This window comes from Nocardia donostiensis (genome assembly GCF_002081715.1).
Lineage (GTDB): Bacteria > Actinomycetota > Actinomycetes > Mycobacteriales > Mycobacteriaceae > Nocardia > Nocardia donostiensis.
In genome coordinates, this window is the sequence record NZ_MUKP01000012.1 from 55,349 (window position 1) to 113,019 (window position 57,671).

General features: G+C 67.6%; 44 protein-coding genes, 1 tRNA gene and 1 pseudogene (2 of these 46 running past the window's edge). 28 read left to right on the forward strand and 18 right to left on the reverse strand.

The features are described 5' to 3' along the window. Positions 1–900, reverse strand: the 5' portion of a protein-coding gene (locus tag B0T44_RS10485) for a DEAD/DEAH box helicase (RefSeq protein WP_077117146.1). It extends 864 nt beyond the left edge of the window; 900 of the gene's 1,764 nt are visible here — the first part of the coding sequence; it begins with the start codon at positions 898–900; the stop codon falls past the left edge of the window. 589 nt (positions 901–1,489) lie between these two features. Between B0T44_RS10485 and B0T44_RS10490 the strand changes: the two genes are divergently transcribed. The 3 genes from B0T44_RS10490 (at position 1,490) to B0T44_RS10500 (ending at position 3,637) form a co-directional block, all read left to right on the forward strand. Beyond that, complete coding sequence (locus B0T44_RS10490) at positions 1,490–2,536, forward strand: alpha/beta fold hydrolase (RefSeq protein WP_081511923.1); 1,047 nt, start codon at positions 1,490–1,492, stop codon at positions 2,534–2,536. A gap of 40 nt (positions 2,537–2,576) precedes the next feature. Beyond that, complete coding sequence (locus tag B0T44_RS10495) at positions 2,577–3,278, forward strand: ferritin-like fold-containing protein (RefSeq protein WP_077117148.1); 702 nt, start codon at positions 2,577–2,579, stop codon at positions 3,276–3,278. A gap of 131 nt (positions 3,279–3,409) precedes the next feature. Beyond that, on the forward strand, positions 3,410–3,637 hold the full coding sequence (locus B0T44_RS10500; RefSeq protein ID WP_077117150.1) for a DUF3107 domain-containing protein: 228 nt from the start codon (positions 3,410–3,412) through the stop codon (positions 3,635–3,637). Positions 3,638–3,720: 83 nt separating this feature from the next. On the opposite strand, the gene fasR is transcribed toward B0T44_RS10500, so the two are convergent. Further along, on the reverse strand, positions 3,721–4,386 hold the full coding sequence (gene fasR / locus B0T44_RS10505) for an HTH-type transcriptional activator FasR (protein WP_077117152.1): 666 nt from the start codon (positions 4,384–4,386) through the stop codon (positions 3,721–3,723). A 208-nt stretch (positions 4,387–4,594) separates the two neighbouring features. Between fasR and B0T44_RS10510 the strand changes: the two genes are divergently transcribed. From B0T44_RS10510 to B0T44_RS10520, 3 genes are all read left to right on the forward strand, one after another. Next, on the forward strand, positions 4,595–5,665 hold the full coding sequence (locus B0T44_RS10510; protein WP_425436858.1) for a DUF3152 domain-containing protein: 1,071 nt from the start codon (positions 4,595–4,597) through the stop codon (positions 5,663–5,665). 160 nt (positions 5,666–5,825) lie between these two features. Then, positions 5,826–7,010, forward strand: a complete 1,185-nt coding sequence (moeZ, locus tag B0T44_RS10515; RefSeq protein ID WP_077117154.1) for an adenylyltransferase/sulfurtransferase MoeZ — start codon at positions 5,826–5,828, stop codon at positions 7,008–7,010. Positions 7,011–7,107: 97 nt separating this feature from the next. Beyond that, positions 7,108–7,959 carry a TIGR02569 family protein gene (locus tag B0T44_RS10520; RefSeq protein ID WP_077117156.1) on the forward strand — a complete coding sequence of 284 codons (852 nt, stop codon included), beginning with the start codon at positions 7,108–7,110 and terminating at the stop codon, positions 7,957–7,959. Positions 7,960–7,992: 33 nt separating this feature from the next. On the opposite strand, the gene B0T44_RS10525 is transcribed toward B0T44_RS10520, so the two are convergent. Then, positions 7,993–8,664 (reverse strand): FadR/GntR family transcriptional regulator, encoded by a 672-nt coding sequence (locus B0T44_RS10525; RefSeq protein WP_077117158.1) that lies wholly within the window; start codon positions 8,662–8,664, stop codon positions 7,993–7,995. A gap of 65 nt (positions 8,665–8,729) precedes the next feature. Here B0T44_RS10525 and B0T44_RS10530 point away from each other — a divergent pair, with 65 nt between their 5' ends. From B0T44_RS10530 to B0T44_RS10555, 6 genes are all read left to right on the forward strand, one after another. Further along, positions 8,730–9,989, forward strand: coding sequence for a CynX/NimT family MFS transporter (locus B0T44_RS10530; protein WP_077117160.1), 1,260 nt, complete (start codon positions 8,730–8,732; stop codon positions 9,987–9,989). A 163-nt stretch (positions 9,990–10,152) separates the two neighbouring features. Continuing rightward, a complete protein-coding gene (locus B0T44_RS10535) occupies positions 10,153–11,580 on the forward strand; it encodes an MFS transporter (RefSeq protein ID WP_077117396.1) in 1,428 nt (475 codons plus the stop codon). Next, positions 11,577–14,138: a nitrite reductase large subunit NirB gene (nirB, locus tag B0T44_RS10540; RefSeq protein WP_077117162.1), complete on the forward strand. Its 2,562-nt coding sequence runs from the start codon at positions 11,577–11,579 to the stop codon at positions 14,136–14,138. Before B0T44_RS10535 ends, nirB begins: the two co-directional genes overlap by 4 nt. Before the next feature lie 63 nt (positions 14,139–14,201). After that, a complete protein-coding gene (gene nirD / locus B0T44_RS10545) occupies positions 14,202–14,609 on the forward strand; it encodes a nitrite reductase small subunit NirD (protein WP_077117164.1) in 408 nt (135 codons plus the stop codon). Continuing rightward, a complete protein-coding gene (locus B0T44_RS10550; protein ID WP_077117166.1) occupies positions 14,606–15,814 on the forward strand; it encodes a uroporphyrinogen-III synthase in 1,209 nt (402 codons plus the stop codon). The genes nirD and B0T44_RS10550 overlap by 4 nt, the downstream gene beginning before the upstream one ends. Next, positions 15,814–16,611 carry a sirohydrochlorin chelatase gene (locus tag B0T44_RS10555; RefSeq protein ID WP_077117168.1) on the forward strand — a complete coding sequence of 266 codons (798 nt, stop codon included), beginning with the start codon at positions 15,814–15,816 and terminating at the stop codon, positions 16,609–16,611. The genes B0T44_RS10550 and B0T44_RS10555 overlap by 1 nt, the downstream gene beginning before the upstream one ends. Before the next feature lie 472 nt (positions 16,612–17,083). Here B0T44_RS10555 and B0T44_RS10560 read toward each other — a convergent pair whose 3' ends face one another. The 6 genes from B0T44_RS10560 to B0T44_RS10585 all read right to left on the reverse strand — a co-directional run bounded on the left by B0T44_RS10560 (position 17,084) and on the right by B0T44_RS10585 (position 22,646). Next, complete coding sequence (locus B0T44_RS10560; RefSeq protein ID WP_077117398.1) at positions 17,084–17,935, reverse strand: glycosyltransferase family 2 protein; 852 nt, start codon at positions 17,933–17,935, stop codon at positions 17,084–17,086. A gap of 190 nt (positions 17,936–18,125) precedes the next feature. Continuing rightward, positions 18,126–18,878: a nucleotidyltransferase domain-containing protein gene (locus B0T44_RS10565; protein WP_077117171.1), complete on the reverse strand. Its 753-nt coding sequence runs from the start codon at positions 18,876–18,878 to the stop codon at positions 18,126–18,128. A gap of 58 nt (positions 18,879–18,936) precedes the next feature. Further along, positions 18,937–20,688 (reverse strand): NTP transferase domain-containing protein, encoded by a 1,752-nt coding sequence (locus B0T44_RS10570; RefSeq protein ID WP_077117172.1) that lies wholly within the window; start codon positions 20,686–20,688, stop codon positions 18,937–18,939. Between the two features lie 39 nt (positions 20,689–20,727). Next, positions 20,728–21,504, reverse strand: a complete 777-nt coding sequence (locus B0T44_RS10575) for a VOC family protein (RefSeq protein ID WP_077117174.1) — start codon at positions 21,502–21,504, stop codon at positions 20,728–20,730. Between the two features lie 47 nt (positions 21,505–21,551). Beyond that, positions 21,552–21,863, reverse strand: coding sequence for an MGMT family protein (locus tag B0T44_RS10580; RefSeq protein WP_077117176.1), 312 nt, complete (start codon positions 21,861–21,863; stop codon positions 21,552–21,554). A gap of 6 nt (positions 21,864–21,869) precedes the next feature. Further along, complete coding sequence (locus B0T44_RS10585) at positions 21,870–22,646, reverse strand: alpha/beta fold hydrolase (RefSeq protein WP_077117400.1); 777 nt, start codon at positions 22,644–22,646, stop codon at positions 21,870–21,872. 181 nt (positions 22,647–22,827) lie between these two features. Here B0T44_RS10585 and B0T44_RS10590 point away from each other — a divergent pair, with 181 nt between their 5' ends. Together B0T44_RS10590 and B0T44_RS10595 are read left to right on the forward strand one after the other, a co-directional pair. Beyond that, the gene (locus B0T44_RS10590; RefSeq protein WP_438269022.1) at positions 22,828–27,372 is read left to right on the forward strand and encodes a PD-(D/E)XK nuclease family protein; all 4,545 of its coding nucleotides are present in this window, start codon (positions 22,828–22,830) and stop codon (positions 27,370–27,372) included. Next, on the forward strand, positions 27,369–30,749 hold the full coding sequence (locus B0T44_RS10595) for an ATP-dependent helicase (RefSeq protein WP_077117178.1): 3,381 nt from the start codon (positions 27,369–27,371) through the stop codon (positions 30,747–30,749). Before B0T44_RS10590 ends, B0T44_RS10595 begins: the two co-directional genes overlap by 4 nt. Here the strand turns inward: B0T44_RS10595 and B0T44_RS10600 are convergent. Then, entirely contained in the window at positions 30,706–31,119 is a 414-nt protein-coding gene (locus B0T44_RS10600) for a DoxX family protein (protein WP_077117180.1), read from the reverse strand. The two genes, B0T44_RS10595 and B0T44_RS10600, sit on opposite strands and share 44 nt — an antisense overlap. Positions 31,120–31,288: 169 nt before the next feature. Here B0T44_RS10600 and B0T44_RS10605 point away from each other — a divergent pair, with 169 nt between their 5' ends. The 5 genes from B0T44_RS10605 (at position 31,289) to B0T44_RS10625 (ending at position 37,652) form a co-directional block, all read left to right on the forward strand. Further along, positions 31,289–32,362 carry a potassium channel family protein gene (locus B0T44_RS10605; protein WP_175648028.1) on the forward strand — a complete coding sequence of 358 codons (1,074 nt, stop codon included), beginning with the start codon at positions 31,289–31,291 and terminating at the stop codon, positions 32,360–32,362. 39 nt (positions 32,363–32,401) lie between these two features. Next, a complete protein-coding gene (nudC, locus tag B0T44_RS10610) occupies positions 32,402–33,319 on the forward strand; it encodes an NAD(+) diphosphatase (protein ID WP_077117182.1) in 918 nt (305 codons plus the stop codon). A gap of 206 nt (positions 33,320–33,525) precedes the next feature. Further along, entirely contained in the window at positions 33,526–35,004 is a 1,479-nt protein-coding gene (locus tag B0T44_RS10615; RefSeq protein ID WP_081511907.1) for a zinc-dependent metalloprotease, read from the forward strand. A 354-nt stretch (positions 35,005–35,358) separates the two neighbouring features. Further along, positions 35,359–36,264, forward strand: coding sequence for a hypothetical protein (locus B0T44_RS10620; RefSeq protein WP_081511909.1), 906 nt, complete (start codon positions 35,359–35,361; stop codon positions 36,262–36,264). Between the two features lie 44 nt (positions 36,265–36,308). Further along, complete coding sequence (locus B0T44_RS10625) at positions 36,309–37,652, forward strand: ABC1 kinase family protein (RefSeq protein ID WP_245839465.1); 1,344 nt, start codon at positions 36,309–36,311, stop codon at positions 37,650–37,652. Positions 37,653–37,761: 109 nt separating this feature from the next. Here the strand turns inward: B0T44_RS10625 and B0T44_RS10630 are convergent, their stop codons facing one another. Further along, complete coding sequence (locus B0T44_RS10630; protein WP_077117405.1) at positions 37,762–38,046, reverse strand: WhiB family transcriptional regulator; 285 nt, start codon at positions 38,044–38,046, stop codon at positions 37,762–37,764. A gap of 644 nt (positions 38,047–38,690) precedes the next feature. After that, positions 38,691–40,844, reverse strand: a complete 2,154-nt coding sequence (locus B0T44_RS10640) for a UvrD-helicase domain-containing protein (RefSeq protein WP_077117407.1) — start codon at positions 40,842–40,844, stop codon at positions 38,691–38,693. A gap of 131 nt (positions 40,845–40,975) precedes the next feature. Here B0T44_RS10640 and B0T44_RS10645 point away from each other — a divergent pair, with 131 nt between their 5' ends. Continuing rightward, entirely contained in the window at positions 40,976–41,206 is a 231-nt protein-coding gene (locus B0T44_RS10645) for a mycoredoxin (protein WP_077117188.1), read from the forward strand. A 100-nt stretch (positions 41,207–41,306) separates the two neighbouring features. Then, complete coding sequence (locus tag B0T44_RS10650) at positions 41,307–42,335, forward strand: YlbL family protein (RefSeq protein WP_077117189.1); 1,029 nt, start codon at positions 41,307–41,309, stop codon at positions 42,333–42,335. A 563-nt stretch (positions 42,336–42,898) separates the two neighbouring features. Here the strand turns inward: B0T44_RS10650 and B0T44_RS10655 are convergent. Further along, positions 42,899–43,474 carry a PPA1309 family protein gene (locus B0T44_RS10655; protein WP_077117191.1) on the reverse strand — a complete coding sequence of 192 codons (576 nt, stop codon included), beginning with the start codon at positions 43,472–43,474 and terminating at the stop codon, positions 42,899–42,901. 171 nt (positions 43,475–43,645) lie between these two features. Here B0T44_RS10655 and B0T44_RS10660 point away from each other — a divergent pair, with 171 nt between their 5' ends. Next, positions 43,646–46,654 carry a UPF0182 family protein gene (locus B0T44_RS10660; protein ID WP_081511929.1) on the forward strand — a complete coding sequence of 1,003 codons (3,009 nt, stop codon included), beginning with the start codon at positions 43,646–43,648 and terminating at the stop codon, positions 46,652–46,654. A gap of 114 nt (positions 46,655–46,768) precedes the next feature. On the opposite strand, the pseudogene B0T44_RS10665 reads toward B0T44_RS10660, so the two are convergent. Next, positions 46,769–47,101: pseudogene (locus tag B0T44_RS10665) on the reverse strand (transglycosylase family protein); the annotation flags it as partial. A 558-nt stretch (positions 47,102–47,659) separates the two neighbouring features. Here B0T44_RS10665 and B0T44_RS10670 point away from each other — a divergent pair. The 4 genes from B0T44_RS10670 (at position 47,660) to ligD (ending at position 50,686) form a co-directional block, all read left to right on the forward strand. Then, a tRNA-Met gene (locus B0T44_RS10670) sits at positions 47,660–47,733 on the forward strand. Between the two features lie 613 nt (positions 47,734–48,346). Continuing rightward, a complete protein-coding gene (locus tag B0T44_RS10680; protein WP_077117198.1) occupies positions 48,347–48,775 on the forward strand; it encodes a nitroreductase family deazaflavin-dependent oxidoreductase in 429 nt (142 codons plus the stop codon). A 646-nt stretch (positions 48,776–49,421) separates the two neighbouring features. Beyond that, positions 49,422–49,574 carry a hypothetical protein gene (locus B0T44_RS27110; RefSeq protein ID WP_175648029.1) on the forward strand — a complete coding sequence of 51 codons (153 nt, stop codon included), beginning with the start codon at positions 49,422–49,424 and terminating at the stop codon, positions 49,572–49,574. Positions 49,575–49,729: 155 nt separating this feature from the next. Continuing rightward, a complete protein-coding gene (gene ligD / locus B0T44_RS10685) occupies positions 49,730–50,686 on the forward strand; it encodes a non-homologous end-joining DNA ligase (protein WP_342749228.1) in 957 nt (318 codons plus the stop codon). 6 nt (positions 50,687–50,692) lie between these two features. Here the strand turns inward: ligD and B0T44_RS10690 are convergent, their stop codons facing one another. Continuing rightward, entirely contained in the window at positions 50,693–52,348 is a 1,656-nt protein-coding gene (locus B0T44_RS10690) for an alkaline phosphatase D family protein (protein WP_077117202.1), read from the reverse strand. A gap of 165 nt (positions 52,349–52,513) precedes the next feature. Here B0T44_RS10690 and B0T44_RS10695 point away from each other — a divergent pair, with 165 nt between their 5' ends. After that, complete coding sequence (locus B0T44_RS10695; RefSeq protein ID WP_077117409.1) at positions 52,514–53,242, forward strand: TetR/AcrR family transcriptional regulator; 729 nt, start codon at positions 52,514–52,516, stop codon at positions 53,240–53,242. Between the two features lies 1 nt (position 53,243). Here the strand turns inward: B0T44_RS10695 and B0T44_RS10700 are convergent, their stop codons facing one another. After that, on the reverse strand, positions 53,244–54,239 hold the full coding sequence (locus B0T44_RS10700; protein ID WP_077117204.1) for an AurF N-oxygenase family protein: 996 nt from the start codon (positions 54,237–54,239) through the stop codon (positions 53,244–53,246). 304 nt (positions 54,240–54,543) lie between these two features. On the opposite strand from B0T44_RS10700, the gene aztD reads away from it, so the two are divergent. Next, on the forward strand, positions 54,544–55,758 hold the full coding sequence (gene aztD / locus B0T44_RS10705) for a zinc metallochaperone AztD (protein WP_077117206.1): 1,215 nt from the start codon (positions 54,544–54,546) through the stop codon (positions 55,756–55,758). Between the two features lie 366 nt (positions 55,759–56,124). Here the strand turns inward: aztD and B0T44_RS10710 are convergent, their stop codons facing one another. After that, positions 56,125–56,943, reverse strand: a complete 819-nt coding sequence (locus tag B0T44_RS10710) for a nuclear transport factor 2 family protein (protein WP_077117208.1) — start codon at positions 56,941–56,943, stop codon at positions 56,125–56,127. 10 nt (positions 56,944–56,953) lie between these two features. Then, positions 56,954–57,671, reverse strand: the final stretch of a protein-coding gene (gene casG / locus B0T44_RS10715) for a steroid-24-oyl-CoA synthetase (protein WP_077117210.1). The gene runs 926 nt beyond the window's last position; 718 of the gene's 1,644 nt are visible here — the last part of the coding sequence; its start codon lies off the right edge, out of view; the stop codon is at positions 56,954–56,956.

Genomic DNA, 57,671 nt, shown 5'->3' on the forward strand with positions numbered 1-57,671 from the left:
GTGTACGGCGCCGACGGCGAAACCGCGCTCGGACAACTCGTCGGCGACTTTCTGCGCGGTCCGTTTGGTGCGGGTGAAGATCATGGTGGCGCCGCGGCTCTCGGCCTGCAGCACCCGCGCGATCAATTCGCCCTTGTCCAGGGCGTGGGCGCGGTAGACGAACTGGGTGGTGCGGTCGTGCACGGCCGAATCGGAAGGTTCTTCGGCGCGGATATGTGTGGGGCGGTTCAGGAAGGTGCGTGCCAGCGTGATGATCGGGCCGGGCATGGTAGCGGAGAACAGCATGGTCTGCCGTTTCTCCGGCACCATCCCTAAAATGCGCTCGATATCGGGCAGAAAACCCAGATCGAGCATTTCATCGGCCTCGTCCAGCACCAGCACGCCGACCTTGCCCAGAATCAGATGCTGCTGGTCGGCCAGGTCGAGCAGCCTGCCCGGCGTACCGACGACGACGTCGACTCCAGCGCGCAGCGCCTCGATCTGTGCCTCGTATGGGCGGCCACCGTAAATGGAGGTCACTTTCAGCCGGCCCTGCTGGTTGGTCAGGTATTTCGCCGCGTTCTCCAGGTCCTGGGTGACCTGCAGACACAGCTCCCGCGTCGGCACGATGACCAGCGCGCGCGGGGTGCCGTCCAGCGCGGCGGTGCCGGAGTCTGCGGCGGAAATCCGGTGCAGCAGCGGCACACCGAATCCGAAGGTCTTACCCATACCGGTGCGGGCCTGACCGATGAGGTCTTCCCCGCCGAGCGCCAAGGGCAGGGTGAGTTCTTGGATAGCGAAAGTACGTTCGATTCCGATCTCGCCGAGCGCGCGAACGATGTCGTTGCAAACCCCCAATTCGGCGAATGTCGGCGCTGCGTGGGTTGTGTCCAGTTCAGCTGTCAGCAGGGTGTCCGCCAGACCGGGTTCCTGATCGACTGTGATCTTGCTCAGTTTTCGTGCCTTTCCTCGTTATCGCGTCACACGCGCACGAGGCGTGGGGCGGACCGGTGGGTCCACATCGACCACGGATCCGCCCTGCGATACTCACCCGGGCCGCCTGCCGGATGTCAGCGGCACCCATCTGGTCGGGGGACTGCCTGGAAAGACATCGGCGCGGCGCATCGGTGACGCGGATCTGGTGCGCGCACATTTTCCGTTGGACTCGGGAAACCACGGCAAACCGCGGCGCCGCGATCGGCGACCTGCAGCCCGCCGGTTCGAAGCTTCGGCGATGCCCGGTGACCTCGATCGAGCGCAAAATTTCCGTTGTCCACAGTGATTGTAGCGTGATAATGTGCTCGGCTCGAAAATCCACGGCGGCAAATGCGTGGAGATTACTTCGTTTTCCTTGTGCTACCGGCCGGGCACTCCTGCGCGACAGGGCAATTCATTCGGCGTGGCGAATGCCTCGGCGTGACGAATACCGCAGCAACCGGAAAACCACACCACGCGGCCGCTCACCGAGGCTAGCTGTAACCAGGGGTACCGGGTGTGGGACATTCTTGTGGTGAGCATCGCAGACACCGTCACCCTTGCCGCGCGCAACGCCTGGGCGCTGACCTTCGGCCCCGGCGTGCAGGAGCCCGAGCCGACACCGGCGACCGTGCTGTGGGACGAACCGCACCGCCAACTCCGCCGCTTCGAACCGGTCGCCGCCGCCGCTGCGGGCGCGGTTCTGCTGGTGCCGCCGCTGGCCGCACCCGCCAGCTGTTTCGATCTGCGGCCCGAGCAGAGCCTGGCCCGATTCCTGCTGGACACCGGCCGCGCACCGTATGTGATCGACTACGGCGAGATCACCTTCGCCGACCGGCGGATGGGTTTCGAAGACTGGATCGACGACATCCTGCCCGAAGCGATACGGCGGGTCAGCGCTGATCGTGGCGGCGCACCGGTCGATCTGGTCGGCTGGTCGCTGGGCGGCACGATGTCGTTGCTGACCGCGGCCGCCGGCACGCATCTGCCGATCCGCTCCATCACCGCGATCGGCGCGCCGCTGGACTACGACAAGATGACCGGGATGCCGCAGCTGCGCGCGGTGGCCCGGCTCACCGGAGGTATCGCCACCTCCACCGCGATCCGCATCGCAGGGGGTGTGCCAGCCCCGCTGACCAGACTGGCCTACCGCGCTACCGCCTGGGACCGGGAATTGCGCAGGCCGTGGTTCGTGGCGAGCAATATCGCCCGCACCGAGGCCCTGGCGAAAATGGAGACCATCGACCGGTTCATGGCCGAGATGCCCGGTTACCCGGGCCGGTTGTACGGCCAGCTGTGGGGCAGGCTGATCCTGCACAACGATATCGGCCGCGGTGTGGTCCGGCTCGGCGAGCGCGATATCGCGCTCGCCGATGTCACCGCGCCGGTGCTGCTGGTGGGCGGCCCTGCCGATGTGATCACCCCCGCGGCCGCGGTGCAAGCCGGAACCAGGACGCTGACCGGGGCAGCATCGGTGCGTTACGAAACCGCCCCTGGTAGCCATCTCGGCATTCTGGCCGGGGCCACCGCACGAGAAAGCACCTGGACGTATCTGGACAAGTTCCTCGACGCGGCCGAGTGAACAACGCCGGGGCGCCGACCGGGTACTACGCTGGAATGCCATGGGAGCACAGTCCGCCACCGCGCCGGTTGTATCACCGTCCACGCAGGCCCAGCAGTTCGTCCCCGCAGACCACCCCGGTGTGACGGATCTGTTCGCGGTACTGGCCTACGGCGAGATATCCGCGTTCTACCGGCTGGCCGAGGAAGCCAAACTGTCCCCGACCGTCCGCGGCAAGGTCGCGGTGGCGAAGATGGCTGCGGCGGAGATGGCGCATTTCCAGCTGCTGGACCAGGCGCTCACCGCGCGCGGCGCCGACGTGTACACCGCGATGGCGCCGTTCGTGCGCGCCCTGGACGCCTACCACAACTCCACCGACCCGTCGACGTGGCTGGAATCGATGGTGAAGTTCCATGTCGGTGACGGGATCGCCGCCGATTTCTACCGGGAGATCGCCGGTGTGCTCAGCCCGGACGTCGCGGCCGTGGTGCGTGATGTGCTCGCCGAAACCGATCATTCGGAATTCGTCATCGAAGAGGTACGCAGCGCCGTCGCCGCCAGCCGCTCCGAACGCGACCGGCTCACCCTGTGGGGGCGCCGTCTACTCGGCGAGGCGATCACCCAGGCCCAGTACGTGATGGCCCAGCGCGACGAGCTCACCGAACTGGTGCTCACCGCGACCGGCGACCTCAACGGTATCGCCACCCTGTTCGACCGGATGCAGATGGCGCACGCCCAGCGGATGGCTGTGCTCGGCCTCTGATGGTCTGCGTCGACCGGCTCACCGTATCCGCCCGTGTGTTCGCTGAAAGCGGAGCCCACGCTTATCAGGCCGGGGGCAGGCTGCATTAGCCTGGGATCGACAGCACAGGACTCTAGGTTCGGAGGTTGGCCGTGGAGGTCAAGATCGGTATTTCGGATAGCCCGCGCGAACTCGTCATCTCCAGTTCGCAGACTCCGGACGAGGTCGAGAAGCTGGTATCCGCTGCGCTGGGCGGCGACGGCGGTGTCGTGGCGCTGACCGACGACAAGGGCCGCAAATTCCTGATCCAGGCCAATAAGGTCGCCTATGTCGAGATCGGCACCGCGACCGGCGGCCGGGTCGGTTTCGCCGCCGTCTGACGCCAACGAACAAAGCCCCCGGTATCGATGCATGCACCGATACCGGGGGCTTTCGCGTATGGCCAGGTTGGCCGACGGGCAGATCAGCCGACCGGGTGCAGCGGCACATGGGACAGACCGCCCCAGGCCAGCGCCACCGTGGTGTCGACCGCCTCGTCCTTGGGGATGGGGCGATCCGCCTCCAGCCAGTACCGTGCGGTGAACTGGCTGGCACCGACCAGCCCCACCGCCAGGATTCGGGCGCGGTAGGGGTCCAAACCGGAATCGTGGGCCACCAGATCGAAGACCGCGTCCACACAGGCCTCGGTGGCCTGCTCGACCCGGCGCTGCACCTGCGGCTCGTTGGTCAGATCGGATTCGAAGACCAGGCGGAAACCTTGCATCTCGTTGTCGACGAAATCGAAGTAGGCCTGCACGGCGGCGCGGACCCGCTGCTTGTTGTCGGTGGTGGAGCGCAGCGCTTGTCGCACGCTCTGCACCAGCATGTCGACATAGTTCTGCAGCACTGCCAGATACAGCTCGAGTTTGCTGGTGAAGTGCTGATAGAGCACCGGCTTGCTGACGCCGGCGCATTGCGATATCTCGTCCATCCCGGAGGCGTGGTAACCGCGAAGCACGAATACCTCACTGGCCGCAGTGAGCAACTGCTGGCGCCGTTCATCGCGCGGAAGCCGGGTACCGCGTTTGGGCGTGGTCATGGCCTCCGATGGCACTCTGCGGGACGTCATCCGGTCCACGAGGTCAGTCATTTCGGATCTCCCAGTCGATTCCCCGGCAAAGGGGTGTGTACCGGGTATCTCAAGCACGATACTCGGTCATCCCCTGTTTGCGGATCGGGGTTGCGGAAGCGGGCTTGCTCATCGAATGTATGCGCTTCGGGCACTTCGGCGCACGCGGCCTCGGACCTACTCGACGGGCCGGTACGGCGGGCGGAAGCACTGTGAGAGTCTGGTGCACGTGACCGACCGACCGGAACAGTCCTCCGGCGGCGGGCGTAGTGCTCTCCGCCCCCGAGACTTCGACATCTCCGGCTCCGTAGGGTCCGAACCACAGGAAGCGTCGGACCCCACCGGGGTCCGCTCCCATCAGCCGTTGCGTGCTCGCTGGGATCCGACCGCAGACGAGAGCCGTCCCCGCACCCAGCGATCCGACCGCGAGGTGAAGAAACAGAGCGCGCTCGGTCGCTTCGTCGCCACCTACGGTTGGCGCGCCTATGCGTTGCCGGTGCTGATCGCGATCACCGTTTTCGTGGTGGCGGACGCGGTGCGCCGCGGCCCGGATCCCGCCCCCGTTGCACAGGAACCCTCGATGGGCAGGCTCGGCCCGCCCCCGGCCAGCGCGGGCGTTATCGGTGCACCGCCGGGAGACGGGCGCTTTCCCGAGCACCTGCCCACCGGAGCGCTGCCAGAGGGCGGCGCCTTCACCGAATCCGCGGCGGGAACGTGGCGGGTGGTGCCGGGCGGTACCGAGCAGGTGGGGGCCGGTGAGCAGCGGGTGTTCAGCTACACGGTCGAGGTGGAGAACGGGCTGGACACTTCGGATTTCGGCGGTGACGAATCGGTCGCGCGCATGATCGACTCCACCCTGGCCAACCCGAAGAGCTGGGTCCGCGACCACAAATTCGCGTTCCGCCGGATCGACTCCGGCGAACCGGATTTTCGCATCTCGCTCACCTCTCGCGAGACCACCAGGAAGTACTGCGGGTTCGAGATCCCCATCGATTCCTCGTGCTACAACTCCGATCTGGCCAGGGTGGTGCTTTCGGAGGCACGCTGGGTGCGCGGCGCGCTGGCCTTCGAAGGCGACATCGGCTCCTACCGCCAGTACCTGATCAATCACGAGGTCGGTCACGCCATCGGCTACCACCAGCATCAGCCGTGCGAGAGCGAGGGTGGGTTGGCGCCGGTGATGATGCAGCAGACCTTCGGTACCGCCAACAACGACATCGCCGTGCTCGACCCGCACGGCGTGGTCCCGATGGACGGTAAGCACTGCCGGTTCAACCCGTGGCCGTATCCGCGCGGATGACCGGCGACGGGGAGCGTGGGGGTGGTTGCCCGACCCCGCCGCCGATACGCGACGATGGCCGGGAAGAACAGGCCGGTCGCCGGTGTTGTATCGGACAGAAGCGTCGCTGCGTTGCGCTCGCCGCACAGTGATCGGTCCATCGATACGAGGAGTTCTGGACGTGTCATCACCGAAGTCCCTGCCGCCACTGGTGGCCCCGGCCGCGGAGCTGACCAGGGATGAGGTCGCCCGCTACAGCCGTCATCTGATCATCCCGGACGTCGGGGTGGACGGGCAGAAACGGTTGAAGAACGCGAAGGTGCTGGTCATCGGCGCAGGCGGGCTCGGTTCGCCCGCGCTGCTCTACCTGGCCGCCGCCGGTGTGGGGACGCTGGGCATCATCGACTTCGACGAGGTCGACGCCTCGAATCTGCAACGGCAGGTCATCCACGGGGAATCCGATCTGGGCCGTCCCAAGGCCGAAAGCGCTCGTGATTCGGTTCTGGACATCAACTCCGGCGTCGAGGTGCGGCTGCACCAGTTCCGGCTGGACAACGACAACGCCGTCGAACTGTTCTCCGAATACGACCTGATCCTCGACGGCACCGACAACTTCGCCACCCGTTATCTGGTCAACGACGCCGCGATACTGGCGGGCAAACCGTACGTCTGGGGCTCGATCTTCCGGTTCGAGGGCCAGGTGTCGGTGTTCTGGGAGGATGCGCCGGACGGGCGTGGTATCAACTACCGCGACCTGTACCCGGAGGCCCCGCCGCCGGGAATGGTGCCGTCTTGCGCCGAGGGCGGTGTGCTCGGTGTGCTGTGCGCGTCCATCGGCTCGATCATGGTGACCGAGGCGATCAAGCTGATCACCGGTATCGGTGACCCGCTGCTGGGCAGGCTCATGGTGTACGACGCACTGGATATGAGCTATCGGACCATCAAGCTGCGCCGCGATCCGGAACGTCAGCCGGTCACCGAACTGATCGACTACGACGCGTTCTGCGGTGTGGTGTCGGAAGAGGGGCAGGCCGCGGCCGCCGGTTCCACCGTCACCGCGCGCGAGCTGAAGGACATGCTCGACTCCGGTGACCCGGTGGAGCTGATCGACGTGCGCGAACCGGTGGAATGGGACATCGTGCACATCGAGGGTGCGACGCTGATCCCGAAGGACCGCATCCTGTCCGGGGAGGCGCTGTCGGAGCTGCCGCAGAACCGCAAGATCGTGCTGCACTGCAAGACCGGTATCCGTTCCGCGGAGGCACTGGCCGCACTCAAACGCGCCGGGTTCGCCGATGCCACGCATCTGCAGGGCGGCGTGATTGCCTGGGCCAATCAGGTGGATCCATCGCTACCGGTGTACTGAACACGTCGCCGCGACCGAGCGGGGACCGGACGCGCTCGCCTCACCTGACACGGCGCGGCGTCCGGTTCGTCCGGGTTGCCGGGAGTACGGTACGGCCGTGACCACTGTGGAACCTCCCGAGCATGTGCGTGCCACGTTCGGTCTGCGCGAAGTCACCCCGGTTGCGATGGAAGACTGGGAGGGCGGCTGGCGCCTCGGCGATGTGGTGCTGAGCCCTGTCGCCGATCATGCCAGGGCGGCATGGTCGGCGAAGGTCAGGGAGAACCTGCGGGTCGACGGGCTGCGGGTGGCCCGTCCGGTCCGGGCCACCGACGGCCGCTACGTCGTCTCGGGTTGGCGTGCCGATACCTATCTGCCGGGTACTCCGGAGCCGCGGCACGACGAGGTTGTGTCGGTGTCGCTGCGGTTGCATACCGCCACCGTGGCGTTGGACCGGCCGCGGTTCCTGGCGCAGCCACCGGCCGTGACCTGGCTGGATGTGGATGTTTTCGCGGCCGCGGACCGGGCCGCATGGGAGGCGGTGCCGTTGCGCACACTGCGCGCGGGTGGCGCGGTGCCGTTGACTTCGCCCGACGGGCGGCACAGCCTGGAACTGATCGGTCAGCTGGCGACATTGCGCAAACCGGTGCGCTCACCCGCACAACTGGTGCACGGTGACCTGTTCGGCACGGTGTTGTTCGCCGGATTGGATACCCCGGGGCTGACCGATATCACTCCCTACTGGCGGCCCGCGGCGTGGGCAGCCGGGGTGATCGTGGTCGATGCGCTGTCGTGGGGCGGCGCCGACGACGGGTTGCTGGAACGGTGGGCGGATCTGCCGGAATGGCCGCAGATGTTGTTGCGGGCGGTGATGTTCCGGCTGGCGGTACATGCGCTGCACCCGCGCTCGACCGCGGAGGCGTTGCCCGGGCTGGCCCGGACCGCCGATATGGTGCGGCTGCTGCTCTGAGGCTGCGCGGTGTACACCTGGCGGTGTACACAACTATCCGACGTGGGGGTATTCGGCGATGAGCGCACCGAGTAAGCAGCGGGCTGCTGCGGCGGCGCGTTCGGGGTCGCCGTCGATGACGGCCTGCACCAGTTCGGCGTGTTCAGCGTCGTAGGCGTCGTCGTTTTTGCTGGTGCGGGAACGTATTCCTGCTTCGATCACCGGCAGCAGGGAGTCGTAGAACTCGAGATAGACCGCATTGTGGCTGGCGATCACAATGGCGCGGTGGAGTTCCACATCCGCCGCGATGGCGTCGGGATGGTCCTCGCTCCATGCGGTGTTGCGTATGTCGAGCAGGCGGAGCAGGTTCTGGATATCGGTGTCGTCGCGGCGGCGGGCAGCCAGGGTGGCGGCCGTGGTGTCGAGGGCCTGGCGTAGTTCCAGCACATCACGTTCCTGGGCGTCGGCGAAATATTTTGCCAGTGTGCCGCCGACTTCGGAGGTGGCGATGACGTAGGTGCCCGAGCCTTGGCGGCGTTCGAGCATTCCCGCGTGGACGAGGGCCTGCACCGCTTCGCGCAGGGTATTGCGGCCGGTGCCGGTGAGTTCGGTCAGTTCTGGCTCGGTCGGGATGCGGCTGCCGATGGGCCAGCGGCCGGAACGGATTTCGGCGCGCAGCTGTTCGGTGACCTGCGCGATGAGGCTGGTGCGTCGGACGGGTTGCACGGCAACAGAGTACCGCCGGTCACAATAGGTTGAGATTGGTCATAGGGTCATCCTACGATTTTCGGGTGACAGGGACCCTGACCGACACTTCGACGAGCCCGGACAGTATCGCGGCCGCGCACAAGCGCCCATTGCTCGAGGGCAGGCTGCTGGTATTCGCGGCCATCATCATGTCGGCGCTCACCCTGCGCGTCGCCGTCACCGCATTCAGCCCGCTGGCCGAACGGATCGGTCAGGAGATCGGCTACTCCACCGCGATCATCGGCGTATTCGGCATGATTCCCACGCTGATGTTCTCGCTGTCGGGTGTGCTGACCCCGCTGCTGGTGACCCGGATCGGTCTGGAACGCACCGCGCTGGTGGCGATGCTCGCGGCGGGAGCGGGCATGCTCATCCGAGTGCTGGTCTCCGGCACCGGTGAACTGCTCGGATTCTCCGCGCTGGCGCTCGCCGGTATGGGTATTGGCAATGTGGTGATTCCGCCGCTGGTCAAACGCTATTTCCCGGACCGGGTCGCGATCATGAGCGCGCTGTACATCACCATGGTGCAGCTGGGCACGGTCATCCCCGCGCTCATTGCGGTGCCGGTCGCCGACACGCAGGGGTGGCGGATCTCGCTCGGACTGTGGGCAATTACCGGGTTCCTGGCCGCGGTGCCGTGGCTGGGTGTCCTGCGCGGACGGGAACGAGCAGACGGTGATCGCGCTGTCGTCCTGCCCGGTGCGCCAGAGAAAGCTGGGCAGGTATGGCGTTCCCCGGTTGCGTGGGGCATGGCGGGCATGTTCGGCATGACCTCGCTCTCCACCTATGCGGTGTTCGCCTGGCTGCCCGCGATTTTCGCCGACGCGGGCGCAAGCGCGGCGTTCGGTGGCAGCATGGTCGCGCTGTTTTCCTTGATGGGCCTGGTCGCCTCGCTCACCGCGCCCACGGTCGCAGCTCGGTTGCACAATCCGTTCCCGGTGGTCGTCGGCTGCGCGCTCTGCTTCCTCGTGGCGTACGGCGGACTGCTGATCGCGCCGATGAGCGCGCCGTTGCTGTGGGTGATCATCCTCGGCCTCGGGCCGAGCACCTTCCCGATGGCGCTCACGCTGATCAACTTGCGCACCCGCACCCAGGCCGGTTCCTCGGCCCTGTCGGGTTTCACCCAAGGCGTCGGCTACGCCGTGGCGTGCGCGGGACCCGTTCTGTTCGGCACCCTGCACACCGCGACCGGGGGCTGGGCCGCCCCGTTCGGGTTGCTGTCGGTGGCCGTGCTGGTCCTGCTGGTCGCCGCCTGGCAAGCGTGTAAGCCGCGGATGCTGGAAGACAGCTGGCTCAAACGCTGAGTAATCGCCGCGTCACCTGATGCGAAACGTGCGCGGGGACCTCACCCGCGCGACCTCTCCCGGGTGAGCAACCGTTGATGTGCTGGTCATTCAGCGCAGCATTGCGGCAATACCCGTTTCCTACGGTGGGGCCAACCGGAACTCGGGAGGCCCGTTGAGCACGCTGACGACTTATCGCCGCCCTGCGCTACGCCGCAGGTCAGCCACGCGCGAGCAGCTGGAGAACTGGGATGCCGAGGATGTCGCCGCCTGGGAGGCGGGCGGCAAGGACATCGCCACCCGGAACCTGATCTGGTCGGTGTTCGCCGAGCACGTGGGGTTCTCGGTCTGGTCGATCTGGTCGGTGATGGTGCTGTTCATGCCCACCGAAACCTTCGGCATCGACGCGGCGGGCAAATTCTTCCTCGTCGCCGTGCCGACCCTGGTCGGTGCCGTACTCCGCATCCCGTACACCGTTGCCGCCGCCCGCTTCGGCGGCCGTAACTGGACGGTGTTCAGCGCGGGTGTGCTGCTGGTGCCGACGCTGCTGACGTTGTATTTCGTCAACCAGCCCGGCACCTCCTACACCACCTTCCTGATCGTGGCTGCGTTCGCCGGTCTCGGCGGTGGCAACTTCGCTTCCTCGATGGCCAATATCAACGCCTTCTACCCGCAGCGGCGCAAAGGCTGGGCGCTGGGGATCAACGCGGGCGGCGGCAACATCGGGGTGCCGGTCATCCAGCTGATCGGCCTGCTGGTCATCGCCACCCTCGGCAACGAGTACGCCTCGGTCGTCTGCGCCGTATATCTGGTGCTGATCGCCGCGGCCTGCGTCGGTGCCGCGCTGTTCATGGACAATCTGCCCGATCAGCGCGCCGACCTGTCGTACCTGGTGACCGCGTTGCAGGTACCCCAGTCGTGGGCGGTGGCCTTCCTCTACATCGGCACCTTCGGTTCGTTCATCGGCTACAGCTTCGCTTTCGGGCAGGTGCTGCAGCTCGGTTTCGTCGCAGGCGGCGACACCGCCGTCGAGGCCACCCTGCACGCCGCGCAGCTCGCGTTCATCGGCCCGCTGCTCGGTTCGTTGGCCCGCCCCTACGGCGGCACCCTGGCCGACCGTATCGGTGGCAGCACAGTCACCATCGTGGCGTTCGGGGCGATGACGGTGGCCGCGGTCGTGGTCGCGGCCGCGTCCACCGCAGGGGACGGCGCGGGCGGGCCGTCGGGGATGGCGATGGCGGTGCTGGTGCTCGGTTTCGTCGCGCTGTTCATCCTGTCCGGTATCGGCAACGGCTCGGTCACCAAGATCATCCCGGCGGTATTCGCCGCCAAATCCCGCGGCCTCGACGCGAACGAGACCGAGCGGGCCGCGTGGGCGCAACACACCTCCGGTGCCCTGATCGGATTCGTCGGCGCGCTCGGCGCGCTCGGCGGCGTCGGGATCAACCTGATGCTGCGCTCCTCCTATGCGTCCACCCAATCGGCCACCACCGCGTTCTGGGTGTTCACCGGCTGCTATGTGGTCTGCGCGCTGGTCACCTGGTCGGTGTTCCTGCGGCGGCCGAGCCCGCGGAGCACCGATTCCGAAACCACCACGGAGGACAACTCATGAACTCGCCAGTCGAATCCACCCAGCACAGCACCGTGGTCGTCGCGGGCCACGGTATGGTCGGCCACCGGTTCGTCGAGGCGCTGCGCTCCCGCGACGAGACAGGCCGATGGCGGGTCGTCGTGCTCAGCGAAGAGAAGCGGGCCGCCTACGACCGGGTCGGGCTGTCCTCCTACATCGGCGCATGGGACGCTGCCGCGCTCGCCCTGCCCGGGAACGAATACCCGGGCGACGAGCTGGTGGAACTGCGGCTCGGCCAGCGTGCCGAAACCGTCGATCGTGCCGCCCGCACCGTCACCACCTGCACCGGGGAGACCATCGGCTACGACGCGCTGGTGCTGGCCACCGGCTCCTATCCGTTCGTGCCGCCGGTGCCCGGCAGCGAGCACCCAGGATGCTTCGTCTACCGCACCATCGACGACCTGGATGGTATCCGCTCCGCCGCGGCTGCGGCCGGATCTGGCGCGCACGGTGTGGTGATCGGCGGCGGCCTGCTCGGCTTGGAAGCCGCCAACGCGCTACGGCTGCTCGGGCTGACCCCGCACGTCGTCGAATACAACGACCGGCTGATGCCCGCCCAAGTCGACGAGGGCGGCGGCGCGATCCTGCAGAAGCTGGTCACCGATATCGGCCTGCAGGTGCACACCGGGGTCGCCACCGCCTCCATCGACCAGGTCGCCGCCGCCGACGGCCCCAGCACGCTGCGGGTCAATCTGTCCGACGACAGCAGCATCGACGCGGCGCTGGTGGTGTTCTCCGCCGGTGTCCGGCCCCGTGACCGGATCGCCCGCGCGGCCGGTCTGGATATCGGCCCGCGCGGCGGTGTGCTCACCGACCTCGGCCTGCTCACCTCCGATCCGGATATTTACGCGATCGGCGAATGCGCCGCTATCGAGGGTGTCTGCTACGGACTGGTCGCGCCCGGCTACACCACGGCCGAGATCGTCGCCGACCGGCTGCTCGGCGGGGCTGGTGAATTTCCGGGCGCCGATATGTCGACGAAACTGAAACTGCTCGGCGTCGATGTGGCCAGCTTCGGTGATGCGCACGGCAGCACCGAGGGCGCGCTGTCGGTGGTCCTGCACGACGCCGCCAAAGGCACCTACGCCAAACTCGTCGTTTCCGATGACGCACAGATCTTGCTCGGCGGCATCCTGGTCGGCGATGCCACGGCCTACTCGGCGCTGCGCCCGCTGGTCGGCCGACCGCTGCCCGCCGAGCCGGCGTCGCTGATCAGCCCGACCGGAGCTGAACTCGGCGCCGACGCGCTACCCCTCGATGCACAGATCTGCTCCTGCAACAACGTCAGCAAAGGCGCCATCTGCGGGGCGATCACCGAGGGCGCCTGCGATATCCCGGGCATCAAGAGCTGCACCGGTGCGGGCACCTCCTGCGGCGGCTGTGTACCGGTGATCAAAAAGCTGCTCGAGCAGTCCGGTGTGGCAATGTCGAAGGCGCTGTGCGAGCACTTCACCCAGTCGCGCGCGGAGCTGTTCCAGATCGTGCAGGTGACGGGTATCCGCACCTTCTCCGGTCTGATCAGCAAGTACGGCACGGGCTCCGGCTGCGATATCTGCAAACCGACCATCGCCTCCATCCTCGCCTCCACCTCGAGCGAACATATTCTCGACGGCGAACAAGCCGCCCTCCAGGACACCAACGACCACTTCTTGGCCAACCTGCAGAAGAACGGCACCTACTCGGTGGTGCCGCGGATGCCCGGCGGCGAGGTCACCGCCGAACAACTCATCACCATCGGCGAGGTGGCCAAGGAATTCGGCCTCTACGTCAAAGTCACCGGCGGCCAGCGCATCGACCTGTTCGGGGCGCGGGTGGAACAACTGCCACGGATCTGGCAGCGGCTGGTCGACGCGGGTATGGAATCCGGCCACGCCTACGGAAAATCGCTGCGCACCGTCAAAAGCTGCGTCGGCTCCACCTGGTGCCGCTATGGCCAGCAGGATTCGGTCGGCATGGCCGTGCTGCTGGAGAAGCGTTACCGCGGTCTGCGTTCCCCGCACAAGCTCAAACTGGCCGTTTCTGGTTGCGCCCGCGAATGCGCCGAAGCCAGAGGCAAGGACGTCGGCGTCATCGCCACCGAAAACGGCTGGAATCTCTATGTCGGCGGCAACGGCGGCCTCACCCCCACACACGCGGTACTGCTGGCGAGCGACCTCGACGACCAGACACTGATCACCTACATCGACCGCTACCTGATGTTCTACATCCGCACCGCCGACCGCCTGCAGCGCACCGCACCGTGGCAGGAAAGCCTGGCCGGCGGCATCGACTATGTGCGGCAGGTGATCTGCCAGGACAGCCTCGGCATCGCCGAGGAGCTGGAAGCCGCGATGGCCGAACATATCGCCGGATACCGCGACGAATGGGCGGCCGTGCTGGAAGACGAGGAGAAGCTGTCGCGTTTCGTGTCCTTCGTCAATGCTCCGGACGAGGCCGACCCCACCATCTCGTTCGACGACTCCGGCGAACGCAAGGTACCGGTGCTGCTCGGTATCCCCGAAGTGATGCCCGCCGCCGCGACTGCTACGCGCGGGAAATAGCGGCTTAACCGACCGGAAACAGGACATCGGTACCAAGGAACGAAGCATGTGGAGGAGACACCGATGACCGTGATCGATACCCCCGGCCTCGCCCCGGACACCAGCACTCGCTGGACCCAGGCGTGCCGGCTCGACTACCTGATCCCAGGCCGCGGCGTTGCGGTGTTGCTGAAAGGCGGTCGGCAGGCCGCGCTGTTCCTGTTGCCCGGCGGGATCGTCTATGCCGTGGGCAATATCGATCCGATCGGACGTGCAGCGGTGATGTCGCGCGGCATCGTCGGTGACCGCGGTGGGGTGCCGGTAGTGGTGTCACCGCTGCTCAAACAGGCTTTTTCGCTGATCGACGGGCGCTGCCTGGACGACGGGACCGCCGCCCTGCCGGTATATGCGGTGCGCGTGGACAACGGGGTCGTCTCGGTGTCCGACGCGCCGATCGGCCCAACCCTGGACATGAACGGCGGTGCGGTATGACCACAATCGATTCCGGTAATTCACTGGCCGGTTTCACGGTCGGCGTCACCGCCGCCCGGCGGGCCGAGGAGTTCAGCACTCTGCTCACCCGCCGCGGCGCGAGTATCGTTGCCGCCCCCGCGATCCGGATCATTCCATTGGCCGACGACGCCGAATTGGAGCGAGTGACGCGGCAATTGATCGCCGATCCGCCGCAGATCACCGTTGCCACCACCGGGATCGGGTTCCGCGGCTGGATGGAGGCCGCCGAGGGTTGGGGCCTGGCCGAACAGTTGCGCGACACGGTGGCATCCACCCGGGTGCTGGCCCGCGGTCCCAAAGCCAAAGGCGCCATCCGCGCTGCGGAACTCCGTGAGGAATGGTCGCCCGCCTCGGAGTCGTCGGCAGAGGTGCTCGACCAGCTGCTCGCCGAAGGTGTGGCAGGGGTGCGGATCGCGGTACAGCTGCACGGCGCCACCACCGAATGGGAGCCGGTCCCCGATTTCTGCGAGGTGCTGCGCTGCGCGGGCGCCGATGTGGTCCCGGTGCCGGTGTACCGCTGGACGCCGCCGCCGGACCAGGGACCGATGGATCAGCTGATCGAGGCGATCATCACCGGTGGGCTGGACTGCGTCACCTTCACCAGCGCGCCCGCTGTCGCATCGATGCTGATGCGCGCCGACGATACCGGCCTGCTGGAAGGGGTATTGCAGGCGCTGCGCAGCCGGGTGCTGGCCGCCTGTGTCGGCCCGATCACCGCGGCCCCGCTGGAAGAGCTCGGCGTGCCCACCTCGCAACCCGGACGCGCGCGCCTCGGTGCGCTGGCCCGCCACGTCGCCGAGGAACTGCCCCGCCGCGCCGGCCGCATCCAGGCCGCCGGGCACGCCATCAGCGTGCGCGGCGCGTGTGTCGTCGTCGACGGCAGGGTGCGGCAGCTCGCGCCTGCTCCGATGGCGCTGATGCGTTCGCTTGCCCGCCATCCCGGCCGGGTCGTCTCCCGCGAAGACCTGCTGGCGGCACTGCCGGGCGGCGGTGAGGACACCCACGCTGTGGAAACCGCTATCGCACGGCTGCGCGCAGGTCTCGGCGCCCCTAAAGCCATTCAGACGGTGGTCAAACGTGGTTATCGGCTGGCACTCGACTCTGCCGAATGCGCCGACGGCAAAGCCCCATCCCCGGTGTCCGATTCCGCGTCACTGCTTCTGGTGCGGACGGTGGTGAGCTGATGAGCGCCCCGGCGCTGGTGCTGGTCGCGCACGGCACCAGGAGTGCTGAAGGTGTGGAGATGATTGCCGCGCTGGCGGAGGCCGTATCTCGGGAGCTCACCTCTGGGGCAGCCCGGGCCGCCGGTATCAGCGGCGCGAAACCGGTTGGTGCCCCGACGTGCACTGTGCACCGCGCGACGCCGCCCGTGCGTACGGCGTTCGTCGACGTACTCGGCCCGTCACCGTCCGAGGTGTTGAAAGACCTGTCCGCGCACCCCGAGCCCGCGATCGTGGTTCCGGCGTTTCTGGCCTCCGGCTACCACGTCTACCAGGACGTTCCGCGCGAGGTGGCCGACAGCGGCCATTCGGGAGCGGTGGTGACGCCCGCAATGGGGCCGGACCCGGCGCTGATCTGCGTTATGGCGATGCGCCTGCGCGCGGCCGGCTGGCAGCCCGGCGACGCCGTGGTATTCGCCGCCGCAGGCTCCTCGGATCCACGTGCCCGCCGGGATGTCCGCCGCGCCACCGCCATGCTCGCCGAACACCTCGGGACCCCCGTACACCCGGGGTATATCGCTACCGGCGCGCCGCGCGTACCCGACGTGGTGCGCGCCGTGCGCGCCTCAGGCGAGCCCCGCGTATTCGTGGCCTCGTATCTGCTCGCCCACGGCCTGTTCCAGCAGCGACTGCACGAGGCGGGCGCCACCGCCGTCGCCGACCCCATCGGCGTACATCCAGCGGTGGTACGGCTCATCGCCGGCCGGTACCGCACCGCGTGCCGGGAACTCGTGGTCTCGCGCTCCTACTCGGCCAGCTGACCGACTCGCCTGCCGTGCCACGTTCAGCAGAGCCGCAACATCGACGTCGGGCACCTTCTCGCGCCTCAATTCTTTGACGAGCGAGCGCTGTTCGACGCTGAGCTCGTCGGACAGGCGTTCGATGGTCGCCCGGAGTTCCGCGATATGTCGTACTCGCCGATCGACATCGTGCGTATCCCGGAAGTCATCGACGATCAGGCGCGACTCCACCCTGGACAGTGGGACATCGAGCTTCGCGGCGATGATCGTCCGTGCCTCGTAACCGACATCTGTCAGATGCCGTGCTTGTCCGCACGGGTCCGTTCCGTACACATCAGGGATGGTGATTTCCCACCACCGTCCCACGCGGCTGGCGTGAACGTCGTAGGTGATCGGCTCGCTCACGGTTCTTCCTCCTCCGTGCAGTCGCAGGACGCCACCGCCTTGTCGATGGTCGGACCACCCCTGGCGAGGTGGTCCCGTGCCGTGCCGTTCAGTCGCCGATTGCGGACATGCGGGCGACCCCCGGACGGAGGCTGAATCGGCGGTGGTCGAAATCCCAGAAACGGTAGATCGGCCACTGCACGGTGTGCGTTGCCCAGGCTGCGACGATCATCGCTACATGGATGGGGTGGACCTGAAACCCGTGGTCGGTCAGCGTCCGTAGGCCGATCCGGTGGAACTGCCAGCAGCGGCGCGGGGTGGTGCGGCGGCGCCGGGAGGAGGTTTCGGCGCGCATCGTTGTCAGCTGGTCGATACGAAGTCCGCGTTTGGTCAGACACAGCGCGAGGTCCAGGTCCTCGGCTACATCGGCGCGCGCCTGGGTGTCGTCACGAACCTGCAGCCATGCATCGCGCCGGATCGCCATATTCGGCCCGTACATATTGCCCACCTGGCCACCCAGTTTGCCGAAGCGGACCAGTAACGACTGGCCGAATTTCAGGAAGAAACCGACGGGCGAATCATGGTATGTGCACAGGCCGGTCAGGGCGGCGGTGTCGGGGTGGGTGGTGAAATACTCGCGGATCGTCGCGCCCCAGTCGGGTGCGACGAGAGTATCGGCGTCGGTGCGTGCGATGAATTCCCCTCTCGCTTTGTCGAATCCGGCGTTGCGGGCGTGTGGGATGCCGCGAACCGGTTCGTGGATCAATGCGACAGCCGGATGGTGGGCGGCGAATTCGCCGACGATTTCCGGGGTGCCGTCATCACTGCCGTTGTCGACGACGATCACCTCGTCGATCGCTGTCTGCGCGACCAATCGACGCAGGGCAGCGACGATCACCTCGGCTTCGTTGAGAGCTGGCACGATGACGGACAGCGTGGTAGTGGATTCCGGATTCGACATCGGCATATCCGTTCTGTTGCTGCGGGTTCGGCTGAACCGAAAACGTCCTGCGCCATTACTTCGCCGTTATGTGCAGGACACGGTGCGGTGATGTGGTCCCCGACGTACGAAAGGGTAGACCGCCGTGACGCTCGAAGGCAGGAAATCCCAGCGGGACCGGCGGCACGAACTGTTGTGCGCGCTGAGCCGCTCAGCTTCCCGTAACTGCGGCCCGGTCCCGGAGTTCGGCGACGGCGCGGGTCAGGTCGGCCGGATTATTGGTCATGGATTCGATAAGCTGGTCGGTCCAGCGCAATCCGGCGCGGTCGAGGAGAGTTTTCTCGTTCGTCGTCCATTCGCCGCGTGCGGCGAGAACCGCATGAGCGTACTGGACCGCGGCGACCGCCATGAGCCCGGCGCAGTGGGTGAGCCGGCCGTGCGGGGCATAATTGTGTTCGGCGTAGCGCAGATTCAGCTCGGCTTGCGCCCGCCATCTGGGCGGGGCCGAAGTGCGCAGCGCGGCAGGATAGCCGGGCCTTGGCAGGTCCCCGGACAGCACCCGGTGGATGGCGAGTTCACCGGCGACGAAGTAGCTGGGCAGACCGGCCAGATGGAACATCAGTGGCTCGACGTGGAATTCACCTACCGCACAGCGGGTGAGCTCGTGCTCGACAGCGGCCAGATCACGGTAGTGCAGATCTACTTGCCTGCCGTCCACCCGCAGCCAGGCCCCACCGTTGAACAGCCCGCTGCCCCAGCCGCCGATCTCCGACACCTCGCCCGTCCAGCCGATATCACGCACCGTCTGCGGATCGAAATCGCCGCGATAGTAGAGCGCCAGATCCCAGTCGCTGTCGGGTCGGTCGGTGCCTTGTGCACGCGAACCGCCCAGAGTGACCGCGGTGACGCCGGGCAACGCGGCCAAGGTGCCGGTCAGATACGCGAGGAACTCGTCGTCACTCATGGGCGGCGATGCTAGTGTCCAGCGGCGGTTCCGGCCAGCGGCTGACTCCGGGCGGATCTCATCTCGGCACCGGGAGGAACTCCACCTTCGTTGCGTCCACTGCCCCTGCGGGGACGATGACCAGCCCGTCCCGGTCGAGGAGCCCACCAAGATGGGCGGTGCGGACGGCAGGGTCGCCGGTCCAGCCGCCGCCGGGTTCGTGGCGGGCCGGAACTATGCGCGGAACCGAGGCCGCTATCTCACCCGCATTGTGCAGCGGGCCGACGACAGGACGGGCGGGCTGGGCTGCGGTGCGGCCTTCGACTAGCGCGGGTGCCAGCGCGAGCAGAGTGGCAACAGCAGCGAAAGGGTTACCGGGAAGACCCAGTACGGTGGCGGTGGAGGGGAGTTCGGCGACAACCGTGGATCCGCCGGGACGCAGGCGCAGCCGGTGCACCAGGATGTGGGCTTCGGCGCGGTGCAGTGCGGCGCGCAGCTGGTCGGCTGCACCGGAGCCGGTGGCACCGACGATGACCAGCAGATCGCAATCACCAGGGTCCGAGACGGAGGCGAGCACCTCGTCGAAACCGTGTGGAGTGTCGCGCAGATGCACCCGGCCGATGGGCCGGATACCGCAGGCAGTCAGCAGGTCCGGCAGGATCGGCCCGATCGAGTCCCTGGTCTGGCCGGTCTGTAGCGGTCCCTCGCTGCGGATTTCGTCGCCGGTCATTACGATCCGCGCCCGGACCGGGCCGCGCACCGGCGCCTCGGTGACCTCTACGGCGGCAGCAGCGGAGACCAGCGCCGCGGTCACCGGTGTACCGGCGGGCGCGACCGGGTCACCCGGCGCGCGGTCCTCACCGCGCCGCCGGATATCCGAACGCTCAGGTGTGCCCGGACGTCGGTGTAGCCGTTGATCCTCGCTGGTAACGGCGAATTCGTCGCGCAGTACGAAGGCGGTGCCGTCGGGCACGTGCGCCCCGGTGGCGATCTGCACGGCCTCACCGGGTAGCAGGCCGACCGGGCGTTGCCCGCCTGCGAATCCGATATCGGCGCGCAGCCGCCACGGTCCCTCACCCGCCACCGCGTAGCCGTCCATCGCGGAAACATCGAAACGCGGGAGCGCGTCGGCCGCGACGATGGGGGCGGCCAGTGCCGCGCCGCGCACCTCCCGCAACTCGGTGGTGTATGCGGTGAGCCGGGTCAGCCGGGTGCGCAGGATCTCGCGCGCCTCGTCGAGCGGGACAGGTGGGCGGTCACGTTCGGCGGCGGCTCGAGCGGCCCGTACCTCTTCGGCGGTATCACAGTCGGCGATACCCGGCAGCGGCACGATCACCGTCTCGTCGGGTACCAGCGCCTTCATCGGCTGGTTGATCAACGAGTCCAGGCGCTGCAGCCGTGCGGCGAGCGCGCTGCGCCGCCAGACGCCGATCAGGTACTGCGGACGCCCTGACTCGTCAGCCGCGAAAACCGCGTCCGCACCCGATTCGTGCGCGCGGCGCAGCAGATCGACCACCGACCATTCGGTCAGGAACGGCACATCTGCGGCGAGTACCACAACCCGCGGTGCGGGATCGTGGCCGAGCGCGGCCAACCCGGCCCCGATCGCGGCGACCGGTCCGGAACCCGGCGGCACTTCGCGCACCTGTACAACGGCGGGATCGAGTTCCGGCCGGTGCGGTCCGACGACGACGGTTCGCCCGCACGACGCGGCGGCCGTGAGCGCGGCGTCCAGCATCGACCGGCCGCCGATCACGATCGCGGGTTTGTCGACCCCACCCATCCGGCTGGCGCGACCGCCGGCGAGCACGATCGCGTCGACGGCGGTCACCGGTCGCGGCCTAGCGCTGGGTTCGGCATACCTGACATGCTAATTCGGTGCGCCACTCCGGCCGGCCGGTGTTACTGCTCTGGCACCGTCGATCGTCGGGGCGAGCAGGCAGAATTCATTGGTTTCCGGATCGGCCAGCGCCTGTGCCGTCGGATCGCCGATCGGTTCGATCGAGGTGGCGCCCGCGGCGTGCAGCCGCGCCATCTCGGCATGCGGATCGCAGGGCAGTGCGGGGACGAGGTCGAGGCGTAGCCGGTTGCGGCCGCATTTCGGTTCCGGGGTGTACACGAACTCCAGCCACACGCCGAGCCCGGTCGGCGCACGCAATCCGGTCACCCGTCGCTCGTTGCGCAGCACCGGCCAACCGGAAGCGGCCGACCAGAACGCGGCCAGCCGCGCCGGATCACAGGTGTCGACGACGATGGCCGCCAGCGACCCGGTGTCGACGTACTCCTCACGCGGTTCCAGCACACAGAACTCGTTGCCCTCCGGATCGGCCAGCACCAGCCACGGCACCGAGCCCTGACCGATATCGACGGGGTTGGCTCCGAGAGTGCAGGCGCGATCGGCGAGAAACTGCTGATGGTCCAGTGACCGGCTCGCCACGTCCAGATGGATCCGATTCTTACCGTGCTTGACCTGTGTGGTGGGCAGGAAGATCAGCGCCGGGGTGACGCCTGCGGGTCCGGGAGCAGACACATCGGCTTCATCGGGCCGGTCGAGGGTCACCGACCAGCCGAGCAGTTGGGCCCAGAAATGGGCGACGGACCGGGGGCGGGCCGCATCGAACACGACATACGCGAGCCGAGTCGACATACCTCCACGGTAACCGCCGATCCTCGCGAAACGGACACGACAAGCGGTTACCGGTCCGGATCGACCGGCAACAGCCAGCGCGCCGCGCGCAGATCGACACGCCCGTCGCGTATCGGTGTCCCTTCCGCTGCCAGCAGCCGCAACTGTCGTTCAGCCAGATGCGCGGCCGGTTTACCGCCCGCCCCGATCACCCGGTGCCAGGGCAGATCACCCGAGTCGGTGCGCATGATCCAGCCGACGGTGCGCGGGGTGGACAGCCCGACGGCCGCGGCGATATCGCCGTAGGTGACGACTTTGCCCGGCGGGATCGCCGCCACCAGGTCACGTACCTGTTCGATCTGCGCGTCGCTGGTCACCATGGCGGTTCAGAGCACCTCGCGCACCAGCGCCGCGGTGTCGGCGGCGCAGGCCTGGGCGACCATATGCTGGCAGTCCCATTCGTGGACGGTGAGCCGTGCGCCCAGATGTTCGGTGAGCGCGGCCCGGAATTCCGGGGTGACGAACGGCGGATCCACTTTCATCGCCTGCACCAGCACCGTCGGCAGATCGGCGGATGGCAGCACGAACTCGCGCGCCAACTGTCCCCAGTAGGAGGTGACGGCGGGCAAGCTCATCCGCCAGCCGACCCGGCCGCCCGCGGTGGGCTTGAGATGTTCGTCGAGTTCGGCGTCGAGCAGCCGCGGCTCCACATCGCTCCAGCCGGTCTCCAGTTTGTCGGCCCGCGCCTGCGCCACGCTCTCGTAGTCCTGCGAGGCCAGGCTCGACATCGCGATCTCGTGCAGTAGCCGCGGTTCCAGCGCGATCGCCGGATCGAGCAGGACGAGCCTGCGCACCAGCTCCGGGTGGGTGCGGGCCAGATGCAGGGCGCAGGCACCGCCGAAGGAATGCCCCAGCAGCACCACCGGTTCGTCGGTTTCCCCGGCCAGCAGCTGCGCCAGATCCGCGACGATGGTTTCGAAGTTCCACGGCGGAAGCGGGGTCGAGCGCCCGTGCCCGCGCAGGTCGGGTGCGATGACCCGGACACCGGGCAGATGCTCGGTGGCCAGCGCCTGCCAGCGTTTCCCGTGCCCGGTCAGGCCGTGCAGCGCCAAGACGACCGGGCCGGTCGCCGGACCGAAACGATGAACGTGAAGCACAGGCATGAACACTATTGTGGCGGCGATACCAGACCGCGGCCGGAGGGGCTGCCCGGCCGGGCGCGCGGGGCTGTCGGCGGTGTCTGTTGCAATAGCCGGCGTGGTGCGATCCGATAACCTGGTGCGACTGGTGCGCCGGAACACGTCGGCTCCCCGGACCCGGGTCTGGGGAGCCGACGTTCGCGCGCTGTTCGCCACCACCTCCGACCGGTTGGTCGGGCCTCGTCCGGGGCCAGGGTTATGGCAGGTGCTCGGGGGGCCGGGTACCGGCAAAACGTCTCTGTTGATCGATCTGGCTGCCACCCGTATCGCCGAGGGAGCCGACCCGGAGACGGTGTTGCTGCTCACGCATTCCAAGCAGGCAGCCGGGGCGGTGCGTGACGCCATTACCGAGCGGCTGAGTTCCGGGCGGGCCGGTTACTCGTTCGCCCTCGGCGAGGAGATGGATGGGGCGTCTGCCTGCGCTGCGGGGCAAGGGCCGCATAGTGGGCGGTCGCGGCAGGCGGGTGGCAGCGCCCGGGCAGGCGACAATGCCGCAGGGCCGGATGCGGCGCTGTTCGATCTGTCCGCGTTGCCGGATGCACCGGCGGGTCCGACGGGTGCGGCCGGTGCGGCGGCAGCGGACGCCGGACCGGGATGGCCTGCAGCAGGGGTACCGGGCGCAACCCGTGAGCCGCTGGTACGAACTGTGCATTCGTACGCGTTCGCGGTGCTGCGCCGCCACGCCGCCGCGCACGGCAACCCGCCGCCGCGTCTGCTGACCGGGGCCGAGCAGGATGCGGTGTTGCGCGAGATGCTGCGCGGCGACCTCATCGATATCGCCGAAGGGGCGACCGGTTTGTGGCCGGAGCGGCTGCATCAGGCGCTCGGGACGACCGGTTTCGCCGACCAGTTGCGCGATCTGATGCTGCGCGCCACCGAACGTGGCTTCGGTCCGGAGGACCTCGTCCGGCTCGGCCGGGAGCGGGACACACCGGAATGGGTGGCGGCGGGCCGGTTCGCGGCCCGGTACGAGCAGGCGATGCTGCTGCGCTGGTCGGTGGGAGTGGAGGCGCCGGAAGCGTCGGCGCCCGCATTGAACGCGGCCGAACTGGTCGGTGCGGCGCTGGATGTACTGGCCGCCGATATCGACCTGCTCGCAACCGAACGAGCCCGTATCCGCTACCTGCTCGTCGACGACGCCCAGCACCTGGACCCGCAGGCCGCCGTCCTCGTCCGCGTGCTGGCCGCCGGTGCGGGCACAACAGTCGTGGCAGGCGATCCTGACCAGGGTGTTTTCACCTTCCGCGGCGCCGATCCCCGCTTCCTTACCAACCTCGACGTACCCCGCCACCAGCGGATCGTCCTGCGCGACAACCACCGCAGCGGCCCCGCGATCCGTGTAGCCGCCGCCCGGGTGGCGGCCGGACTGCCCGGCGCGGCCCCGCACCGGCTCACCGTGGCAGACGTCCGCGCGGAGCACACCGGCGAGGACCATCCACGCGATCGTGACGCAGGCGCCGAGCGCACCGGTGATGCGGACAACCGCCGTGGCCAGCGGGGTCGAGTCGCGGCGGGCGAGGACTTCGCTCTCCCTCGCACGCCCGCCCGTACCGACGGCGGTCCGGGCACGCACGCCGAGGATGGCGGCGATCCTGCGCCGCGCCGAGGGCCCGGTCCGAAGCCGCACCGGGCCGTTGCCGGTCCCGGCGGTAACAGGGATTGCGCTCCGGTCGAGCACCCGGCCGATGTCCGAGTCCGGGTACTGGGCTCCCCGGCCAAGGAAGCAGCGCTGGTCGCCGATCATCTGCGCCGCGCCCACCTCACCCAAGGGGTGCCGTGGTCCGAGATGGCCGTTGTCGTGCGCTCGGTGCCGTTGCTGTTGCCGCCGCTGCGCCGGGCATTACTCGCTGCCGGGGTACCGGTCCGCCAGCCCGCCATCGACACCCCGCTGGCCCGCCGCCGCGGCGCATCCTGGATGTTGTTGTCGCTGCGCGCGATTCTGGCGGGTGAGGCGATCCGCCGCGGCAAAGACACCGAGGCACTGTTCGGCATCGACGATGCACTCGATCTGCTCGCAGGCCCGCTCGGCTCGGCCGACCAGATCAGCCTGCGACGTCTGCGGCGGGGTATCCGCCGGACCGCCGTGGAACTGGCGCGTACCAACGATGATCGGCCGACCGAAGGCGACGGCCGGGCGAGCGAGTCCGAGGCACAGGGGCCGGAGGAGCCAGGGATCGGCGACGACCCGCGGTGGGATGGCAAACCGGCGCACGACCGTCCCAACGATAACGGGGGCGTGCCGGGCGTGGACCGGCTGCGCGCAGCGGCGGCAGGTGAGAGCGGGGCGTTCGGCCTGGACTTGATTCCGGCGTCGGCGGGCGCGGGCGGGGGCCGGTGGGATGCGACGGCGGGCAGTACCGGTGACGAGGGGAGCCTGTTCGATGACGTGGTTGCTCCGGAACCGCCGGAGGACGAGCCCCCGCTGCCTGATCCCGCCGGATACGACACCGAACCCGACTGGACGGCCGAAGATCTGGTCCGAATCGCCGACGACGCCGACTGGTACGGTATCGAGCCGGACTGGCGCGCCGACTACGACCCTTGGGACGGTCTTCCGCCCGACCGCCCCGACGACGAATGGGACGAACCCTCGATCGATGATCCTGCCGCGAATGCCGGGCAGGGAACTGACCCCACTGGTCCGGCTACGCAAGCGCCCGTTCGCGCCGAACCCAGGCAGACGGACCGCACCCGCGCTACGCCCGAAACAACCCTGGGTGACCCAGCGTCCACCATCGGGTCGCGAGGGCAGTCGCCTGCCGACAACGCCCATCGGACAGCTGCCCCGCCGAAAACCGAGCTGGACAGCGTTGATCGCGGGTTTTCACGGCCTGACCCTCGGTCGGGTGAATACGTGGAGCCACGTCATCATCTCGACGGGACGGGAGAAACCCACGCCGCCGCCGGTACCGAACTGTTGGACCAACCGTCGGCAGAAGTGCTGCGCGCCTTACTGATCGGCGCGGGAGACCAGCGCATCCTGGCTGGCCTGACCGAGGTGGAGAGCGCGCCGCTGCGGCGGGTGCTGGATGCGCTGGAGCGGGGACGCCGGGTGCGGCGGCGCGGCGGCGGGCTAGAGGATGTGCTGTGGGCGTTGTGGACCGGGTCGCGGCTGGAGCGGCGCTGGGCCGCGCAATCCGAACGTGGCGGTGCGGCGGGGATGCAGGCCGACCGTGACCTGGACGCTGCGGTCGCGCTGTTCGATGCGGCCGCGGCCTATGTGGACCGGTTGCCTGGCGCAGGCATCGAAGGCTTCGTCGAATATCTCACCCATCTGGAGATTCCGAACGACCGCGCAGCCGCGTCCCGGCAGACGGATGCGGTGGAACTGCTGAGCGCACACGCCGCCGCCGGACGGGAGTGGGAGGTGGTCGCGGTCGCCGGCGTGCAGGAAGGTATCTGGCCCGATCCGCGTCCACACGGAACGCTGCTGCACACCGAGGAACTGGTGGATCTGGCCGCGGGTATCGCGGGGGAGCGGGTCAGCCGCGCAGCGCCGATTCTGGCCGCCGAACGCAAGCTGCTGCTCGTCGCCTGCAGCCGGGCCCGGCGTTCGCTGCTGGTCACCGCGGTGGAGACGGTGACAGGGGATCGTGATCTCGTTCCGTCGCGGTTCCTTGCTGAACTGCTCGGCCACGACGACGACGGCGCGCCCGGTGCGCTGCCGATCGCCGAACCGGGACGCGCCTTGATGATGCATGCGCTGGTCGCCGAATTACGCGGCGTGGTCTGCAATCCGGAGGCCGACGCCGAACGGCGGCGGCGGGCCGCGCACCAATTGGCCAGGCTGGCCGTGGCCGGAGTTCCCGGCACCCGGCCCGAAGAGTGGTACGGCACCGCCGAACTCAGTTCTGGGCAGCCGCTGTGGACCGACGACGACGGCCCGGTCGCGCTGTCGCCGTCCACAGTGGAGCTGCTGCAGACCTGCCCGCTGCGCTGGGCGCTGGAACGCAACGGCGGTAGCGACGGCGGCAATCCGCACGCAGTCAAGGGAAACCTGGTGCACACGCTGGTACAGGCGCTGGCAGGGAAGGTGCCGCCTGCTCAGGTGCGCGCCGCGCTCGATCATGCCTGGCAGGCCGTCGATCCCGGCACCGGCTGGTATTCCCGGCAAGAGCGCCGTCGCGTCGAAGCCATGCTGGACAACTTCATGGCCTGGGTGGACAACACCCGCGGCGAACTCACCCAGGCCGGGATCGAGGTCCCGGTCGACTGTGTGCTGCCCGCCCGCGACGACACCGAACGACCGGTGCGTATCCGCGGCCGCGTCGACCGGGTGGAACGCGACGCCGCCGGACGATTCGTCATCGTGGATGTGAAAACCGGTACGACGCAGCTCACCCAACAGGCCGCCCTTGAACATGCCCAGTTGGCGACATACCAGGTCGCTGCTGCTCATGGTGCGCTGGAACCGGAACCAGAGGGGAGGCAGCCGGATCGGTTGCGCGAACCCGGCGGTGCCCGACTGGTATACGTCGCCAATGCAACTGCCAAGGGTGTCGCGAAGCAAGTGAAGCAACCACCGTTGGACGAGGCAGGGGTGCGGAAATGGCGCGACGCCATCCACGCCGCGGCCGCCGCGACGCAGGGCCCGAGCTTCCTGGCGATGCGTAACGACGGCTGCAGGCATTGCACCGTAGCCGGCAGTTGCCCGGTGCAGGACACCGGTCGTCAGGTGACCGACGAATGAACGCCCCGGTGACACCCTGGCAGCTGGCCGAGGCGCTCGGCCTACCGCCGCCAACCGACGAACAGGCCGCGGTGATCGCCGCACCGCCCGGGCCGACGCTGGTGGTGGCGGGCGCGGGCGCGGGGAAAACCGAGACGATGGCCGCCCGCGTGGTGTGGATGGTGGCCAACCGGTTGGTGTCGCCGGAGGAAGTGCTCGGTCTCACCTTCACCCGCAAGGCCGCCCAGCAGTTGACCACACGTATCCGCACCCGGCTGGCCCGATTGGCGGGTGCGCCGCTGTTGCGCGACCTCGACCCGTCCGGTGAGCTGCATGCGTCGCTGGCGGGAGCGGAACCGGAGATCAGTACCTACCACTCCTATGCGGGCCGGCTGCTGTCCGAGCACGGGCTGCTGCTTCCTGTGGAACCGTCGGCGATGCTGCTCACCGAAACGCAGCTGTGGCAGCTGGCGCATCAGGTGGTGCGCGCCTGGGACGGCGACCTGGACATCGACCGCAGCCCGGTGGCGGTGACCGAGGCGGTGCTCGCGCTGTCCGGTCAGCTCGCCGAGCATCTGGTGGAGCCGGAGCAGCTCACGCAGGCCAACACCGAACTGGACAAACTGGTGCACACCTTGCCGCCGGGCCCGCGCCAGCGCGGCGGTCCGAGCGCGGACCTGCGCAAGATTCTGCGCGTGCAACGCGAACGGGTCGAACTGCTACCGCTGGTGCAGCGCCTGTCGGAAGCGTTACGCCGCCGCGGCGCCCTGGACTTCGGCGCGCAGATGTCGCTGGCCGCTCGGCTCGCCGCCGAACATCCGGAGGTGGCCGCCGCCGAACGCGCCCGTTTCCGGCTGGTGCTGCTGGACGAATACCAGGACACCGGCCATGCGCAACGTATCCTGCTCGCCGGGTTGTTCGGCGGGAGCGGGCCCGCGCGCCGGGAACAGCGGTTGGCGGTCACCGCGGTCGGTGACCCGATGCAGTCGATCTATGGCTGGCGTGGCGCCTCGGCGGCCAACCTGCCCCGTTTCGCGACCGATTTCCCCAGCGCCCCCGGCGTTCCCGCGCCGACGCTGCCGCTGCTGACCAGCTGGCGTAACCCACCCGAAGCGCTGGCGCTGGCGAATATGGTCGCCGAACCACTGCGGCGCAAAGCCAGCGACGGCGGCGGGGTCACCGTGGATGCGTTGCGCGCCAAACCGGGTGCCGAACCCGGCGTCGTGGCATTGGCGCTCACCGAAACCGTCGCAGGCGAACGGGAATGGATAGCGCAGCGCATCGCCGCGGAATGGTCGGCCCGGCACGCCGCGGGCCGGCCACCGCCCACCTCCGCGGTACTGGTCCGCCGCAACGCCGACGCGCCCGCCCTGGCCGAAGCGCTGCGCGAGCAGGGCCTGCCCGTCGAGATCGTCGGTCTCGGCGGGCTGCTGGCCACCCCGGAAGTCGCCGATATCGTGGCGACCTTACGGTTGGTCGCCGAACCCGCCGCGGGCAGTGCCGCGGTGCGGGTGCTCACCGGCGCCCGCTGGCGGCTCGGTGTCGCCGATCTGGCCGCTTTGGCCCGGCGCGCCAGGGAACTCTCGATCGGTCGGGAGGCAGGCGCGGCAGGCGATATCCGCGACGGCGCCACGCTCGCCGCCGCACTGCGCGAGGTCGCACCCGAACCGGCCGAACAGGCCGGGCTGGCCGACGCCATCGCCGACCCTGGCCCGTCGGAACACTATTCCGAGGCCGGTTACCAGCGCATTGTGGCGCTCGGTCGGGAACTGGCGGCATTGCGTGAACGCAGCGGTCAGCCGCTCACCGAACTGGTCGCCGATATCGAACGAACCATCGGGGTAGGGGTGGAGACCCAGGCTCGCCGCGCCATGTCCGGCACGGGTGCGGGCCGCGAACATCTCGACGCCTTCGCCGAGGTGGTCGCGGGTTACGCCGCCGACACCGGCGCTTCCCTCGGCGGGCTGCTCGCTTTCCTCGCCGCCGCAGAATCGGTGGAGAACGGGCTGGAACCCGGAGAGGTCGATGTCGCCGAAGACCGGGTGCAGGTGCTCACCGTGCATGCGGCGAAGGGCCTGGAATGGGAGGTGGTGGCGGTGCCGCATGTGGTGCGTGGTGTTTTCCCGTCCGGCCGCAATACCGGCACCTGGTTGGGTGCGCTGGCCGAGCTACCGACCGCCCTGCGCGGCGACTGTGCCGAAGGCGACGTGGCCGACGGTGTCCCGGTGCTCGACCTGTCCCAGGTCTATGACCGAGCCGATCTGGAACGCTGTATCTCCGAGCACAAGGCGGCCTTGGAACGGCGGCGGCTCGACGAGGACCGCAGATTGTTCTATGTTGCGCTCACCAGAACAGAACGGGTGCTGTTGGTTTCGGCCCACCACTGGGCGGAGACCGGGAACTCACCGAAGGGGCCATCGGATTTCCTGCTCGAATTGCACCGGGCAGCCGCTGTGCCCGGCGCAGGCGTGGAGATCGCGCACTGGGCCGAACCACCCGAGGCGGAAGTGACCAATCCGTTCGCAGGTAACCCGCCCGCCGCGTACTGGCCACGCGACCCGCTCGGTGTCCGTCGCGGTCCTATCGAGCAGGGCGCCGCCCTGGTGCGTGCCGCCATGACCGAGCTCGCCGAACAACCAGACGGCGATACCTCGGTCGACCCTGATGATCCCGACGGCTGGGCCGCCGACGTGGACGCGCTGCTCGCCGAATATCTGGCCACCCGGGCGACCGCCGAAGAGGTGGAACTGCCCGGCAGTCTTCCCGCGACCGCGCTGGTCGAATTACGCGCCGACCCGGCGAAACTCGCCGCCCGGCTGCGCCGCCCGCTGCCATACCCGCCGAACCCGCTGGCCCGCCGGGGCACCGCATTCCATGCCTGGGTGCAGCGCTGGTTCTCGACCGACCGCCTGCCCGGGCTCGATGAACTGCCCGGCGCCGCCGATACTGCCGGTGCGGTGTCGAACGCCGACGCCGAGCTGGCCAGAATGCAGAACGCGTTCCTGTCCTCACCGTGGGCCGGGCGCAGCCCCATCGAGGTGGAGGTGCCGTTCGAAACCACGATCGCGGGTACCGTCGTTCGCGGCCGGATGGATGCGGTTTTCGCCGAACCCGGCGGACGCTGGATCGTGGTGGATTGGAAAACCGGAGCCGAGCCCGGCCCAGCCGAGGAACCGGCGGTGGCGATACAGCTGGCGGTCTACCGGTTGGCGTGGGCGCGGTTGATGGCGGCACGCACCGGCGCCACCGAACAGCAGATGCTGCAACGGGTCGGTGCCGCATTCCATTACGTGCGCGGCAACCGCACCGTTGCCCCCGCCGAGCTGCCCGGTCCGGCGGAATTGGCCGAACTGATCAGGAACGCGGCGCCCGACGGCTCACCGACAACGCATGCCTGATCAGCGGGATCTGCAGTGGCAGCCGCAGTACCGACACGATCTTGACCGCCTTCGCCGCCTTCGGGTTCCCGAGGGAATCCGCCGCGAACTGGATATTGGCCGGGAACACCGCCAGGAACAGCAGTGCTGCGAGCTTGCCGCCGATGCGGCGGGTGCGCGGAGCGGCCACGGTGGCGGCCACTCCTATCTCGGCGACCCCGGACAGGTAGGTGTAGGTGCGCGCGCGTCCGGGCAGCCGTGGCGGAACGATCGAATCGAATGGTCTGGGCACCAGGAAATGCAGTCCACCTGTTACGAACAGCATCGCCGCGAGTCGCAGTGCCGGTGCGCGGCTGGGGTCGTGGGTGTCGCTGGACGCATGGTCTGACATGTGCTCACCCTAAGCACCCACGCAGGCATCCTCGCCCTTGCCACCGAGGCCGGATGTATCCGGCCGATAGGGAACTGGGAGAGCGGGTAGGCTCCCCTGCTGTGTCGGAGGCAGATGTAGTGCCCGCGCCCGACGATGTCGCAGGCCGGCCGCGCGGAAGGCGACGCCGATGAGCCCGAAGCTCGGTGACCTGGGTGGTCGCGCCCGCAGCATCGGGCGGATGACCGAGCGGCCCGTTTTCGCCCTGGTCGGCGTGCTGAAGATCCCGGAAGCGCAGAACAGTCCGTGGACTTCGCTCACCCGCCGGGTGTTGTTCGCGATCGCACTGCTGTTCGCCGCCGCCCTAGTCGTGTACATCGGCCGCGACGGATACCAGGACAGCAGCGGCAACGCCCTGTCGTTTCTCGACTCCATGTACTACGCGACGGTATCGCTGTCGACCACCGGATACGGCGATATCTCACCGATCACCCCGCAGGCGCGGCTGGTGAACATCATCGTCATCACCCCGTTGCGGGTGCTGTTCCTGATCGTGCTCGTCGGCACCACACTCAGTGTGCTCACCGAACGGTCTCGGCAGGCGTTCAAGATTCAGCGTTGGAGGCACACCGTGCGTAATCACACCGTTGTCGTCGGCTATGGCACGAAGGGCCGGACAGCGATCGACGCGATGCTCGGCGACGGGGTCCAGCCATCCGAGATCGTGGTGGTGGACACCGACACGGTCGCCTTGGAAGCGGCCGCGACTGCGGGGCTGGTCACCGTGCACGGTTCGGCCACCCAATCGGATGTGCTGCGCCTGGCCGGGGTGCAGAACGCCGCGTCGGTAGTGGTCGCCGCCAACCGTGACGACACAGCGGTGCTGGTCACTCTCAGCGCGCGGGAACTCACCAAGAGCGCCACGATCGTGGCTGCGATCCGGGAGTCGGAGAACACCCATCTGCTGCGCCAGTCCGGGGCGGATTCGGTTGTCGTGTCCTCCGAGACCGCGGGTCGGCTGCTCGGTATCGCCACCACCACCCCGACCGTAGTGGAGATGATGGAGGACCTGCTCACCCCAGAGCAGGGGTTCGCGGTCGCCGAACGCGAGGTCGTGCCCGCCGAGGTCGGCGGTTCGCCGCGGCATCTCAGCGATATCGTGCTCGGCGTGGTGCGCGCCGGCGAGCTGATCCGGGTGGGTGAACCGGAGGTCGACGCCCTGGAATCCGGCGACAAACTGCTGTTCATCCGCCGCAGCCGCTGAGCCCGTCGCGCCGTGTTCGAGGCGCGATAGTCTCGGTTCGTGTCGGATTTTCAGCTCACCACGATTCCTTTGTTGTCTCGTTCGACCCTCGACCGGGCCGAGGAGGTGCGCACCGATCCGCAGGCATTGAAAGAGGGCTGGCCCTCGGCCAAATTGCTGCGCATCAACCGGCGCGGGCAAGTGAAGTTCGAATCCGGCGCGCTGCTGCTGGACGCGGCGGTCGAGCTGTCCGCCGAACCCCACCCGGACGCGGTGTTCCTCGGCCTCGCCGAAGGAACCCACCTGTGGGCAGTGCGGGACCATGAGCTCACCGGTTCCCTGTTCGACCTGCGGGTGCTCGCAGACACCGTCGACGATGTCACCGCCGGGCTGCTCTCGACGGCGCTCGCCCTGCTCAACTGGCACGACAAGGCCGCATACAACGCCTTCGACGGGACAGCGACCACCGCGGCGAAAGGCGGTTGGATGCGTACCAGCGAGGGCGGGCACGAGGAATTCCCGCGTATCGATCCGGCAGTGATCTGCCTCATCCACGACGGCGGCGACCAGGTGCTGCTGGCCCGCCAGCCCTCCTGGCCGGAAACACTGTTTTCGCTGCTGGCCGGTTTCGTGGAAGCGGGCGAATCGCTGGAACAGTGCGTGCAGCGGGAAATGCGCGAGGAGGTCGGCCTCGACGTGAGCGATATCCGTTATCTGGGCAGCCAGCCTTGGCCGTTCCCGCGCTCGCTGATGCTGGGGTTCTGCGCGGTCGCCGATCCGCGCCTGCCGCTGTCGTTCTCCGACGGCGAGATCGCCGAAGCGCACTGGTTCACTCGGGCGCAGGTGCGGGAGGCGCTGGCCGCGGGCGACTGGTCGACGAAACCGCTGCCCGGGCAGGACGGGGCGCCGCGGCTGTTGCTACCCGGTTCGATCTCCATCGCTCGCACCATGGTGGAGTCGTGGGCGGGCGTCGGCTGACCTCGATCGGCCCGCCGTCGCGTGTTCACTGAGCGCGAAGCGTGCGGCGGGCCGAACTCGGGGCCGTTTCCCGCGCCTACTATGGGTTTCATGCAGCTTCACGCAGCGGCGGCGGTCCCGAGCAGGGAACACGCCCCCCACGGACACCGCTCGTCCCCCGCGATGGTGGGCAGCTACGAGGCGAACAACAGGCGGGTGAGGAGCTGATGAGCGACTTCCCGTTCGGCTTCTCCAACCGTGACGACGACGATCGCGGGCGCGGCGAGGGCCCAGGCGGCCGCGGTAACGACCCCTTCGGCTTCGGCGCGGGCGGGGCCGGTTTCGATCCGGCCCAGCTCGGGCAGATGCTCACCTCGCTGGGGCAGATGCTCAGCGGTATGGGGCAGGGAATGTCCCAGCAGGGCCCCGGACAGTCCGGCCCGGTCAACTACGAGGTCGCCAAACGGCTGGCCCGCCAGCAGCTCGGTGCGGGCGGTGATTCGGTGACGCAGGGCGCGGCGCAGGCGGTCGAGGACTCCACCCGGCTGGCCGAACTGTGGCTCGACGGGGCCACCACCCTGCCCGCTGGGGCGCACAAGACGGTGGCCTGGACGGCCAACGACTGGATCGAGGAAACCCTGCCCACCTGGCAGCGGCTGTGCGATCCGGTGGCCGAACAGATCTCCGGGATGTGGACGGCGAACCTGCCCGAGGAAGCCAGGGAACTGGCAGGCCCGATGATGGGCATGCTCGGCCAAATGGGCGGCCTGGCCTTCGGCTCCCAGCTGGGCCAGGCGCTCGGCCAGCTGGCCAAGGAGGTGCTCACCTCCACTGATATCGGGCTGCCGCTGGGGCCGGTGGGCACCGCGGCACTGTTGCCTGCCGCCGTCTCGGAGTTCAGCTCCGGTCTGGAGCAGCCGGAGAGCGAGATCATGGTGTTCCTCGCAGCCCGCGAAGCGGCGCACCAGCGGCTGTTCGCGCACGTCCCCTGGCTGCGGCAGCAGGTGCTTGGCGCGGTCGCCGACTATGCGCGCGGTATCAAGATGGATTTTTCGGCGCTGGAAGAAGCCGCGCAGAACATCGACCCGATGTCGCTGACGGATCCGTCGAAGCTAGAGGAGATCCTGTCCCAGGGCACCTTCGAACCGCAGACCACGCCGGAGCAGAAGCAGGCCCTGGAGCGGCTGGAAACCTTGCTCGCGCTGATCGAGGGCTGGGTGCAGGTGGTCGTCGCCGACGCGGTGGGCGACCGGCTGCCCGGTGCGGGCGCGCTCGCCGAAACGCTGCGGCGCCGCCGCGCCACCGGCGGCCCCGCCGAACACACCTTCGCCACCTTGGTCGGCCTCGAACTACGGCCACGGAAACTGCGTGAGGCGGCGGCCCTGTGGCGGCGGCTCACCGACGACGCGGGCCTGGAAGCCAGGGACGGGGTGTGGGCGCACCCGGATCTGCTGCCCGATTCCGGTGCTCTGGATTCGCCCTCCGGTTTCATCGATTCGGTGATCGGCGGCGGTGCGGATACATTCCACGATCCGTTGGCGCAGTTGGCCGAAACCGAGGCCAAAGAACGTGATCAGCGGGCGCGCCGCGAAACCGGCACGGGCCAGGCGGAAACCGGCCGCACCGACGAGAAGGGCGCCGGTGAAACTCGTTCCGAGGACAAGCCTCGGGGCGACAAGGATCCCGGTAGCCCCGAATCCGAGTAGGCGACCGTTCTGCCGCCACCGTTCCCGGTCGTGTTCGACCGCGAACGGTTTCGCGCCGCAACCGGGACCGGTGTCAACCTACGGGACCTGCCGCTCGCCGCACCCACGGGAGAACCGGCCCCGCCGCTAGCGAAGTAGCAGGTAGCCGGGAGAAGGCGACGGTAACGCCGCCGCACGCACCGGTCTCGTGGTCGCGTCCCTGCAGGGAGTGTTATCGGGATTGCCGAGCACGCCGACGTGCCGGGGTCCTCGGTATGTCACCGGCTCGTCCGCCTTGTGGATAAACCGCGAACCCTGTGGTCAGCCGTGGTTTTCCTGAGACAGCGCCGAGGGACGGCGGCGCATACTGCTGCCATGACGACGATGCGTCCGCGCGGGCCGATGCTGCATCCCAGGGTGATGATCCTGTCGCGCCCCTGCGGGACGGTCCAGCTCGGCTGGGACCCCGACACCGCACTGCTCGTGGACGCCCCCGGCCTCACCGCCGCACAGGTCATGGCCTTCCTGCGGCTGCTGGACGGTCTGCACACCCGCCCGCAGGTGTTGTGGCTGGCCGGCGAACACGGGGTGCGCACCCCGCAGACCGAGGGCCTGCTCGCCGCCCTCGACACCGCAGGTCTGCTGGTTCACCCCGAGGCGCCGGTGGGTCGGGTCCGTTCGGTGCTGGTGCACGGGCTCGGCCCGCTCTCGGATGCGGTAGCGGCAGGTTTGCGCGGGCTCGGTGTGCGGCCCGGCCGTTCCCGCGGCAACCGGCACGAGCCGTTACCTGCCGGCCGCCGCTGCGATCTGGTTGTGCTCTGCGACACCCTGGTGCCCGATCCGCGTCTGGTCGACCAGCTCGTCCGCGGGCGTATCGCGCATCTGATGGTGCGGGTGCGCGACGGCACCGGCGTGGTCGGTCCGCTGGTGCTGCCCGGGCTCACCAGCTGCCTGCGCTGTGCCGACCTGGCCCGCCGCGACCGCGATACCGCCTGGCCCCGCCTGGCCGCACAACTGCTCGACCGGGTGGGCCACGCCACTGCTGCCGGTATCGCGGCTACCGCTGCCCTTGCCCTGACCGAACTGGAAGCGGTCGTCGCATGTTCGCGACTGCGCGCGCCCGCCACCTTGGACACCACCCTCGAATTGGATCTCGGTTCGCACCGGTTGCGCCGCAGACACTGGCGTCCGCATCCCGGGTGCGGATGTTTGTCGGCCGGTGCCCCCGCGATGGTGGTGGGACCAGGAACACCGCCCGCGCAAGGGCCGCAAATCTCATAGGGTTTCCATGGCACATTCCCGGCGGTGTCGGCCATGATGGGGGTGTGTCTGAGATCGTGCGCCGGCCCTCGTCCCGCAATGCGAAGTTAGCCAAAATTCCACTTGGCATCGCCGGGCGGGCTGCTGTCGGCTTCGGGAAGAGGCTGGCAGGCGGCAACCGGGGTGAGATCAACGCAGACCTCAACCAGAAGGCCGCAGAGCAGCTGTTCACCGTACTCGGTGAGCTCAAGGGCGGGGCGATGAAGTTCGGTCAGGCGCTGAGTGTGATGGAGGCCGCTGTCCCGGAGGAGTTCGGCGAACACTACCGGGAGGCGCTCACCAAACTGCAGGCCGCTGCGCCGCCGATGCCCGCGGCAACCGTGCACCGGGTACTCGATCAGCAGCTCGGCACCGGGTGGCGGCAGCGTTTCCAATCATTCGACGACACCCCGGCTGCTTCCGCAAGCATCGGCCAGGTGCATCGTGCGGTGTGGTCGGACGGCCGCGCGGTCGCGGTGAAGGTGCAGTACCCGGGCGCGGACGAGGCGCTGCGCGCGGACCTGAAAACGCTGTCCCGGATGACCGGGCTGATGTCCACGGTGATCCCCGGCGCCGATGTGAAACCGATCCTGGCCGAAATCACCGAACGCACCGAAGAGGAACTGGATTACCGCAACGAGGCGAATAATCAGCGCGCGTTCGCCGCAGGCTACGACGGCCACCCGGAGTTCGTGGTCCCCAAGGTGGTGGCCAGCGCGCCGAAGGTGATCGTCACCGAATGGCTCGAAGGCACCGCGGTTTCGGCGATCATCGCCGCGGGCAACGCCGACCCCGAAGGCACCAGGGCGCTACGCAACCGGGTGGCGGGCCTGATGGGCCGGTTCCATTTTTCCTCGCCGGAAACGGTCGGGCTGCTGCACGCCGACCCGCACCCGGGCAATTTCATGGTGACGCCGGAGGGGAAGCTGGCCGTCATCGATTTCGGCGCCTGCGCACCGCTGCCGAACGGCTTCCCCGAACTGCTCGGCCGGATGCTGGTGTTGGCCGTGCAGGAACGGTTCTCCGAACTCACCGACCTGATGCACGCCAATGGATGGGTGATCCCTGGTCGCACCATCACCGAGCGCGAGATCGAGGACTACCTGCAGCCGTTCACCGACCCGATCCGGTCCGAATCGTTTCACTTCACCCGCAAATGGATGCAGCGGGTCGCGGGCAAGGCATCGGATTTCTCGTCACCGGAGATGAAGACTGCGCGGGCGATGATGCTGCCCGCCGAATACGTGATGATCTTCCGGGTGTTGGCCGGATCGATCGGCATCTGCGCCCAGCTCGACGCCGAGGTGCCGTTCATGCAGCTGGCCTCGGTATGGCTGCCCGGGTTCCGGGACGCTCGCGACAGCGCCTGACCTCGCAACAACTCGGAAAAGACCACGAGCCGCTCACCTCGTCGAGGTGAGCGGCTCGTCGCCGATATATGAACCCCCGTCACCGAAAACAGCTGCTGGCGAGCCGTTTTCAGACGCAGGCGGGCACCTTGCGCGGCCGGCCGCGTGGGCGCTTGCGAGCGATCACGACACCCTGGTCGAAGATCTCACCGCCCCACACGCCCCACGGCTCGCGCCGATCGATGGCTGCGCTCAGGCAGCCCTTCCGGATCGGGCAGGAGGCGCACAGCGCCTTGGCCTGCTCGAGTTGGACCGGGCTCTCGGCGAACCACAGGTCCGGATCACCGGCCCGGCAGGGCAGGGTGGTGGTGACCTCCTGGTCATCGGCAGCGGTCGGCGCGGTTCGGCATGTCACGTCGGTGGTGGCCGTGAACACGTCGTTCTCCTTCAGCTCGTTGCAGCGGTTCGGTGTCGTTCGTTCCGCGAAACCGGTGCCTGGCGGCTGAAAGGGCCGGAAAGAAATTTCTGGCCACGGTTTCGCTTCGGGCGATCCGTGGCCAGGAGGTCGGGGGAGAGTCCCCTACCTAGGTCGGCATCGGTGCCGAGTCCTGATCACGGTCGCTGGGTGTGCATTGCGGAGGCTGACTGCCCGGTGAATGGGCGCAACGGCGGCTTGTGCGGTGCTGCCGGCTGCTGCCAGGGCAACGGCCGAATGCCAGTCTTCGCGGGGCTTGTCCTGCGGTTCGAGGAACAGCGGTGCGCGCGGGGGCATCGCAAGCGACGTCCCGAACTCACCGGCGCCGGACAGACCGGCCCCCTGCAAGGCGAGGACCCCCCGGGAGACAGTCGGATACGCCGGTGCGTTCGCCCCAGCGCCGAAAGCGCCGACGATGTCTGCGCTGAAAGCGCCGATAGTGTCAGCGTCGAAGGCGGTAATGCCGTTCATGCCGTCTGCCTCCCTCCTGTACTCGTAGTCGAATAGGAACAGTGCGCAAGGGAATACCCTCCCGAGCGCGGTTTCCACCATATGCGTTGACGAGTGAACCGACAACCTATTTTCTACCTGCGGTTTTGCGTAGTCGAGCGGATTCGGGACGAGACGATCGCCAGCACCTCCGCACCGTACTTCTCGATCTTGCGCGCGCCGATCCCGGAGATGGCGGCGAGCGCGGCATCGTCGGCGGGCAGCTGTTCGGCGATCGCGGTGAGCGTGGTGTCGGTGAACAGCGTGAACTCCCGCACCCGCATGTCCTGCGCTTTTTCCGCACGCCAGTCGCGCAGCGCCGCCAGCAGTTCGGAATCCAGCTCGGCGGGGCATTTCCGGCAGCGGCCCAGCATCGTGGCGTAGGTGCCGATCAGCGGTTTCGCACAGATACGGCAGTACACGCGAGCGGTGCCGGTATCGCGTTTCGGCGGCGCGGGCGCGATCCGCGAGGCCGGCGAATCGTCGGGCACCAGGCCATTGAGGAAACGCGAGCGCCGTCGGGCGCGTCGCCCACCCTCGCCGCGGGACAGCGCCCACGACAGCCGCAGCTGTTCCCGCGCCCGGGTCACCCCGACATAGAGCAGCCTGCGTTCCTCCTCCAGCGCCGCTTGATCGGCGACCGACCCGTCATCGGCTAGTACATGGGTGATCGGCAATGTGCCGTCGGACAGCCCGACCAGGAACACCGCATCCCATTCCAACCCCTTGGCCGCGTGCAGCGACGCCAGGGTCACACCCTGCACCGTCGGTGGGTGACGGGCGTCGGCGCGGGTGGCGAGTTCACGCAGTAGACTGGTGAGGTCGAGCCGCTGGTCGGCAGTGGTGAGCTCCTCGGCCAACCGGACCAGCGCGACCAGCGAGGCCCAGCGTTCTCGTGCCTGTGCGCCCGCCGGTTCGGTGGCGGTCAACCCGACCGGGGCCAGCGCGGCCCTGACCAGGGTGACCAGCGCGGGGCCGGTGCGGGACTGATCCGGAAGGTCTTCGCGCGCTGCGGTTTTGCGCAGTTCCTGTACCGCCTGCCTGACTTCGGGACGCTGGAAGAACCCTTCGCCGCCGCGGATCTGGTAGGGGACCCCGCGTTCGGTCAGCGCCTGTTCATAGGCTTCGGACTGGGCATTGATCCGGTACAGCACCGCGATCTCAGCGGGTGGCGTGCCCGTTTCGATCAGTTTTTCGATAGAACGCGCCACCGCCGCGGCTTCGGCCGGAACATCATCGAACTCGGCGAAAACCGGTTCCGGACCGTCCGGGCGTTGACCGATCAATTGCAGCCGGGTCCCCGCGATCCGGCCACGTGCCTGCCCGATCACCCGATTCGCCAGCGACACCACCTGCGGGGTCGACCGATAGTCGCGTTCCAGCCGGATCACGGTGGCGTCCGGGAAACGCCTGGAGAAGTCGAGCAGATAGCCGGGGGTGGCGCCGGTGAACGAGTAGATCGTCTGGTTGGCGTCGCCGACGACGGTCAGATCGTCGCGGTCACCGAGCCAGGCGTCGAGCACCCGCTGCTGCAGCGGTGTCACATCCTGGTATTCGTCGACCACGAAACTGCGGTAGCGGCCACGGAATTCGTCGGCGACGGCCGGGAAGTCCTCCAGCGCGGCGGCGGTGTGCAGCAGTAGGTCGTCGAAATCCAGCAGCAGGCCCTCGGCTGTGGTCTTCAGCGATTCGTAGCCGGTGTAGACCTGCGCGACCCGCTCCGCGTCGCAGGGGATATCGCGACGGTGTTTTGCGGCGGCGGCCGGATAGTCCTCGGGGGCGATGAGCGACGATTTCGCCCATTCGATCTCGCTGAGCAGATCGCGCACACTCTCGGTATGTGACGGCAGCCCGACCCGGTTGGCTGCCTGCGCAACGACAGCGAACTTGTTGTCGAGCACCCGCCAATGCACCTCGCCGACGACCTGCGGCCAGAAATATTTCAGCTGCCGCAGCGCCGCGGCGTGGAACGTGCGCGCCTGCACCTGATTGGCCGCGTCACCGAGCCCGAGCGCCCGCAGCCTGCCGCGCATCTCGCCTGCGGCGCGCGCGGTGAACGTCACGGCCAGTACCTGATCGGGTTTGACCTGACCTGCCTCCACCAGATGCGCGATGCGATAAGTGATGGTTCTGGTCTTGCCGGTGCCCGCCCCCGCGAGTACGCAGACCGGCCCGCGCGGCGCGCGTACGGCGGCGGCCTGCTCCGGATCCAGGGCGGTCAGATCGAGTGCGGGCACGCGCTCCATCATGACAGCGCCCCGCCGCCGGGACGCGAGCACCCGCGGGCGCTCCGTGTCGAAGGGCACCCCTCGGGCCGAGGAACAGGATCACGACCCGCGGCGTTGCAGTGACCGTGACTGAAACGACACCTGATCTGACGATGTACTCGACCACCTGGTGCGGCTATTGCCGCAGGCTCAAGAAGCAGCTGGAAGAAGCCGGTATCAGCTACGTCGAGATCGATATCGAGCAGGATCCGGCGTCGGCGGAGTTCGTCGGCCAGGTCAACAACGGTAACCATGTCGTTCCCACCGTGAAATTCGCCGACGGCTCCACCGCGACCAACCCGTCGCTGGCCGAGGTCAAGAAGGCGCTCGCCGCCATTTCCTGACCAGTTCGCACCCCCTGCCATGCCCAGCGACAACCCGACACCGGCGGCGTACGCGCGCCTGTTCCGCGCGTAAGCGCCGCCGATCGCTACTGTTGACCGAGTGAATCGTCGGATCCTCACCCTGCTGGCCGCCCTGATCCCGGTGCTCGTCTTCGGTGCTGTCGGCACCGTGTTCACGGTGCCGTTCGTCACCCTCGGGCCCGGGCCAACGGTCAACACGCTGGGGGAGGTGGACGGCAAGAAGGTCGTCGAGGTAACCGGCACCGAGGTCGACCCGGCGACGGGTCACCTCAATATGACCACCGTATCGGTGCGCGACGGTCTGAACATCTTCGAGGCGCTCGGCTACTGGGCCAGCGGCCGTCACGGTCTGGTGCCCCGATCGGAGGTGTACCCGCCGGGCGTCTCGCGCGAGGAGATCGACGAGTCCAACCAGCAGCAGTTCGAGAGTTCGGAGAGCAACGCCGAGGTCGCGGCGCTGAATTTCCTGAACCTGCCCACCACGGTCCTGGTGCGCGATATCACCGACGACGCCCCCGCCAAGGGCGCTCTGCGTTCCGGTGACGAATTCATCAGCATCAACGGCGCCCCGATCGCCACCCCGCAGGATGTGGTCACCGCGGTGTCCACCCAGGCGCCCGGCAGCGTGCTGACCGTGGTGGTGCGGCGCGACGGCGCCGAACAGACCATCCCGGTCACTCTCGGCGCCCGCCCCGATAATCCCGCCAAGGGTTACCTCGGGCTCACCCCCGTCGAGGGAGCTCGCCCACCCATGCGGGTCACTTTCAACCTTGCCGATATCGGCGGCCCGTCGGCCGGGCTGATGTTCAGCCTGGCTCTGATCGACAAACTGACACCGGGTGCGCTGGGGGGCGGCGAGTTCGTCGCCGGAACCGGCACCATCGACAACGACGGTAAGGTCGGCCCGATCGGCGGAATCCAGTACAAGATGATCGCCGCCAGAGAAGCGGGCGCACAGACGTTCCTGGTTCCAGCAGCCAACTGCAACGAGGCCAGGCAGCAGATTCCGGAGGGTCTGCAGCTGGTGCGGGTCGAGAACCTCGCGGGCGCAGTGCAGGCTCTGGCCGATATCGATGCCGGCCGCCCCGCCCCCAGCTGCGCTGCCTGAGCGTACCTCCGCCTTCGCTCCGGGCGTACCTCCGCATTCGCTCCGGCCATGCGCCTCGAGGCGTACCTTCCGTGTTCGCACGGCTGCGTGAGGTCTGCCCGATCACTCGCCTTTGCTCCGGCGGTGCGGCTTGCCTGTCTCTGCCTTCGCTTCGGCCGTGCGCGACACCACTTCACAAACGGGTGAGTGGATAGAGAGCCGGGTGGGGTAGGTGAGGTCGACGAGCCACGCGTAGCCCGAAGGGCCGGGCGAGGTTTACGAGGCCGGGCGCAGCTGAGCAATCGGGGGAACCGAACAGGCAATGAACTCTCTGCCGACCGGCACCACCACCCGTTTGCGGCCCGGCTCGCGTTTCAGCCCTCGCAGCTAGAAGCGCCGGGACGGACGAACGTTCGACCCTCGCTGGGAGCGCCGGGGCGGACGAACGTTCGACCCTCGCTGGGAGCGCCGGGGCGGACGAACGTTCGACCCTCGCGCATGCGCCGAAGGCGCCAGCCGCGAGGGCTGAAACGCGAGCAAAGGGCCGCAAACCGCCGCGCCGGAGGCGCGGCCATGAATACAGCTCAATCGAGGGTGTGTTGCAGGGCTTCGACCAGGTTTGGGGCGAGGTTGGGGTAGGTGCGCAGGTCCAGGTCTTCGGCGTCGTCGGCGTCGTCTTCCGGTCGCAGCTGGAGCAGGCACAGGGTGGTCCCCGAGCGCAGGGCGGCGGCGAACAGTCTGGCGTCGCGGCGCTCGGGGTGGGCCTGTGCCGCTGCTCGGCCCGCTGCGTCGGCGGCCTCGTTGTCGGCGAGCAGCGGGGTCAGGGCTTCGTCCAGGTCGTCTTCGGCGTCCGGGGGCAGCACTACGATTTCCTGGACCAGTACGCATCCGGTCACTGCGGGGGGCCAGCTGGTGGTGGCGAGGAATTCGTCCAATCCGCCTGCCGCGTCCACCGGCAGTGGGTCCTGCGCGATCGGGGTCAGCTCGTCGGCGGTGTCGACCTGATCGATCAGATCTGGTTCGGCCGCCACCAGATCCGCGGTCGGCACCAGCGCGAACATCTGCGGCGATCTGCCCCAGCCCTCGGCATCCACGAACTCCGCCACCTCGCGGACGGAACGAGCAAGGACGACTTCTGCATGCAGATCAGCGGCGCTCACCCATCTATCCTCGCATCAGCGAAAACGCCGCCGCCGCAACCCTGCGAACCCATCGGTGTCCGATTTACGTAGAGTGGGCGCAGACGGTCCTGCGTGGACCGACCGCAATATTCGGACTGCGGCGAAGCTGCCGGTGGGGTCACCGACGGCGGCGCCGCCGGATTTTGGAGAGTGGCATCGTGGGCATGCGGCCCCCCCACCGGGTTACCTTCGCTGTCCCGCCGCAGCCGCGTGCTGCTGCTGGCGGCTGTCGTGCTGGCGGCTCTGCTGCTGGTGGGGCCGAGGCTGGTCGACACCTATACGAACTGGTTGTGGTTCGGGGCGGTCGGTTTCCGCGGTGTGTACCTGACCGTGCTGTTGACCCGGATCCTGACCTTCGCAGTGGTCGCGGTGGTCGTCGGCGCGATCGTATGGCTGGCACTGCAGCTCGCCTACCGCAGCAGGCCGGTGTTCGTGCCCTCGGCCGGTCCGAACGACCCGATTGCCCGCTACCGCACCACGGTGATGAGCAGGCTGCGGTTGTTCGGGATCGGCATTCCCGCGCTGCTCGGCGTCCTGTCCGGTCTGGTCGCGCAGTCGAGTTGGGTGACGGTGCAGTTGTTCCTGCACGGCGGTTCGTTCGATCAAACCGATCCGCAGTTCGGGCTCGACATCGGTTTCTACGCCTTCGACCTGCCGTTCTACCGGATGGTGCTGAACTGGCTGTTCGTCGCCGTGATCATCGCGTTCTTCGCGAACCTGGTGACCCACTATATTTTCGGCGGGCTGCGCCTCACCGGCCGCGAGGGCACGCTCACCACTCCGGCCCGTGTCCAGCTGGCTGTGCTGGCAGGCCTGTTCGTGCTGTCGAAGGCCATCGCCTACTGGTTCGACCGCTACGAGCTGTTGATGAGCCGGCGCAAGGAGCCCACCTTCACCGGTGGTTCGTTCACCGATATCAACGCGGTGCTGCCCGCCAAGCTGATCCTGCTGTCGATCGCGGTTATCTGTGCGCTCGCTTTCTTCGCAGGCATCGTGCTCAAGGATCTGCGGGTGCCTGCGCTGGCCGCAGCGCTGCTTGTGCTGTCGTCGGTGCTGGTCGGCGCGGTATACCCGCTGGTGGTCGAGCAGTTCTCGGTGAAGCCGAACGCGGCGCAGAAGGAAAGCGAGTACATCGAGCGCAATATCGCCGCTACCAGGCAGGCGTACGGGATCACCGACGACAAGATCGAGTACATCGACTACAAGGGTGAGAGCAACAAGAACCCGCTCGACGTCCCGGTCGATCACGCGACGATCGCCAATGCCCGCCTGCTCGACCCGAATATCCTCTCGCCTACTTTCACCCAGCTGCGGCAGTTGAAGAACTTCTACGGCTTCCCCGAATCACTGGATATCGACCGATACAACCTCAATGGTGAGATCCAGGACTACATCGTCGGCGCGAGGGAACTGTCCCCTGCGACGTTGAGCGGCAACCAGACCGACTGGATCAACAAGCACACCGTCTACACGCACGGCAACGGTTTCGTCGCCGCCCCCGCCAACCGGGTCAACCGGCCGCAGTCGGAGAATCCGAACGACCCGGGCGGCAGCAGCGATTCCGGTTATCCGATCTTCTTGGTGAGCGATCTGTTCACGCCGAAGGATCAGCAGCGGATCAAGGTCGACCAGCCGCGCATCTACTACGGTGAGCTGATTTCGCAGTCCAACCCCGATTACGCGATCGTCGGCGCGGTCGAGGGCCAGGCGCCCCGCGAGTACGACTCCGACCAGGCCCAGTACACCTACACCGGTGCGGGCGGTGTCCCGATCGGCAACTGGTTCAACCGCCTTGCGTTCGCCGCCAAGTACGCCGAACGCAACATCCTGTTCTCCTCGGCCATCGGCGAGGAATCGAAGATCCTGTTCAACCGTTCACCCCGGGATCGGGTGCAGCGAGTCGCCCCGTGGCTGACCACCGACGGCAACGCCTACCCGGCGGTGATCGACGGCCGGATCGTGTGGATCGTGGATGCCTACACCACGCTGGACAACTACCCCTACTCGCAGACCACCTCGCTGGAGGGCGCGGTGGAGGACAGTATCGACCAGCGCACCGGCAGGCTGTTGCCGCGTAAGGAAGTCAGCTATATCCGTAACTCGGTGAAGGCCACGGTCGACGCCTACGACGGCACGGTGACGCTGTACGAGGTCGACCCGACCGACCCGGTGCTGAAGGCGTGGCGGGGCGTGTTCCCGGATGCGGTCCAGCCCGAAAGTGAGATCAGCCCCGAGCTGCGCGCGCACTTCCGGTACCCGGAGGACCTGTTCAAGGTGCAGCGGGAGATGTTGACGAAGTACCACGTGGACAACCCGCGCGAGTTCTTCACCAACAACGCGTTCTGGTCGGTGCCTGCCGATCCGACGGTGGAGGGCGCGACCGCCAGCCAGCCGCCGTACTATGTGCTGCTCGGCGATCCGAAGACGGGCAAACCGGTGTTCAACCTGACCAGCGCGATGGTCGGCTACAACCGGCAGTTCCTGTCGGCCTATATATCGGTGCGCTCCGATCCGGAGGGTTACGGAAAGTTCCGGATCCTGCAGTTGCCGACGGATACGCAGACGCTGGGTCCGCAGCAGACCCAGAACCGGATGACGACCGCACCGCAGGTCTCCCAGGAGCGGACCTTGCTGTCGAACTCCAACAAGATCAGATACGGCAATCTGCTGACCCTGCCGATCGCCGACGGCGGCATCCTCTATGTGGAGCCGTTCTACAACGAACGCAATACCGGACCGGATACCGCGACCTTCCCGCAGCTGCTACGGGTGCTGGTGAGCTACCGAGACAGCTCGGGCACGGTGAAGGTGGGCTACGCGTCCACGCTGGCCGAGGCGATGGAACAGGTACTCCCCGGCGCGGGTGCGCTGGTCACTCCGTTCGGTGGTGACCCGGCCACTCGGCCCGAGTCGGAGGAGGGCGCACCACCTGCCGAGGGCACCCAGCCGCCCGCCGAGGACGGCAACCGCCCGCCCGCCGAGGGTGCGACCCCGCCGCCTGCGGCGAGCTCGCCCGCGCAGCAGGCCGCAGCTGCTGAACTGGACCGCAAGATCGAGGCTGTGCGCAACGCGATGCGCACCGGTAGTTTCGAGGACTTCGGCCGGGCTCTCGACGAGCTGGATGCCGCGGTCAAGGCCTACCAAGAGGCGGGCCGTTAAGCTCTGGTGAAACGAAAGAAGCGGCGCTGCCGTCCCTCGGGACGGCAGCGCCGCTTCTTGTACTGTGTTCCGGCGGTCAGCGGATGTCGTCGTGCCGCGGGCCGGCCAGGATCACAGGTACTGGCTGCACACCGGCCAGGCGCCGGGGCCCTGAGCGGCCAGGACGTTCTCCGCAACGCGGATCTGCTCTTCACGGCTCGCGTTGTGGGCGTAGCCGGTGCCACCGTAGGCCTCCCAGGTGCTCTGCGTGAACTGCAGGCCACCGTAGAAGCCGTTACCGGTGTTGGTGCTCCAGTTGCCGCTGCTCTCGCATTGGGCGACAGCGTCCCAGTTGCCCGAGTAGGCGGAAGCGGTGGCGGTGGAAAGACCGAACGGGACGGCAACGAGTGCCCCGGTGATTGCTGCGATACCGAGGGCGCGAGTGCTGAACTTCCGGGTCTTGTTCATGTGGAATATCCCTGCCTGTGCCCACCAGCAGCGCGGGAGTATCGACCGCGTGCCCCTGTCCCCAGGAAGAAGTCGGGGGAGTATCCGAACCGTGGGACAGGGTTTCCGGTGTTCTCCGGTTCGGTTGGTAGCCCTTCACGGTTGATCCGGGCTGCGATAACGACGGTAACGAATAAATCTCGGCAGATCACGTACTGATAACTGTCAGTAACTGTCAGCAGATTCGACCGTGTGTTCCCGAACTTCCATGGTTTTAGCAGGTGGGAAACCGATTCACCCCTTACCCAAGAGGCTTTGTGATAACACCGTTATGTGTTCGGTATCACTCAGAAATAGTAAGCCGGGTCACTGGTAGGGGTGCAATCTCGGTTCGGCAACCCTCCCGCGAACTCGTATCACGCCTCCCGGAGCCTCATGTCCGCGGTGGCTGCTTCCGGGAGTGGATGGCGCTGATGCCCGAGCGGACCTCGTTGCCGGAGCGGGGTCGGTGAGCAAAATGTGCTTCGACCAGCTGATTTGCCTTCGCTGTGAACCCGTGTGTAAGGTTGTGTTCACCGACGCGGGGTGGAGCAGCTCGGTAGCTCGCTGGGCTCATAACCCAGAGGTCGCAGGTTCAAATCCTGTCCCCGCTACTAGTGAGAAAGGCTCCCGGAGATCATCCTCCGGGAGCCTTTCTCATGTTCGGAGCAGGTGTTCAGGGCAGGCCGATGCATTCATCGTCGTGCCGGGAAGTTCCTCCGCTACGCTCAGGCTGTCGCCGCCGTGCTCACCAGCCCGCCCCCTCCTGGGCTGCATTCCGCGCCACCTCTGGGGTCTCCGTGATATGACCGTCGCCTACCTGCCCTCCGTGTTGTCGACCCGAAATATGGGGGCAGCGAAGATAATTGGGGCGGGTTATTCTTCGGTGTCTTCACCCAGTCAAGTAATTGGAGCACCATGAAAAAACGTATAGCTGGCGTCGTTATCGCGACCGCGTTGGTCGCACCTCTCCAGGTCGGGGCTTCCGCCAGTGCGGCGGCCGCACCCATGCTGGGGTCCTCCGAGGTCGGTTGTAACATCAACTGTCCGCCGGTCCTGGGGGTCGTGCTCGATCTACTCGGCGCGCTCTCTTCGGGCTCGTCGGGCGGTGGCGGCGCACCCGCGGCCTGACGCCACCTTCCCTGACGGAACTGCTCTACCCGCCTCCGACAAAATCGCGGCGGGTAGACGGCGTTATCCGTATCGAGCAGAAGGACGAGTAACACCATGCCATCCGATGTCGTACTCAAAGCCACCAACTTCGTGCACCGAACCATGTTGAAGGTCAGTGGCGGGCGGTTGGGAAAGAGATTCTTCGGGATGCCGTCGCTCGAGTTGACCACAACAGGGCGCAAATCGGGGCGGCCGCACGCGGTGATGCTGACCGCGCCGATCGTAGAGGGCGACAGCTATATCATCGTCGCCTCGCGGGGCGGGGACCCGATGCATCCGGCCTGGTTCTGGAACATCCAGGACAACCCCGAAGTCATGGTGTCGTTTCAGAGCGGCCCGCAGCGGCCCATGACAGCGCAGGTGTTGTCGGAGGAGGAGCGAGCGAGGCTGTGGCCGCGGATTGTGGCCGACTACCCCACCTACGGCGACTATCAGAAGCGAACCAGCCGCCAGATCCCATTGGTTCGGCTGACCTCCAGGTGATCCAGCGGCCGTTTCAGTGGCCGATCTCCGGGTAAACACGTCTGTTTCCCTGACAATTGACAAGATCGGAATCGGTGGTGTTGCAAGAACATTTGCACGCACGGGTGATTACGCTGCCGATTCGGGTACTCGGTCGGGGTACGTCGCTTCGATACTCGGTTGCGTACTGCGCGGATCGAATTTCGAGTACGAAGCTCCGGGGCGGTAATCGGCGCCGGCTTCCCGCCGGATAACCAAGGGGTTCGCAACACAGTGGCGAAGCTCATATATTTAGATCGCAAAACCTGCTCTGAGCTGCGGAGACAAGCCGATAGCCCTGTCGGTGACAGCGCCAGTGTTCCGTTCATATGCACAGGCAAAACAATCGGGGCTTTCGAAACGTGTCCTCGAATTGCGCACCAGCATCGGTGAGATTGCGTCCGCGCGTGTGTCGGGCCGGTGAAATTCCGGTTTCGTCCGGTTTCCGGCCGCGGATACCGCTAGGATTGGGGCATATTGGTACCGAGTGGGTTCGGCGTCGAGCCGTCACCGCAGTGCTCGGTCGCGGGGCATTCTCGGCGGCAGGGGTTACGGTGGAAAAGGGTTGTTCGACGCATCGAGCGGGCCACCGGCCCGCGGTGGCGGACCCACCTGCTGAGGAGGCGAAATGCCCGAGTACGCCGGACCCGACGAAGCCGAACTGGACCAAGCCCCCGTTGTCTGGCCTGAACCGAGCCGACTCGATTCGTGGTGGCACCACGTGATGACCGATCCCGAAACCGGCGCGGGTTCCGCGCCCACGCTCACCCACAACGGCTGAGCGCGGGCCAACACTCAACCGAAGCCGCGAGCCCGCAGTCGTCAGCGATAGATTCCGGCGCTCGCATCCGTTTCCGCGGTTGCTGCAGCAGATCGGTGCGACATCACCGCCGTTTCACCAGCGGTAATCGAGGTTGCCGGATGTATGCTCCTCCCGTGGTTCAGCTGCCGGCGCCGATGCTGGCGACCGCAGGGCGGCCGCCGGATACCGAAAGCTGGGCCATCGAAATGAAATGGGACGGGGTGCGGGTGATCGTGGTCCGCAGAGCCGGGATATGCCGCCTGTACAGCAGAAACCATCGTGAGGTCACCAGTTCGTACCCGGAACTCGTCGAAACGATCGAACTGCTGCGGCCCGGCCGGGATATGGTCCTCGACGGTGAAGTGATCGCGACGAACCCGTGCGGCGCGCCGTCGTTCGGTTTGCTGCAGCGGCGCATGCACATCGCCACACCGTCTGTCGAACTGATCCGGTCGGCTCCGGTGCGGTTCTACGCTTTTGATCTGCTCGCACTCGGTATCACAGACACCACACCGCTGCCGTACCTGGAACGTAGACGCCTGCTCGCCGACCTCGAACTGTCCGCGCCGCTGGTGAGCACCCCACCATACTGGCTGGATGTGGAGGCCGACCGTTTGCTGGAGATCGCTGGGGAATACCAACTCGAAGGCATCGTCTCCAAGTTCATCGAATCTGCCTACTACCCGGGCCGCCGCTCCCCGGCCTGGATCAAAACCCCGCGCCGCCGCACCACAGAGGCGATCGTCGCCGGCTGGACCTGCGGGACCGGTGTGCTGACACCGACCTTTGGCTCGCTGGTGCTCGGCGCCTACGACGAAGACGGCAAGATGGTGTACATCGGCAATGTGGGCACCGGATTCAGTACGGCCGATCGGCGTCGCCTGCGTACCCGGCTCGACGAGTTGCCCGCCGCGGAAAGCCCTTTCGACATTCCGCCGGAACGGGTGGGGATCGTCGAGGTGCGCTGGGTGCGTCCCGAACTGGTCGGCGATATCGAATACCGCGAATACACCGGTGACGGGTTGCGTCACCCGTTCTGGCGTGGTCTCCGCAGCGATAAGGAACCCGAAGAGGTCGCGCTACCGCGGTAGGTGTGCTCACCTGATCGGTTCGGTACCGCTGTGGTGTTCGGCCGCCGCCCCTGCTGTCGCGTCGGCGCGGCCGCGATCCGACTGTGATGCGGGAGTTACGCCAGGAACTGTGTCCTCCACCACGTAACTGGCGCGGGTGTGGACCGGTGCGCCGGGATGGTCTACGTAGGGAACCACCCGGAAATCGCTGCGCCACAGGTCTTTGTCGACCTCCACCCGCACATACCCGCGTTGTGAGTTGCAGAATTTCAGGTCCGGGTTGGTGCCCAGCAGAACACGGCCGTGGCTGCTGAGATCGGTTCCGTTGCCGCCGGTGCTGATCGAGGTGCCGATGAATTCCGCGGCGACCACGGGGGTTTCCGGGTCGCTCGGGTCGCGGCGCAGGTCGGCGGCGTAGTTTTCGTGCCGGTCGCCGGTGATCACCACGAGATTGCGCACGCCGCGCTCGGCGGCTGCGCCGAGCACGAGGCTACGTTCGGCGACGTACCCGTCCCAGGCATCGGTGCCCACCGCGGTGTGCGGACCGGGGTCGTAGTCGGTCTGGTTCATCGCCACCTGGTTGCCGATGATCTGCCAGCGCGCGGTGGATCGGGCGAACCCGTCGATCAACCATTTCCGCTGCTGCGCGCCCAGCACTGTGCGTTCCGGCGAGAACCGGTCGGTGCAGTCGGTGGCGATGTTCCCACCGCACGGCTGGGGGCTGCGATACTGCCGGGTGTCGAGCATGGTGATATCGGCCAGATCGCCGAATCGGTAGCGGCGATGCAGGCGCATCGTCGTTCCCGATGGCAGCTGCTCGATCCGCAGCGGCTGATGTTCGTACATCGCCTGCAGCGCGGCGGCGAGCCTGCGGCGGAACAGTGCGGGAATCAGATGGATATCGATTCCGTGCCCGGGCTGCGAGGACACCCAGTTGTTGTCCACCTCGTGATCGTCGAGGGTGACCAGCCACGGGAACCCGGCGTGCGCTGCCTGCAGCGGTGCTTCGGCCTTGGCCTGCGCGTAACGCAGCCGGTATCCCGGCAGGTCGACGGCCTCGGCATACAACCACGGTTCCAGCGTCATTCCCTGCCGCCCGCGTGACCAGCCGCGTTCGTAGATGTAGTCGCCGAGGTGCACGACCACGTCGAGATCTTCGGCGGCCAGATGGTCGTAGGCGGTGAAGTATCCGGAACTCCACGCCTGGCACGAAGCGAACGCGAACCGCAACCGCTGCACCTGATGCCCGGGCGGCGGCGCGGTCCGGGTCCGACCTACCGGCGATATCGCCTGCCCCGCTCGGAACCGGTAGAAGTACCACCGGCCCGGCTCCAGCCCACGCACTTCGGGATGAACCGTATGCGCGAGCGCCCGGGTGGCGACCGCCGACCCGCGCGCCGCGATTCGCCGGAACTGCTCGTCATGTGCGATCTCGTAGTCGACGGTCACCGGGTCCATCGCCATCCCGCCCAACCCGTCCGGGGCGAACGGGTCCGGCGCCAACCTCGTCCACAACACCACCCCGTCCGGCGTCGGATCACCGGAGGCCACCCCCAGCGTGAACGGATCACCCAGCCACCGCGGCGCCCGGAACCGCCGGCTGCTCGCCACCGAAGTCCCCAGCAAAACCGCGATCGACCCCGCCGCGCCATAGCGCAGCAGCTGCCGCCGAGCCAGATTCATACCGCGTGTGCCTCCCACGTCCGACGATAGCGCCCGCGCTTGCCGCGTGCTCATACGTCGGCCCTGCGCTTTCACCTCGCGTTCTGTTGCAACACCTCGCCCAGAACGCAATTGGCGTGCGGTGACCCTGGGTGCGGCCCGGTGGAGCTGGGTAAACTGCCGGGCATGTCGGTGGCTTCACCACAATCGCGGACCACGGGGGCGGTCAGTGGCTACGAGGCGCGCTGGCAGCGGCACAACACCGCACGGCAGTTGAGCATTCTGCGGGCGGCGGTGGAGCTGCTGGAGGAGAATCCGCCGGGCGCTGATATCCCGGTGCTTCGGATAGCCAAACGTGCGGGCGTCGCCAAATCCGTCGTCTATCGGCAGTTCAGCGGCCGCGAGGACCTGGACCGGCGGATCCGCTCGTATCTGATCGACGATTTCGTCGCCGTAGTGGATGAACAGCTCGATGTGAGCACCGGTTCGATACGCGAGATCATCACCCGCACCGTGCGCGCTGTCGCCGAGTGGATGTCGGACCACCCGAACCTCATCGCCTTCGCCAGGACCGGCCCGCCCGCCGAAGGGCCGGACAGCGTCGATGCCGTGAGCAGTCTGAAAACGCGGATATCAGCCCGGTCGTGGGAGCTGATCAGCGCCATCGCACGGCTTATGCGCGTCGAGGCGGCGGCGCTGGAATCGGTGCCGTTCGCGGTGGTCACCATGGTGGAGGGGGTGCTGTCGGCGTGGGCCGGCGACCCGCAACCCACCCGCACGCGCCCAGAAATCGTCGACGAGCTCGCCGCCTACGCCTGGTATGTGCTCGACGGCTCGGCCAGATCGATCGGGGTGGTGGTCGACCCCGATCGAGAGCTGACCGAAGTGATCGCCCAGTTCCGAGCTGCCGGCTGATTCAGGCAGTCGCGCGCAATCGGCGCTCGGGTTCGCTGCGGTAGCGGGCATAGTCGCCGTCGATATGCAGCGCTTTCCACAGCCGCCGCGTCACCGGGTTCATCAAACCCAGCTCGTCGGCAAGGGTGCGCATATCACCGAAGTAGCCGGCGAGGGTCCGGCGTGCGGCCGGGCTGCGCCAGAACGCTTCCTTGATCACCTCACGCGGGATATCGAACTTTTCCGCGAACGACCGCGGCGGTGCCATGATCTCCCCGGCCAGCCATCGGAGGGCCAGCGGGAAAGCCACCCCGCATACGGCCGTGGACACGGGGTTCATCTTCGCCATATGCGCCTTGAGGAATTCTCCCGCGAACGAGATGTGCCGCGCTTCCTCGGCGATATGGATCTCCATGGTGCGCAGCACCATCGGCGGCATATTGCCGCCGTCGCGGATCAGCGCCTTCTGGTAATGATCGATCGGTTCCTCACCGCCGAGGATGCCCATGAACAGGATGACGTGCGCGTACCCACCGGCTACCCCGATAAACGGCGACAGCACCCGGAAGATCGGCCGCATCCCCGGCACGTCCACCCCGATCCGGTTCACCAGTTCCTGGAACATCTGGATGTGGTTGCACTCTTCGGTCATTTCGTGCAGGCAGTACCGGAACTCGGGCGACCCGTTGGGCAGCTTCATGATGTACTGCATCATCCCGCGGATCAGGATGGTTTCGAATGCCGCGCCGACCTTGATCGCGTTGGCGACCCGCCATTTGCCGATCTCGATCTGTCGTTCCAGCGGCTGTTCCTGGTACCAGCGGGTGGCGCCGAGCGGATCGATCTCAGGGGAGAGGACCCAGCGGGGGTCGTTCGGGTCGATGGCGAGTTCCGGTGAATCCCAGTCGATATCGAGGTAGGGATCGAAGCGGCGGTGCACCGAGCCTTCCGACAGCGTGTGCAGCGCCTCGCGGTATCGCGCGGTGAGCTTCTCGGTCAGCGGCACAGTCGACGGCATCATCGGAGTCTCCTCGTGCGTGTGGCATATGTCTCTGAGCTCAATTTACCGAGACTAGAGGTCCCAGTAAATAGCTAGAGCAAAAACCGTTACGGAAAGTTACGGGAACTGGGAGAATGGGCACACTTGAAATGAAAATCATTGCCGTTTATCTTTGTACCGGCCTCTGACCCACACGTGACGGTGCTGCACCAGACGTGACCTTCGGAGGCGCCGAGCACGAACACCGGTACCGCCGGCCCGCCGCTAGGCAGACCGGACGCCGGACCGCTCGCACTCGGCTCAGGATGAGGAACGGAGCACCATGCACTATCGGACGCGCACCACCAGGGCGGCCGCGTTATCGGGCTTACTCACGGCGGTCGTCGCGCTCAGCGGCTGTGGCGACGCAACCGACGACACCACCGGTACCGCCACAGCGCCGGTAGCGGTCACCTACGACGGCGGGATCTACCTGCTGGACCCGGCCTCGCTCACCGTAACCTGGGACGTCGAACTGCCCGGCTTCAACCGGATCGACCCGGCAGGCGACGACCGGCACCTGATGGTGGCGACCGAGACCGGTTTCCGGGTACTCGACGCAACCACCGCGCAGTTCACCGGTCTGGAATTCCCCGGCCCCGAGCCGGGTCACGTGGTCCGCAATGCCGGACGCACCGTGCTGTTCTCCGACGGAACCGGGCAGGTGATCTCGTTCGATCCCACCGGACTTGCCGAGGGCAAACCCGAGATCAGGGAATACCGTGCCGCCGCACCGCATCACGGCCTCGCGGTTGAACTTTCCGACGGTTCGCTGGCAGTCACCCTGGGCGAGGACAGTCACGACCACGACCACGACCACGACCACGGCGCGGACGGTCACGACCACGCACACGACGAGCACTGGGGTGGCCTGGTGGTGCTCGACGCCGACCGCACAGAGATCGCCCGCAGCGAGGACTGCCCCGGTGTGCACGGCGAGGCCACCGCACAGGGGGAAGCCGTGCTGGTCGGTTGCCGCGACGGCGCGCTGATCTACCGCGACGGCGCCATCACCAAGGTCACCAGCCCCACCCCGTACGGGCGCATCGGCAACCACGCGGGCAGCGATGTGTCACCGATCGTGCTGGGTGACTACAAGAAGGACGAGAACGCCGAACTGGAACGGCCCAAGCAGGTTTCGTTGATCGACACCACGGACGCGACCCTGCGGCTGGTCGACCTGGGGACGAGCTATTCCTACCGCGGTCTCGCCCGCGGTCCGCAGGGTGAGGCGCTGGTACTCGGCACCGACGGCAAGATCCATGTGATCGATCCGGTCGCGGGCCGCGTGGATCGCACCATCGCGGTCATCGCGCCCTGGGAGGAACCGCTGGACTGGAAGAAGCCCAGCCCCGGCCTGTTCGTGCGCGATGGTATCGCCTACGTGGCGGACGCGCCGAGCCGAAAAGTGCACCGGGTCGACCTGGCCACCGGTGAAGTGACGTCGTCGTCGGAACTTCCGTCCGCGCCGAACGAGATCAGCGGCGTCGTTTCCTGATACTTCGCAGCGACGCTCGGGCGTGTATGAGGGGCGCGCTCGGCCGCTGCCGGGTGTTTCGGTCGATTACCGCTGCCCGCCGCGAAAACCACCCGTGTTCTGCCCTCTATGCTCCCGAAGCGAAGGCGCGGCCATGCCGACGAAAAGCGGAACCGGAGCGGCATCAGCGTGTCACCTCACCCCGCCGAGGTGCTGCGCGGAACTCGCGCCATCCCGATACGTCGTGATGGTGGGCATCGACAAGGCATCCCACGGAAAGCCCTGGTAGGCCGCAGGGGACGATGCTTCATCGACACGATCGGTGTGCTGATCGGCACGGACTCGCAACGCGGGCGTTGCCGGGCTCACCTGCGGTCGACGGCTACTTCATTCGGGAGGGACGGCGACCGTCTCCGCGAAGACACGGAACGTCTCGACGCGTATTGCATCCGGGGCGAAGTCGATCACCGCGACAGCCGGTCCTTGCTCGAACTCGATACTCGCGGTGACCGTGCGTCCGGCGGCGATCGTCTTGCCCTGCCGGAGTCCCCGTGCCCGGCCGACAAACTCTTCTACCGGAACAGAGCCGCCCGGCACGAGTTCGATCCCGCGCCCGCCGAGCAGCTGGGTCACGGCGCCGGTGTTCCCGGCGGAAGCCGCGGCGAACAGGGCACCGGCAACCCGTTTGCCCCGGCCGCCGACGCCGGTGCATGCCCGCGCCATTCCGGTGAGCCCACCGACCCCCTGGTTGCGGATCAGCAGACCGCCCAGTTTTGCGCCCGCGCCCAGTCCGCGCGGGCCGGTGCCCAGCAGCCGGGCGATCATGGCTGGCAGTTCCCAGTGCGCGGCCAGATAGGCGATCCTGAGCCCGCGGTCCGTCCCCGCCAGTTCGTAGCGCAGGTGCATCGGCACCCGGACGGTGGCGCCGGTGGACATGGTGATCTCGATGGCCAGATCCCGCAGGATCGTGCCGGGTCCGGCGAAATCGTGTTCGACGTCGAAGGCAATGGAGTTCGGCGCGATGAATGTGTCGTAGAAGCGTTCGATCGCCGCCGTGCCGGTGTGCGGGCTCGCCCCGACCGGATCGTTGACCACGGCGTCGTCGGTGAACAGGCCGACCCAGGCGGCACGGTCGTGCGCGGCCACCGCGCGTGGTGAGGCGAGGACGGCGGTGAGCAGTTCCGTGGTGGTCGGTTCGCTCGTCATGGGTGGCTCCTCAGAGTTCGATACCGGTACGGACGACTTTGCCGGTGGCGTTGCGCGGTAACGGGTCGCTCGTCAGCCGCCACGACGACGGCACCTTGTAGTAGGCCACCCGTTCGGCGACGAAGGCACGCAATTCGTCGGCGGTGACGCTATCGGCGGCGCCGACCACGACCACGGCGCCCACCGCCTGCCCGAGGTCGGCGTCCGGCACCCCGATCACTGCGCATTCGCGGACCGCTGGATGCGCCTCCAGGCACTGTTCGACCTCGCTGGGGTAAACGTTCTCACCGCCGCGCAGAATCAGATCCGAACGCCGGCCCGACAGGCGCAGCCTGCCGTCTTCCACAGTGCCGATATCGCCGGTACGCAACCAGCCTTCCGGAGTGATCGCGGCCGCTGAAGCCGCCTCGTCCTCCCAGTAGCCGAGCATGACGTACGGGCTGCGCACCCAGATCTCGCCCTCCGTGCCGTCGGCGACCGGCGCACCCGTTGCGTCGTGGATGCCCAGTTCGACCCCGAGCACCGGACGCCCAACCGTATCCGGGAACTCGGCGAGCTCGGCCGGGGTCGCCAGCGTCGCCGCGGTACTGCATTCGGTGAGCCCGTAACTGGTGACCAGCGCGGTACGCGCCACCGGAAGCCGGTCCCGCAGCCGCTGCTGCAAGGTGGCCGACGACGGTGCGGAATTGAGCGAGAACGCACGCAGCGCGGACAGGTCGTAGCGGGAC

Coding starts and splice junctions, on each gene's coding strand:
- B0T44_RS10495 (WP_077117148.1), top strand. CDS start 2,577: ATGGGAGCACAGTCCGCCACCGCGCCGGTTGTATCACCGTCCACGCAG.
- fasR (WP_077117152.1), bottom strand. CDS start 4,386: ATGACTGACCTCGTGGACCGGATGACGTCCCGCAGAGTGCCATCGGAG.
- nirB (WP_077117162.1), top strand. CDS start 11,577: ATGAACTCGCCAGTCGAATCCACCCAGCACAGCACCGTGGTCGTCGCG.
- nirD (WP_077117164.1), top strand. CDS start 14,202: ATGACCGTGATCGATACCCCCGGCCTCGCCCCGGACACCAGCACTCGC.
- B0T44_RS10550 (WP_077117166.1), top strand. CDS start 14,606: ATGACCACAATCGATTCCGGTAATTCACTGGCCGGTTTCACGGTCGGC.
- B0T44_RS10555 (WP_077117168.1), top strand. CDS start 15,814: ATGAGCGCCCCGGCGCTGGTGCTGGTCGCGCACGGCACCAGGAGTGCT.
- B0T44_RS10560 (WP_077117398.1), bottom strand. CDS start 17,935: ATGTCGAATCCGGAATCCACTACCACGCTGTCCGTCATCGTGCCAGCT.
- B0T44_RS10565 (WP_077117171.1), bottom strand. CDS start 18,878: ATGAGTGACGACGAGTTCCTCGCGTATCTGACCGGCACCTTGGCCGCG.
- B0T44_RS10575 (WP_077117174.1), bottom strand. CDS start 21,504: ATGTCGACTCGGCTCGCGTATGTCGTGTTCGATGCGGCCCGCCCCCGG.
- B0T44_RS10580 (WP_077117176.1), bottom strand. CDS start 21,863: ATGGTGACCAGCGACGCGCAGATCGAACAGGTACGTGACCTGGTGGCG.
- B0T44_RS10585 (WP_077117400.1), bottom strand. CDS start 22,646: ATGCCTGTGCTTCACGTTCATCGTTTCGGTCCGGCGACCGGCCCGGTC.
- B0T44_RS10595 (WP_077117178.1), top strand. CDS start 27,369: ATGAACGCCCCGGTGACACCCTGGCAGCTGGCCGAGGCGCTCGGCCTA.
- B0T44_RS10600 (WP_077117180.1), bottom strand. CDS start 31,119: ATGTCAGACCATGCGTCCAGCGACACCCACGACCCCAGCCGCGCACCG.
- B0T44_RS10605 (WP_175648028.1), top strand. CDS start 31,289: ATGAGCCCGAAGCTCGGTGACCTGGGTGGTCGCGCCCGCAGCATCGGG.
- B0T44_RS10615 (WP_081511907.1), top strand. CDS start 33,526: ATGAGCGACTTCCCGTTCGGCTTCTCCAACCGTGACGACGACGATCGC.
- B0T44_RS10620 (WP_081511909.1), top strand. CDS start 35,359: ATGACGACGATGCGTCCGCGCGGGCCGATGCTGCATCCCAGGGTGATG.
- B0T44_RS10640 (WP_077117407.1), bottom strand. CDS start 40,844: ATGATGGAGCGCGTGCCCGCACTCGATCTGACCGCCCTGGATCCGGAG.
- B0T44_RS10645 (WP_077117188.1), top strand. CDS start 40,976: ATGTACTCGACCACCTGGTGCGGCTATTGCCGCAGGCTCAAGAAGCAG.
- B0T44_RS10680 (WP_077117198.1), top strand. CDS start 48,347: ATGCCATCCGATGTCGTACTCAAAGCCACCAACTTCGTGCACCGAACC.
- B0T44_RS27110 (WP_175648029.1), top strand. CDS start 49,422: ATGCCCGAGTACGCCGGACCCGACGAAGCCGAACTGGACCAAGCCCCC.
- B0T44_RS10690 (WP_077117202.1), bottom strand. CDS start 52,348: ATGAATCTGGCTCGGCGGCAGCTGCTGCGCTATGGCGCGGCGGGGTCG.
- B0T44_RS10695 (WP_077117409.1), top strand. CDS start 52,514: ATGTCGGTGGCTTCACCACAATCGCGGACCACGGGGGCGGTCAGTGGC.
- B0T44_RS10700 (WP_077117204.1), bottom strand. CDS start 54,239: ATGCCGTCGACTGTGCCGCTGACCGAGAAGCTCACCGCGCGATACCGC.
- aztD (WP_077117206.1), top strand. CDS start 54,544: ATGCACTATCGGACGCGCACCACCAGGGCGGCCGCGTTATCGGGCTTA.
- B0T44_RS10710 (WP_077117208.1), bottom strand. CDS start 56,943: ATGACGAGCGAACCGACCACCACGGAACTGCTCACCGCCGTCCTCGCC.